General features: G+C 48.2%; 59 protein-coding genes (1 of these 59 only partly in view). 27 read left to right on the forward strand and 32 right to left on the reverse strand.

Annotated features, from left to right (window positions below; translation table 11 throughout):
- Nucleotides 1-43 precede the first annotated feature (43 nt).
- The 5 genes from TOI97_RS06790 (at nucleotide 44) to TOI97_RS06810 (ending at nucleotide 4,830) form a co-directional block, all read left to right on the forward strand.
- Entirely contained in the window at nucleotides 44-913 is an 870-nt protein-coding gene (locus TOI97_RS06790; protein ID WP_321553366.1) for an MBL fold metallo-hydrolase, read from the forward strand.
- 120 nt (nucleotides 914-1,033) lie between these two features.
- On the forward strand, nucleotides 1,034-2,953 hold the full coding sequence (locus TOI97_RS06795; RefSeq protein WP_321553367.1) for an ATP-binding cassette domain-containing protein: 1,920 nt from the start codon (nucleotides 1,034-1,036) through the stop codon (nucleotides 2,951-2,953).
- Entirely contained in the window at nucleotides 2,950-3,522 is a 573-nt protein-coding gene (locus TOI97_RS06800; RefSeq protein WP_321553368.1) for a mechanosensitive ion channel family protein, read from the forward strand. Before TOI97_RS06795 ends, TOI97_RS06800 begins: the two co-directional genes overlap by 4 nt.
- Before the next feature lie 6 nt (nucleotides 3,523-3,528).
- On the forward strand, nucleotides 3,529-4,287 hold the full coding sequence (locus tag TOI97_RS06805) for a TerC family protein (protein WP_321553369.1): 759 nt from the start codon (nucleotides 3,529-3,531) through the stop codon (nucleotides 4,285-4,287).
- Between the two features lie 60 nt (nucleotides 4,288-4,347).
- Nucleotides 4,348-4,830, forward strand: coding sequence for a YaiI/YqxD family protein (locus TOI97_RS06810; protein ID WP_321553370.1), 483 nt, complete (start codon nucleotides 4,348-4,350; stop codon nucleotides 4,828-4,830).
- A gap of 50 nt (nucleotides 4,831-4,880) precedes the next feature.
- Here TOI97_RS06810 and elbB read toward each other — a convergent pair whose 3' ends face one another.
- The 4 genes from elbB to TOI97_RS06830 form a co-directional block, all read right to left on the reverse strand.
- Nucleotides 4,881-5,534, reverse strand: a complete 654-nt coding sequence (gene elbB, locus TOI97_RS06815) for an isoprenoid biosynthesis glyoxalase ElbB (RefSeq protein ID WP_321553371.1) — start codon at nucleotides 5,532-5,534, stop codon at nucleotides 4,881-4,883.
- Nucleotides 5,535-5,646: 112 nt separating this feature from the next.
- Nucleotides 5,647-5,802, reverse strand: a complete 156-nt coding sequence (locus TOI97_RS06820) for a zinc ribbon domain-containing protein (RefSeq protein WP_321553372.1) — start codon at nucleotides 5,800-5,802, stop codon at nucleotides 5,647-5,649.
- On the reverse strand, nucleotides 5,760-6,158 hold the full coding sequence (locus tag TOI97_RS06825) for a transposase (protein ID WP_321553373.1): 399 nt from the start codon (nucleotides 6,156-6,158) through the stop codon (nucleotides 5,760-5,762). The genes TOI97_RS06820 and TOI97_RS06825 overlap by 43 nt, the downstream gene beginning before the upstream one ends.
- Before the next feature lie 176 nt (nucleotides 6,159-6,334).
- Nucleotides 6,335-6,460 carry a hypothetical protein gene (locus TOI97_RS06830; RefSeq protein WP_321553374.1) on the reverse strand — a complete coding sequence of 42 codons (126 nt, stop codon included), beginning with the start codon at nucleotides 6,458-6,460 and terminating at the stop codon, nucleotides 6,335-6,337.
- 319 nt (nucleotides 6,461-6,779) lie between these two features.
- Here TOI97_RS06830 and TOI97_RS06835 point away from each other — a divergent pair, with 319 nt between their 5' ends.
- Nucleotides 6,780-8,690 (forward strand): DNA topoisomerase III, encoded by a 1,911-nt coding sequence (locus tag TOI97_RS06835; protein ID WP_321553375.1) that lies wholly within the window; start codon nucleotides 6,780-6,782, stop codon nucleotides 8,688-8,690.
- Between the two features lie 113 nt (nucleotides 8,691-8,803).
- Here the strand turns inward: TOI97_RS06835 and TOI97_RS06840 are convergent, their stop codons facing one another.
- Complete coding sequence (locus TOI97_RS06840; RefSeq protein WP_321553376.1) at nucleotides 8,804-9,859, reverse strand: AI-2E family transporter; 1,056 nt, start codon at nucleotides 9,857-9,859, stop codon at nucleotides 8,804-8,806.
- Between the two features lie 80 nt (nucleotides 9,860-9,939).
- Nucleotides 9,940-11,004, reverse strand: coding sequence for an RNA-guided endonuclease InsQ/TnpB family protein (locus TOI97_RS06845; RefSeq protein ID WP_321553377.1), 1,065 nt, complete (start codon nucleotides 11,002-11,004; stop codon nucleotides 9,940-9,942).
- Nucleotides 11,005-11,593: 589 nt separating this feature from the next.
- Between TOI97_RS06845 and TOI97_RS06850 the strand changes: the two genes are divergently transcribed.
- The 6 genes from TOI97_RS06850 (at nucleotide 11,594) to TOI97_RS06875 (ending at nucleotide 18,897) form a co-directional block, all read left to right on the forward strand.
- Nucleotides 11,594-13,813, forward strand: a complete 2,220-nt coding sequence (locus TOI97_RS06850; protein WP_321553378.1) for a primosomal protein N' — start codon at nucleotides 11,594-11,596, stop codon at nucleotides 13,811-13,813.
- Between the two features lie 102 nt (nucleotides 13,814-13,915).
- Nucleotides 13,916-15,658 carry an arginine--tRNA ligase gene (argS, locus tag TOI97_RS06855; protein ID WP_321553379.1) on the forward strand — a complete coding sequence of 581 codons (1,743 nt, stop codon included), beginning with the start codon at nucleotides 13,916-13,918 and terminating at the stop codon, nucleotides 15,656-15,658.
- 1 nt (nucleotide 15,659) lies between these two features.
- Nucleotides 15,660-16,325 (forward strand): SPOR domain-containing protein, encoded by a 666-nt coding sequence (locus TOI97_RS06860; protein WP_321553380.1) that lies wholly within the window; start codon nucleotides 15,660-15,662, stop codon nucleotides 16,323-16,325.
- Between the two features lie 253 nt (nucleotides 16,326-16,578).
- Nucleotides 16,579-17,109 (forward strand): ATP-dependent protease subunit HslV, encoded by a 531-nt coding sequence (gene hslV / locus TOI97_RS06865; RefSeq protein WP_321553381.1) that lies wholly within the window; start codon nucleotides 16,579-16,581, stop codon nucleotides 17,107-17,109.
- 20 nt (nucleotides 17,110-17,129) lie between these two features.
- Nucleotides 17,130-18,467, forward strand: a complete 1,338-nt coding sequence (gene hslU / locus TOI97_RS06870) for an ATP-dependent protease ATPase subunit HslU (protein WP_321553382.1) — start codon at nucleotides 17,130-17,132, stop codon at nucleotides 18,465-18,467.
- Between the two features lie 58 nt (nucleotides 18,468-18,525).
- The gene (locus tag TOI97_RS06875; protein ID WP_321553383.1) at nucleotides 18,526-18,897 is read left to right on the forward strand and encodes a DUF971 domain-containing protein; all 372 of its coding nucleotides are present in this window, start codon (nucleotides 18,526-18,528) and stop codon (nucleotides 18,895-18,897) included.
- Nucleotides 18,898-19,023: 126 nt separating this feature from the next.
- On the opposite strand, the gene TOI97_RS06880 is transcribed toward TOI97_RS06875, so the two are convergent.
- A complete protein-coding gene (locus tag TOI97_RS06880; RefSeq protein ID WP_321553384.1) occupies nucleotides 19,024-19,299 on the reverse strand; it encodes a polyhydroxyalkanoic acid system family protein in 276 nt (91 codons plus the stop codon).
- 137 nt (nucleotides 19,300-19,436) lie between these two features.
- On the opposite strand from TOI97_RS06880, the gene ubiE reads away from it, so the two are divergent.
- From ubiE to TOI97_RS06935, 11 genes are all read left to right on the forward strand, one after another.
- Nucleotides 19,437-20,207, forward strand: a complete 771-nt coding sequence (ubiE, locus tag TOI97_RS06885) for a bifunctional demethylmenaquinone methyltransferase/2-methoxy-6-polyprenyl-1,4-benzoquinol methylase UbiE (protein WP_321553385.1) — start codon at nucleotides 19,437-19,439, stop codon at nucleotides 20,205-20,207.
- The gene (locus tag TOI97_RS06890; protein WP_321553386.1) at nucleotides 20,207-20,824 is read left to right on the forward strand and encodes a ubiquinone biosynthesis accessory factor UbiJ; all 618 of its coding nucleotides are present in this window, start codon (nucleotides 20,207-20,209) and stop codon (nucleotides 20,822-20,824) included. The genes ubiE and TOI97_RS06890 overlap by 1 nt, the downstream gene beginning before the upstream one ends.
- Complete coding sequence (gene ubiB, locus TOI97_RS06895) at nucleotides 20,821-22,398, forward strand: ubiquinone biosynthesis regulatory protein kinase UbiB (RefSeq protein WP_321553387.1); 1,578 nt, start codon at nucleotides 20,821-20,823, stop codon at nucleotides 22,396-22,398. Before TOI97_RS06890 ends, ubiB begins: the two co-directional genes overlap by 4 nt.
- Before the next feature lie 49 nt (nucleotides 22,399-22,447).
- On the forward strand, nucleotides 22,448-22,837 hold the full coding sequence (hisI, locus tag TOI97_RS06900) for a phosphoribosyl-AMP cyclohydrolase (protein WP_321553388.1): 390 nt from the start codon (nucleotides 22,448-22,450) through the stop codon (nucleotides 22,835-22,837).
- Nucleotides 22,838-22,839: 2 nt separating this feature from the next.
- Nucleotides 22,840-23,175, forward strand: coding sequence for a phosphoribosyl-ATP diphosphatase (locus TOI97_RS06905; RefSeq protein WP_321553389.1), 336 nt, complete (start codon nucleotides 22,840-22,842; stop codon nucleotides 23,173-23,175).
- Nucleotides 23,176-23,199: 24 nt separating this feature from the next.
- Complete coding sequence (gene tatA, locus TOI97_RS06910; RefSeq protein WP_321553390.1) at nucleotides 23,200-23,445, forward strand: twin-arginine translocase TatA/TatE family subunit; 246 nt, start codon at nucleotides 23,200-23,202, stop codon at nucleotides 23,443-23,445.
- Between the two features lie 8 nt (nucleotides 23,446-23,453).
- Nucleotides 23,454-23,825, forward strand: coding sequence for a Sec-independent protein translocase protein TatB (gene tatB / locus TOI97_RS06915; protein ID WP_321553391.1), 372 nt, complete (start codon nucleotides 23,454-23,456; stop codon nucleotides 23,823-23,825).
- Complete coding sequence (gene tatC, locus TOI97_RS06920) at nucleotides 23,822-24,604, forward strand: twin-arginine translocase subunit TatC (RefSeq protein ID WP_321553392.1); 783 nt, start codon at nucleotides 23,822-23,824, stop codon at nucleotides 24,602-24,604. The genes tatB and tatC overlap by 4 nt, the downstream gene beginning before the upstream one ends.
- Complete coding sequence (locus tag TOI97_RS06925) at nucleotides 24,601-25,308, forward strand: 16S rRNA (uracil(1498)-N(3))-methyltransferase (protein ID WP_321553393.1); 708 nt, start codon at nucleotides 24,601-24,603, stop codon at nucleotides 25,306-25,308. The genes tatC and TOI97_RS06925 overlap by 4 nt, the downstream gene beginning before the upstream one ends.
- A gap of 104 nt (nucleotides 25,309-25,412) precedes the next feature.
- Nucleotides 25,413-26,699 (forward strand): MgtC/SapB family protein, encoded by a 1,287-nt coding sequence (locus TOI97_RS06930; protein ID WP_321553394.1) that lies wholly within the window; start codon nucleotides 25,413-25,415, stop codon nucleotides 26,697-26,699.
- 58 nt (nucleotides 26,700-26,757) lie between these two features.
- Entirely contained in the window at nucleotides 26,758-28,929 is a 2,172-nt protein-coding gene (locus tag TOI97_RS06935; protein ID WP_321553395.1) for a heavy metal translocating P-type ATPase, read from the forward strand.
- A gap of 124 nt (nucleotides 28,930-29,053) precedes the next feature.
- On the opposite strand, the gene dtd is transcribed toward TOI97_RS06935, so the two are convergent.
- From dtd to TOI97_RS06960, 5 genes are all read right to left on the reverse strand, one after another.
- The gene (gene dtd, locus TOI97_RS06940) at nucleotides 29,054-29,494 is read right to left on the reverse strand and encodes a D-aminoacyl-tRNA deacylase (RefSeq protein ID WP_321553396.1); all 441 of its coding nucleotides are present in this window, start codon (nucleotides 29,492-29,494) and stop codon (nucleotides 29,054-29,056) included.
- Between the two features lie 145 nt (nucleotides 29,495-29,639).
- The gene (locus TOI97_RS06945; protein ID WP_321553397.1) at nucleotides 29,640-30,371 is read right to left on the reverse strand and encodes an NUDIX hydrolase; all 732 of its coding nucleotides are present in this window, start codon (nucleotides 30,369-30,371) and stop codon (nucleotides 29,640-29,642) included.
- 169 nt (nucleotides 30,372-30,540) lie between these two features.
- Nucleotides 30,541-31,263 carry an RNA-guided endonuclease InsQ/TnpB family protein gene (locus TOI97_RS06950; protein WP_321553398.1) on the reverse strand — a complete coding sequence of 241 codons (723 nt, stop codon included), beginning with the start codon at nucleotides 31,261-31,263 and terminating at the stop codon, nucleotides 30,541-30,543.
- The gene (locus TOI97_RS06955) at nucleotides 31,200-31,538 is read right to left on the reverse strand and encodes a hypothetical protein (RefSeq protein WP_321553399.1); all 339 of its coding nucleotides are present in this window, start codon (nucleotides 31,536-31,538) and stop codon (nucleotides 31,200-31,202) included. Before TOI97_RS06955 ends, TOI97_RS06950 begins: the two co-directional genes overlap by 64 nt.
- Before the next feature lie 221 nt (nucleotides 31,539-31,759).
- Nucleotides 31,760-32,767: a class 1 fructose-bisphosphatase gene (locus TOI97_RS06960; protein WP_321553400.1), complete on the reverse strand. Its 1,008-nt coding sequence runs from the start codon at nucleotides 32,765-32,767 to the stop codon at nucleotides 31,760-31,762.
- A 291-nt stretch (nucleotides 32,768-33,058) separates the two neighbouring features.
- Between TOI97_RS06960 and TOI97_RS06965 the strand changes: the two genes are divergently transcribed.
- A complete protein-coding gene (locus TOI97_RS06965) occupies nucleotides 33,059-33,751 on the forward strand; it encodes an OmpW/AlkL family protein (RefSeq protein ID WP_321553401.1) in 693 nt (230 codons plus the stop codon).
- A 167-nt stretch (nucleotides 33,752-33,918) separates the two neighbouring features.
- On the opposite strand, the gene TOI97_RS06970 is transcribed toward TOI97_RS06965, so the two are convergent.
- The 3 genes from TOI97_RS06970 to TOI97_RS06980 form a co-directional block, all read right to left on the reverse strand.
- Nucleotides 33,919-34,803: a sugar nucleotide-binding protein gene (locus tag TOI97_RS06970; RefSeq protein WP_321553402.1), complete on the reverse strand. Its 885-nt coding sequence runs from the start codon at nucleotides 34,801-34,803 to the stop codon at nucleotides 33,919-33,921.
- Between the two features lie 174 nt (nucleotides 34,804-34,977).
- Nucleotides 34,978-35,478 carry a single-stranded DNA-binding protein gene (locus tag TOI97_RS06975; protein WP_321553403.1) on the reverse strand — a complete coding sequence of 167 codons (501 nt, stop codon included), beginning with the start codon at nucleotides 35,476-35,478 and terminating at the stop codon, nucleotides 34,978-34,980.
- Between the two features lie 33 nt (nucleotides 35,479-35,511).
- A complete protein-coding gene (locus tag TOI97_RS06980; RefSeq protein WP_321553404.1) occupies nucleotides 35,512-36,879 on the reverse strand; it encodes an MFS transporter in 1,368 nt (455 codons plus the stop codon).
- 465 nt (nucleotides 36,880-37,344) lie between these two features.
- Between TOI97_RS06980 and uvrA the strand changes: the two genes are divergently transcribed.
- Nucleotides 37,345-40,164: an excinuclease ABC subunit UvrA gene (gene uvrA, locus TOI97_RS06985; protein ID WP_321553405.1), complete on the forward strand. Its 2,820-nt coding sequence runs from the start codon at nucleotides 37,345-37,347 to the stop codon at nucleotides 40,162-40,164.
- Between the two features lie 64 nt (nucleotides 40,165-40,228).
- Here the strand turns inward: uvrA and TOI97_RS06990 are convergent, their stop codons facing one another.
- The 9 genes from TOI97_RS06990 to TOI97_RS07030 all read right to left on the reverse strand — a co-directional run bounded on the left by TOI97_RS06990 (nucleotide 40,229) and on the right by TOI97_RS07030 (nucleotide 49,108).
- Nucleotides 40,229-41,680 (reverse strand): catalase, encoded by a 1,452-nt coding sequence (locus TOI97_RS06990; RefSeq protein WP_321553450.1) that lies wholly within the window; start codon nucleotides 41,678-41,680, stop codon nucleotides 40,229-40,231.
- Between the two features lie 123 nt (nucleotides 41,681-41,803).
- The gene (locus tag TOI97_RS06995) at nucleotides 41,804-42,562 is read right to left on the reverse strand and encodes an iron ABC transporter ATP-binding protein (RefSeq protein ID WP_321553406.1); all 759 of its coding nucleotides are present in this window, start codon (nucleotides 42,560-42,562) and stop codon (nucleotides 41,804-41,806) included.
- Nucleotides 42,559-43,518, reverse strand: a complete 960-nt coding sequence (locus TOI97_RS07000) for an iron chelate uptake ABC transporter family permease subunit (RefSeq protein ID WP_321553407.1) — start codon at nucleotides 43,516-43,518, stop codon at nucleotides 42,559-42,561. Before TOI97_RS07000 ends, TOI97_RS06995 begins: the two co-directional genes overlap by 4 nt.
- Complete coding sequence (locus TOI97_RS07005; RefSeq protein WP_321553408.1) at nucleotides 43,509-44,507, reverse strand: ABC transporter permease; 999 nt, start codon at nucleotides 44,505-44,507, stop codon at nucleotides 43,509-43,511. Before TOI97_RS07005 ends, TOI97_RS07000 begins: the two co-directional genes overlap by 10 nt.
- Nucleotides 44,508-44,613: 106 nt before the next feature.
- The gene (locus tag TOI97_RS07010; RefSeq protein ID WP_321553409.1) at nucleotides 44,614-45,543 is read right to left on the reverse strand and encodes a siderophore ABC transporter substrate-binding protein; all 930 of its coding nucleotides are present in this window, start codon (nucleotides 45,541-45,543) and stop codon (nucleotides 44,614-44,616) included.
- A 466-nt stretch (nucleotides 45,544-46,009) separates the two neighbouring features.
- A complete protein-coding gene (locus TOI97_RS07015; protein ID WP_321553410.1) occupies nucleotides 46,010-46,558 on the reverse strand; it encodes a DUF3299 domain-containing protein in 549 nt (182 codons plus the stop codon).
- Nucleotides 46,559-46,572: 14 nt separating this feature from the next.
- Nucleotides 46,573-47,835: an ABC transporter permease gene (locus tag TOI97_RS07020; RefSeq protein ID WP_321553411.1), complete on the reverse strand. Its 1,263-nt coding sequence runs from the start codon at nucleotides 47,833-47,835 to the stop codon at nucleotides 46,573-46,575.
- Nucleotides 47,832-48,515: an ABC transporter ATP-binding protein gene (locus TOI97_RS07025; RefSeq protein WP_321553412.1), complete on the reverse strand. Its 684-nt coding sequence runs from the start codon at nucleotides 48,513-48,515 to the stop codon at nucleotides 47,832-47,834. Before TOI97_RS07025 ends, TOI97_RS07020 begins: the two co-directional genes overlap by 4 nt.
- The gene (locus tag TOI97_RS07030) at nucleotides 48,512-49,108 is read right to left on the reverse strand and encodes a ZrgA family zinc uptake protein (RefSeq protein WP_321553413.1); all 597 of its coding nucleotides are present in this window, start codon (nucleotides 49,106-49,108) and stop codon (nucleotides 48,512-48,514) included. Before TOI97_RS07030 ends, TOI97_RS07025 begins: the two co-directional genes overlap by 4 nt.
- 259 nt (nucleotides 49,109-49,367) lie before the next feature.
- Here TOI97_RS07030 and TOI97_RS07035 point away from each other — a divergent pair, with 259 nt between their 5' ends.
- Entirely contained in the window at nucleotides 49,368-49,601 is a 234-nt protein-coding gene (locus TOI97_RS07035) for a PA4570 family protein (protein ID WP_321553414.1), read from the forward strand.
- A gap of 113 nt (nucleotides 49,602-49,714) precedes the next feature.
- On the opposite strand, the gene TOI97_RS07040 is transcribed toward TOI97_RS07035, so the two are convergent.
- The 8 genes from TOI97_RS07040 to TOI97_RS07075 all read right to left on the reverse strand — a co-directional run bounded on the left by TOI97_RS07040 (nucleotide 49,715) and on the right by TOI97_RS07075 (nucleotide 56,530).
- The gene (locus tag TOI97_RS07040) at nucleotides 49,715-50,638 is read right to left on the reverse strand and encodes a ChaN family lipoprotein (RefSeq protein WP_321553415.1); all 924 of its coding nucleotides are present in this window, start codon (nucleotides 50,636-50,638) and stop codon (nucleotides 49,715-49,717) included.
- 72 nt (nucleotides 50,639-50,710) lie between these two features.
- Nucleotides 50,711-51,514, reverse strand: a complete 804-nt coding sequence (locus TOI97_RS07045; RefSeq protein WP_407651330.1) for a heme ABC transporter ATP-binding protein — start codon at nucleotides 51,512-51,514, stop codon at nucleotides 50,711-50,713.
- Between the two features lie 43 nt (nucleotides 51,515-51,557).
- A complete protein-coding gene (locus TOI97_RS07050; protein WP_321553416.1) occupies nucleotides 51,558-52,592 on the reverse strand; it encodes a FecCD family ABC transporter permease in 1,035 nt (344 codons plus the stop codon).
- Between the two features lie 175 nt (nucleotides 52,593-52,767).
- Nucleotides 52,768-53,664, reverse strand: a complete 897-nt coding sequence (locus TOI97_RS07055) for a heme/hemin ABC transporter substrate-binding protein (RefSeq protein ID WP_321553417.1) — start codon at nucleotides 53,662-53,664, stop codon at nucleotides 52,768-52,770.
- The gene (locus tag TOI97_RS07060; protein WP_321553418.1) at nucleotides 53,648-54,067 is read right to left on the reverse strand and encodes an ExbD/TolR family protein; all 420 of its coding nucleotides are present in this window, start codon (nucleotides 54,065-54,067) and stop codon (nucleotides 53,648-53,650) included. The genes TOI97_RS07055 and TOI97_RS07060 overlap by 17 nt, the downstream gene beginning before the upstream one ends.
- Nucleotides 54,064-54,714: a MotA/TolQ/ExbB proton channel family protein gene (locus TOI97_RS07065; protein ID WP_321553419.1), complete on the reverse strand. Its 651-nt coding sequence runs from the start codon at nucleotides 54,712-54,714 to the stop codon at nucleotides 54,064-54,066. Before TOI97_RS07065 ends, TOI97_RS07060 begins: the two co-directional genes overlap by 4 nt.
- A gap of 1 nt (nucleotide 54,715) precedes the next feature.
- Nucleotides 54,716-55,810: a hemin-degrading factor gene (locus TOI97_RS07070; protein WP_321553452.1), complete on the reverse strand. Its 1,095-nt coding sequence runs from the start codon at nucleotides 55,808-55,810 to the stop codon at nucleotides 54,716-54,718.
- A 30-nt stretch (nucleotides 55,811-55,840) separates the two neighbouring features.
- On the reverse strand, nucleotides 55,841-56,530 hold the full coding sequence (locus TOI97_RS07075) for an energy transducer TonB (protein ID WP_321553420.1): 690 nt from the start codon (nucleotides 56,528-56,530) through the stop codon (nucleotides 55,841-55,843).
- Nucleotides 56,531-56,775: 245 nt separating this feature from the next.
- On the opposite strand from TOI97_RS07075, the gene TOI97_RS07080 reads away from it, so the two are divergent.
- Nucleotides 56,776-57,524: the beginning of a TonB-dependent hemoglobin/transferrin/lactoferrin family receptor gene (locus TOI97_RS07080; RefSeq protein WP_321553421.1), read on the forward strand. 1,453 nt of this gene lie beyond the right edge of the window; the window shows 749 of its 2,202 coding nt (coding positions 1-749); the start codon lies at nucleotides 56,776-56,778; its stop codon lies off the right edge, out of view.

Genomic DNA, 57,524 nt, shown 5'->3' on the forward strand with positions numbered 1-57,524 from the left:
TATACTGTAGGGCGCACCCATACAACTAAGGAGTACAACAATAATGAGAACCTTAACGACACTACAAGGAAATAGCCAAAAACTGGATGGCGGCGCCATGTTTGGCAACGCACCTAAAGCTTTATGGCAACGTTGGATGCAACCCGACGAACACAACCGTATCGACCTTGGTTGCCGCGCCCTTTTAGTACAAGAACCCAATCGTAATGTTTTAATTGAAACGGGTATTGGTGCTTTTTTCCCTCCAGAAATGAAAGAACGCTTCGGCGTACAAGAAAACCATCACGTGCTTCTTGATAGTCTAGCTCAGCACGGTTTAAATCATACAGACATTGATATTGTAGTTTTAACTCACCTGCATTTTGATCACGCCGGTGGCTTGCTCTCTCCCTGGCAGGCAGATCAGCCCGCCCAACTGCTCTTTCCTAATGCTCAATACATTACTGGTGAAGGCCAATGGCAGCGCGCAAATAATCCTCATGCTCGCGATCGCGCCTCTTATATTCCTGAGTTACTGAGCTTACTGACAGCCTGCGGCCGTTTGCATTTAGTACCAGATAACAGCCCTTCACACCCCTTGCTCGGCGAGGGATGGCATTTCCATTGGAGTCATGGCCATACCCCAGGGCAAATGCTACCCGAAATCGCTATGCAGGACGGCCCTGTGGTTTTCCCTGGGGATTTAATTCCTGGTGCTCCTTGGGTACACCTACCGATTACCATGGGTTATGACCGCTTTCCCGAAGCACTTATTGAGGAAAAGCAAGCATTGCTCGACGACCTTTTTGCGCGCCATGGCCGCTTAGTTTTTACTCACGACCCTCAAGTAGCTATAGCAAATATTGCCCGCGATAAAAAAGGGCGCTATAGCGTGACCGGTGCGCAACCTGCGGCAAAAAACCTGTCTAGCTGAACAGCTAACTCCCCCAGAAAGGCAGTCCTTCTTGGCTGCCTGCTCCATCTTCTGTGCAACATGCATTAAATATCGCGTTCCTATCTTGGTAAAGGCGATGAAACTGCTAAACTGCACAACATGATACGAATCTCAGAACTTACCTTACAGCGCGGCCCACTGCGCCTTCTGGAGAATGCAGAACTCACTCTGCACCCAGGACATAAAGTCGGCTTAATTGGTGCCAATGGCGCCGGTAAATCCAGCTTATTCGCTTTACTTCGCGGTGAACTCCACCCTGATGCCGGCGATTGCGACCTACCGGCCACTTGGCGTATTGCTCATATGCGTCAAGAAATTGATGCGCCGCATCGCAGTGCTATTGATTATGTACTCGATGGTGATACACGGCTGCGAGATATTCAGCACAGACTCGCTCTCGCAGAAGAACAACAAGATGGCGCCGAATTAGGTCGCTTACATGCTGAACTTGACAGCGCTGATGCTTACACTGCCAATGCACGTGCTCGTAAACTACTAGCAGGTTTAGGCTTTCTAGAAGAGCAAATGGAAAACACCGTCAATAGTTTCTCCGGTGGTTGGCGAATGCGTTTAAACCTAGCCCAAGCCTTAATGTGCCCATCGGATCTATTACTCTTGGATGAGCCAACCAACCACTTAGATCTTGATGCTATTTTGTGGCTAGAAAGTTGGCTACAAAACTATCAAGGCACCTTATTATTAATCTCCCATGACCGAGATTTTTTGGATTCCGTTGTAGGTCATATTGTCCATGTTGATCAGCAAAAACTCACCTTGTATAGCGGTGGTTATACAGCCTTTGAGCGTGCCCGTGCAGAACGCATCATGCAGCAACAAAAAGCCCATGAAAAGCAACAAGCACAACGGGCGCATATGGAAGACTTTATTCGCCGTTTTAAAGCCAAAGCAACCAAAGCTCGTCAAGCACAAAGCCGAATTAAAGCCTTGGAGCGCATGGAAGAATTAGCCCCTGCGCATTTTGACTCACCGTTTAACTTTGTATTTCGTGAAGCAGACAAAACTTCAAGTCCTTTGTTAGACCTCGATAAAGCCACACTAGGCTACAGTAGTGACGCTCCCATTTTAAGCAATGTAAAACTACAACTTGCGCCTGGTGCACGCATCGCCTTACTCGGCCCTAATGGTGCTGGTAAATCAACACTGATTAAAAGCATCATGCACGATCTACCCTTGCTATCAGGGACTTTAACCAACGGTGAAAACCTCGTCATTGGTTACTTTGCCCAGCATCAATTGGACTCTTTAGACCCCAAGGCCAGCCCCCTGCTGCACATGCAGCGTGTAGCAACTAATGAACGAGAACAAGTGCTGCGCGACTTTTTAGGTGGTTTTGACTTTCGGGGGGATCGTTGCGATGAGCCAGTCGTAAATTTCTCCGGAGGAGAAAAAGCGCGCTTAGCTTTAGCTTTAATTGCTTGGGGCAAACCTAATCTACTGCTACTCGATGAGCCAACCAACCATCTAGATTTAGAGATGCGTCAGGCTCTGAGTATGGCACTACAAGACTTCTCTGGAGCGCTCCTACTAGTGTCCCACGACCGTCACTTAATTAAAAGCACTGTAGACGAACTATACCTCGTCGCCGAAGGCCAAGTACAAGCGTTTTCTGGCGATTTAGAAGACTACAGCAAATGGCTCAGTGATTACCGCTTGCGCCAGCTCAACGCCACAACAGACAAGGATGCACCCGTTGTAGATAAAATTGACCGCCGTGCACAGCGTCAAGCTGCAGCCGCCTTACGCAAGCAGTTGGCTCCATTGCGCAAACAAGCTGACACTTTAGAGAAGCAACTGGATCAAGTGCAACAAGAGTTAGCACAATTAGAAAGCATTCTCGCCGATAACAATCTATATGATTCTTCACAGAAAGATCAGCTTAAAAAGCATTTAAGTCAACAAGCCATTTTACTGCAGCGACAAGATGAACTAGAAGAAAACTGGCTGCTACGCTTAGAAGAATTAGAAGCACTACAAACACAGCTTGAGGCCGACGTATGAAACTCTGGTTCGAAGAATGGGCCGTTGACTGGATCAGCTTATTGATTCCTGGCACACAAATTCTCATCATCGCCTTAGCCGCTTGGCTGCTGCAGCGCCTACTCGCTCGCGGGCTCACCAGTTTAGCCGGTCGCTACAATATGCCACCGAGCATGCTGCTCCCCTTACGCGGAGCTATTCGCTGGTTGGTGATTGGTAGCGCGCTCATGATGATCCTTGAGCGCATCGGAGTATCAGCCACTGTGCTATGGACAGCCTTAACCGGCTTTGTTGCCGTTGCCGCTATTGCCTTCTTCGCCATTTGGAGTGTGCTGTCCAATATCTTTTGTGCAGCACTCATTTTTACCGTCGGACCGTTCCGTATTGGTGATTACGTGGAGGTTATGGAAAGCGCAGAAAAGCCAGGAGTTAAAGGCCGCGTCGTTACCATTAATGTTTTTTACACCACATTAGAAGATGTCACAGAGGGTCATGAAGGTGCTCTGTTACAGATTCCTAACAGTTTATTTTTCCAAAAGGTCGTACGTCGTTGGCGTGGACCTGAATTCCCTCAACCACTAGAGAAATAACTCCGTATGGAATGGCTCAGCAACCCCGAAATTTGGATCGCCTTTTTCACCTTAACTGCACTGGAAATCGTTCTCGGTATCGATAATATTATTTTCATTTCGATCCTTGTGAGTCGTTTACCTATACATCAGCAAGCCAAGGGCCGCATGATCGGTTTAGCTCTGGCCATGGGTACACGCATCTTACTGTTGCTATCCATTACTTGGATTATGCGCCTAACCACTGACCTCTTTGCAATTATGGGACAAGGCTTTTCAGGTCGTGATCTCATTTTATTCTTTGGAGGGTTATTTTTACTATTTAAAAGTACTGTGGAAATTTGGCACAGTGTTGAAGGCGAAGATGCTACGGAACAGCAAACAAAGGTCAAAGCCGGTTTCATCAGCGTCATCCTACAAATTGCTGTAATTGATATCATCTTCTCGCTCGATTCAGTGATTACTGCGGTCGGCTTGGTTGAGCATATCCCCGTAATGATTGCTGCAATTATGATTTCCATTGCTGTAATGATGTTAGCTGCCAGCACTATCAGCACCTTCATTGATAAGCACCCTTCCCTCAAGGTTCTAGCCTTATCTTTCCTGATTGTAGTCGGCACTTTATTGATCGCCGAAGCTTTTGGTGTACATGTCCCTAAAGGCTACATCTACTTTGCTATGGCCTTTTCTCTGGGAGTGGAAGCGCTGAACATTAAAATGCGTACAGCAATGAAGCGCAAACGTGCTGTACAAGCACAGCAAACTGAGCAGGATGCTGCTCAATAACATCATTTAATACAACACTTCAACACCTAAATAGTGTTGAAGCAATCATAGGAGTATGAGATGCGCGTCTGGATTGATGCCGATGCTTGCCCACGTTTAGCCCGTGACCAAGTGGTTAAGTTTGCTTTAAAACGTGGATTTTCAGTGATTCTAGTAGCAGGACAGACGCAACCTAAACCTAATTTTGCGTGCGTGCAATTAATTGTGGTGCCCAGTGGCCCCGATGCAGCTGATGATTATATCGCTGAACATGTAGCCGCTAATGAATTGGTCATTTGCAGTGATATTCCATTGGCGGACCGCATTATTAAGAAAAAAGCAGTCGCTCTGGACCCTCGCGGTGAGGAGTTTACCGAGCGTAATATGGGCGACCGTTTAGCTATGCGCAACCTCTTTACTGATTTGCGTGACCAAGGACAGATGTCCGGTGGACAGCGGGCTTATGCTGAACGAGACAAGCAAGCATTTGCCAATGCTTTGGATCGTATTCTCACACGTCTAGCCCGTTTACCCAGTAACCAACCCGCGCCAAATCAAGCTTAATGGAGTTGCGCAGCACCTTAGCGATCGCTGCGCAAGCAATATATGTACTGCTAAGCCATGGCTAAAACCTGTTCAACCAGCTTATTAATCCCTTTTGCTGCTTCGCTTAACGATTCCGTCAGCATGTAAGCCGGTGTAGTCACAAGACGGTGCACTTCATCCACGACAATACCATCAACTGCTGTGTCTTGATGCTGTGCACCCATTTGCGTTACCACTGCTGCAGTACCAGCATCAGTACCAATAGTACAACGTACACCCTCACCATAAATCTTCGCCGATAGCGCAGGTGAAATACAAATTAACCCCACGGGTTTCTTAGCATCTTTAAACCCTAAAATCGCTGCTAAAGTATCCTTTTGTACAGTGCAAGCTGCGCCTTTGCTGGCAAAGTCAGATAAATTACTGGCCACACCAAAACCACCGGGTAAAATCAACGCATCAAAATCGGCAGCCTTCAATTCACGTACATCACGGGACTTGCCGCGCGTAATACGACAGGACTCAACCAATACATTACGCTGCTCATTCGTAGGCTCATTGGTTTGGTGATTCACCACGGCTGTTTGCAAGATATCAGGCGCAAAAAATTCAACCTTAGCACCCAGTTGATCTAAACGTAATGCAGTCAAGACGGTTTCGTTAATTTCTGCACCATCGAATACACCACACCCCGATAAGATAATCGCTACTTTTTTACTCATGACCTTCTCCTCATTCAATAAAGATACTGTGTTTATTCATACCATGAGGCACAGCTTTACGCCAACGACATCACACTGACTCTTAAAATCTAACTTTGACATCCTCCCCGACCTAAAGGACGGGGATTCCTACTGCTAGACGACCATGCCCGGCCGCGAGAATGTTCCGTGCCGCGTTGATATCGCGATCGTGGATGACACCACAGCCACTGCACGTCCATTCTCTTATTCCAAGTCCTGCGATACCTTTCGGCCTCGATTCGGGCAAACTGCCACAACTCGAACAGGTTTGAGTGGTGTATGCCTCGTCAATTTCCTTAAAACAATGCCTGCGTGAGCGCATTTATAGTCCAGCATTGTTTTTAATTGCCCCCAGCCAGCATCCAGCACTAACTTGGCCATCGTGGTTTTAACGCGTTTTAAGCTACTGACATTGCCCGCATAGATTTCACCGCAGCGATTGACTAGCTTACGGCTGATCTTGTGCAGGGCATTTTTTCCACGGTTAGCGATTTTCGCATGAAGGGTTTTGACTTGGGTTTTATTTCTGGCTCGTTGAGCGATGGCCAACTTTTCCTCAAGGCCACGATAGAAGCGGCCCGCTTCCAGCTTGGTGCCGTCCAAGCAGGTGGCAATGTCTGTTAAACCAAGGATTTCCCCACTGCGCCGCAGCTGTATTAACGGGAATCCAACCTAGCGCCACCTGATTTGCGCCAGTTCAGCCGCACCTTCTTAAACTGCTTACGGCGCGTGACATACTCACCTGCAATGCACTGTAAGGTCTGACTGTACAAGCCCAGCTATTTACCCACGCCCTTAGTGTAGGGATGCATATCAAAAGCAGACAAAAACACACCTCGCTCTTTAATCGAGCGTTGACTTAATTCATTAACAAAGTTCCAAACGAAATTAACGCTGCGAGCCATGCAGTTTAGCAGGGGCACATACCTGTCTCGGACTCGAACTTTTAATGTTTTAGTGTTTTAGTGTTTTAGTGTTTTAGTGTTTTAGTGTTTTAGTGTTTTAGTGTTTTAGTGTGCTTTATCATACTGTATACAATACCAGCACCAACCTATACTACAAAGAATTTAGCGTGTTTGTTTAGGGGTTAAGGGACAGCTTACGCAGCCCTCGCTATCCATCCCCGCACTAAAAGTACGAGGTCTTACGCGATTTTGATAAAAACTCACCAATCAATATACTGGTTTGTTTAAGTCTCATGCTGTCATTCAGATGGAAAGCTAAGTGATCGTCTATATAGCGGAAAAGCCCAGTGTCGGCCGTGCTGTTGCCGCGGTCTTACCTAAACCCCATCGCTCAGGTGATGGTTTTATTACTCTGGCAAACGGTGATGTGGTGACTTGGTGCATTGGCCATTTACTGGAGCAAGCTGAGCCCGACGCCTATGACCCCGAGTATAAAAAGTGGCGTAAAGAGCATTTACCCATAGTGCCTAAGCAATGGCAATATCAGATAAAACCAGCCACGCGCAAGCAATTAAATGTAGTGAAAAAACTGATTAAACAAGCCGATGTTTTAGTCAACATGGGTGATCCCGACCGCGTTGGCCAGATCTTAGTCGATGAAGTAATCAACTACAGCGGTGTATCTAAAGCTAAGCGTATGGCAACTCAGCGCTGCCTGATTAGCGATATGAACCCCGATGCTATCAAGCGCTCTTTAAAAGACATGCGCCGCAATAGTGATTTTATTCCCTTAGCCACTTCAGCATTAGCCCGCGCCCGCGCGGATTGGTTATATGGTATCAATATGACTCGACTCTGCACCCTGCAAGGCCAAGCCTCAGGTTACCAAGGTGTATTATCTATCGGTCGAGTGCAAACACCTATTCTCGGCCTAGTTGTACATCGCGATCTAGAAATTGAAAATTTTGTCAGTCAGCCTTTTTATGAAGTTTTTATTGAACTGACTACAGCCCAAAATCAAACTTATACTGCCAAATGGAAACCTAGCGCTGCTTGCGAACCTTATATGGATGAAGATGGACGGGTTCTTTTGAAGAAATTGGCTGAAACAGTTCTCAGTAAAGTACTCAATCAGCCCGGTACAGTTCTAGCGGTGAATCACAGCCTGAAAAAACAAACACCACCATTGCCTTACAATTTATCCACCCTACAGATTGACGCTTCGAAACGCTTTAATTTTAACGCTCAAAAAACCCTCGATATTTGCCAAAAACTCTATGAAACACACAAATTAATTACCTATCCACGCTCCGACTGCCGTTACCTGCCAAAAGGCCATTACTCCGATAAACACTCGGTAACCCAAGCTATCAGTGCGACCAGTACAATTTTAGCTACGGCTGTACAACACGCAGATTTATCACTGCAATCAAAAGCTTGGAATGATAGTAAAGTCGGTGCTCATCACGCTATTATCCCCACCAGCCGCAATCTAACTGGCAGCCGTTTAACCAGCGATGAACACAAGATCTACGAATTAGTAGCACGCCAATACATCATGCAGTTTTATCCGCCTTTCACCTACCAAGAAAGGCATATTGATACCCAAGTAGCCGGCGGCCTATTTATCAACCGGCAAAAAGAAATAATCAGCCAAGGTTGGAAAGCACTATTACCGACACGCAAAAGCAAAGAAGAAGATCCGGCATTCTCGGCGACTACATTGCCTGCTGTGAACCAAGGCGAGCAGGTGCAATGCACCAACGGTGATTTAGATGAAAAGCAAACCACTCCGCCCAAACATTTCACCGATGCCTCTTTACTCTCGGCCATGACCGGAATTGCCCGCTACGTCTCTAACCCTGAGATTAAAAAAGTACTACGTGAAACTGATGGGCTCGGCACCGAGGCTACCCGTGCAGGGATTATTGAGTTGTTGTTTAAACGTGGTTTTCTACATAAAAAGGGTAAAGAAATTCACGCGACAGATGTTGGTCGACGACTTATTTTGGCGTTACCGGAGTTGATGGTACGACCCGACATGACCGCGCAATGGGAGTCACAACTGGAAGCCATTGCAGAAAAACGTATCAGCTATAACCAGTTTATGGCGCCGATGTTGGATGAACTGCATAGACTTATTAAGCAAGTGAGTCAAATTCGCTTCAACGGTTTACAATGCCAAGGCCAGCGCCCACAGCGCCGCCGAACCCAACATAAAAAATACTAGGAGCCAAGCGCTCCTCTTAACCCTTCACCTAATTGAGCTTGGCATCCTCCTACACCCGCTTCATTGCAAAGGAAACTCCGTGATTAGGTGTTGCTGAGTCATACCTCCAAGAATCAGTCCTGCGTCACCTCAGCGTCTTCACTGACCTCTCCGGACAATAAAATAGCAATCCATTTGCCATCTTGTGAGTTCTCTAAGCCAATTTTAATAACCATGGTTAAGAGCACAGACAACAGCATCCCGACACTGCCTAGTAACCAACCCCAAAATACCAAAGACAAAAACACCACCAAGGTTGACAGCCCTAAGCCACGCCCTAAATAACGCGGCTCAATCAAATTCGCAATGATAGTATTAATGGCTAAATAACCTAAACCGATAAAGCCAGCAGGTGCTAAACCAAACTGCAGCGCCGCCAATAAAATAGCGGGGATTGCAGCAATAATTGAGCCAATATTCGGAATATAGTTAAGTAGAAAAGCTAAAACGCCCCACAACAAATAGAAATCTAAACCTGCTGCCCACAGCATCACAGTTACACAAAACCCTGTTGCCACACTCACCAGAGTTTTAATGGCTAGATAGTTATTAACCGAAGATAAAAAGCGCTCTATTTGTTGCATTTTAATGTCCGGCTCATCTAAAGCCAGATAAACCTTTTGACGCAAAGAAGAGGCCTCAAATAACATAAAAACCACAGTAATAATTACTAAAAACAGGTTTTTCATCACGTCGCCTAAGCTGCTTAGGGTCTCGGCCACTAAGCGCATAGCCACACCTGGGTTAAAATATTCCGTTATTAAGTCTCGAGAAACAACAATATTAAACTCTGCTAAACGGTCAACAACCCAAGTGATCTCCCCTCTGAGCTGCTCAAGGTAGCCCGGCAAAAGCTGTGACATCTCGAGTAAAGATCGCCCCACTAACCCTACTAAGTAAACAGCGCACGTCACTATCACTAACACCACGCCTAAAATAGCTAACGGCTTAGGCACCTTAAAACGTTCAATCTTTTTAACCAATGGATGACATACGATCGCGATAAATAACGACAGCAAAAATGGCACCAAAATATTCGCTGCGATTTTCAGCCCTGCTAAAACAACAAATAATGCTGCAACGATTAACAGCGCCTTTAAAATTCCACTTTTATAATCGATTGATGGCATAAAAAATCTATAACTCTTCGGTCTGATGTATTTAAGCTGTTGATATAGTCAGTGAAAGCGGAATTGACATCCTCCCCGACCTAAAGGACGGGGATTCCTACTGCTAGACGACCATGCCCAGCCGCGAGAATGTTACGTACCGCGTTGATATCGCGATCGTGGGTGACACCACACCCACTGCACGTCCATTCTCTTATTCCAAGTCCTGCGATACCTTTCGGCCTCGACTCGGGCAAACAGCCACAATCCGAACAGGTTTGGGTGATGTATGCCTCGTCAATTTCCTTAAAAACAATGCCTGCGTGAGCGCATTTATAGTCCAGCATTGTTTTTAATTGACCCCAGCCAGCGTCCAGCACTGACTTGGCCATCGTGGTTTTAACGAGTTTTAAGCTACTGACATTACCGACATAGATTTCACCGCAGCGGTTGACCAGCGTACGGCTGAACTTGCGCAATGCGTCTTTTCTACGGTTAGCGATTTTCGCATGAATGGTTTTGACTTGGGTTTTATTTCTGGCTCGTTGCGCTATGGCTAATTTTTCCTCAAGGCCACGGTAGAAGCGGCCCGCTTCCAGTTCTATGCCATCCGAGCAGGTGGCAGTGTCGCTCAAACCCAGGTCAATACCGATACGGTCTTGGCCTTTGATTGGCTCGACCTCCACATCAACCACTACATTGAAGTACCAACGGCCACGGGCATCTTCGTTGAAGCTACTAGAGCGGAATCTATATTGGCTCAAACCGTAGCTATCCCACACTTTAAAATAGTGGCCGTTGTGGTAGACCTGACCATTTTTCCATTGCGCCGCACCTGTATTGACGGGTATCCAGCCCAGTGAGCGACGTACACCGCCTGATTTGCGCCAGTTCAACCGCACCTTCTTAAACTGCTTGCTGCGTGTGACATACTCACCCGCGATGCACTGTAAGGTTTGGCTGTGCAGCCCAAGCTCTTTACCTGCGCCCTTTGTGTAGGGATGCATATCAAAAGCAGACAAAAACACACCACGCTCTTTAATCGAGCGTTGACTTAATTCATTAACAAAGTTCCAAACGAAATTGACGCTGCGAGCCATGCGGTTCAGCAAGGGCACATGCCTGTCTCGGACACGGACTTTTAATGTTTTGGTGTACCTTATCATGCTGTATACAATACCAGTATCAACCTATACTGCAAAGACTATAGCAGTCTGTTTAAGGGGTTAAGGGGTTAAGGGGTTAAGGGGTTAAGGGGCTGCTTACGCAGCCCTCGCTATCCATCCCTGCACTAAAAGTACGAGGTCTTACGCGATTTTGATAACAATGAGCACCAACTCCGTTCAAAGCAAAGGTCATAGTATCTGGCTAGCCACTGAAATGGCAGAACAGTTTTACCAATACCTAGCAACGACTTTCATATTGAGCCCTTAAGGTATGTTACCTCTTACATAAAGCGCTCATAATTAACGCCTTACAAACAGCCAGCCAAACTGTACAACTAACAACTCGTGCAACTCCAAATACATTCAATCATGAACAGATACTCCGTTGCTGCTCAAAAAAACCGCTACAAGCACTTGCAATGCAACACAATCTCTATTTTATCTAGCCATGATTATCGCTTACATGGCCAAACAAACCTTGCGCGCTTAATCAAAACCGAAGGAAGCTCACAAGCAAAGACCGCCCATAGCAAAAGCAACGCTCCAGTTAATACGCTAAGATAACGCCATCAACCTTTGGGGTATAGGTGTGACTGAACGCTATTTACGTATCGCTTTACCATCGCCACTGCGCCGACTCTTTGACTATCGTGCACCGGCGCAAATTCCAGAGTCTGCCTGGCAGCCCGGCGTACGTGTGCGCGTACCTTTTGGTCGTCGCGAAATGATTGGAATTTTAGTTGAGACAGCAACCACCACCAATGTGCCTACGGATAAACTTAAAGATGCATTAGAACTACTCGATAGCCAACCGCTCTTGCCGGATGACATCATGCGTCTATGCTTGTGGGCTGCGCAGTACTATCAGCATAGCTTAGGCGATACCTTTAGTTGGGCTTTACCGACTTTACTGCGCCAAGGTGAACCTGCTGAAGCACGCCAGAAAAAAATATGGCAGGCTAAACGACCACTGAATTTAGAAGACTCTTTATTAATTCGAGCACCGCGGCAGCTCGCAGCAATAAAAGTATTAGCTCAACATAGCCAAGGAATTGCCCATGAACGCCTAGAGCAATTTGGCATCAGTAAAGACAGCGTCACGGCTTTATTAAAAAAAGGGCTCGTCACCCAGCACCTTTTACAATTACAAGATACGCCACACAAAACACCCAGTCTGGCACAACCAGAACTGCCCCTTAATGATGAGCAGCAAGCGGCATTCAATGCTATTCATGCCAATCAGAAAACTTTTAAAACTTACTTACTTGCTGGTATCACTGGCAGCGGTAAAACAGAAGTTTACTTACAACTGATCCGTGAAACTTTGGCAGCAGGTCAGCAGGTCTTGGTCTTGATCCCTGAAATCAATCTAGGCCCACAAACTCTAGAGCGTTTTACCAAGCGTTTTAATGCCCGTATTGCATTACTGCACTCTCATGTTAATGATCGTGAGCGTTTAGAGGCTTGGCTTGCTGCGCGCTCAGGTCATGCCGATATCATTATTGGTACCCGCTCCGCACTCTTTACCCCATTGCAACAACTGGGTCTGATTATTATTGATGAAGAGCACGACTCATCTTATAAACAACAAGAAGGTCTACGCTACCATGCACGGGATTTAGCCTTAGTCCGCGCACGCGCTGCCAATGTGCCGGTGGTGTTAGGCTCAGCCACACCTAGCTTAGAAAGCTTGCATAATGCCCATAGTGGGCGTTTTGCCTTATTACGCCTGAATAAACGTGCCGGCGGCGCAATCCAACCGAAATTTATTCGTCTAGATGTGCGCAGCTTACCTCTGGATTCCGGCATCAGCGCACCACTGCAAAAAGAGATTCGTAAAACCCTTGAAGCAGGCCAACAAGTTTTAGTTTTTCTTAATCGCCGTGGCTTTGCACCGGTCTTAATGTGCAACGATTGTGGTTGGATGAGCCAATGCTCACAGTGTGATGCTCGTCTAACCTTACATCAACGCTACAATGAATTACGCTGCCATCACTGCGGCCATGTTGAAATACGTCCACACCATTGCCCTAGCTGTAACAAAATTGATTTACGTCCAGTAGGTGCCGGTACCGAGCGCGCAGAAGAACGTCTACAAATTTTATTTCCCAATACGCCTGTGTTGCGTATTGACCGCGACAGTACTGCACGTAAGGGTTCAATGGATGCTTTATTAGGCACCATTAATAGTGGCGATCCTTGTATTATGATTGGCACGCAAATGCTAGCTAAAGGACACCACTTTCCCCGCGTCACCTTGGTAGCAATTTTAAATGCTGATGGTGGATTATTTTCTGCTGACTTTCGCGCTGGCGAGAAAATGGCACAATTAATTGTGCAAGTAGCAGGCCGCGCTGGACGCGCTGGCGATCCTGGGCGCGTTATTATTCAGAGTGAGCTCGCTGACCATCCTTTACTGGTACAGTTAAGTGAACAGGGTTATTTTGCCTTTGCCGAGCAAGCCTTAAATGAACGCTGCAGTACGGGGCTACCTCCTTTTAGTCATTTAGCTTTATTAAGGGCTGATGCCTTAAAGCCAGAACTGGCTGATATGTTCCTAGAGGATGCGTATAGCATTGCCGAGCAACTATTACAGCAGCTTAAAATTGAAGGTGTGGAGTTGCTAGGTCCAGTCTCCTCTCCTATGGAACGCCGCGCTGGTCGCTACCGAGCACAACTGTTATTACAAGCCAATAACCGAGCTCAACTCCATCGTTTGCTTACTCCTTTATGCAGTAATCTAGAAGTTCTACCTAGCGCACGGCAGAGCCGTTGGTCCATCGATGTCGACCCAATTGATTTATTTTAAACACCTTGACTCCCTTGCTGCTTGAAGCATTCGCTCAGGAAGTCGATAATAGACCATTTTACTCAGCACCTTTTCGCTGATTCGCCTTCGTTAAGAGAAATTATGAAAGACAGTATCCGCAATCTAATTCAGCTCGCAGTCAATCAACTTATCAGCGAAGGAATCCTTCCCGAAGATTTTGTAGCCAATATTCAAGTGGAGAACACGCGGGATAAATCCCACGGCGACTTCGCTAGCAATATCGCCATGATGTTGGCTAAGCCGGCCAAAATGAAGCCACGCGATTTAGCTGAACGACTCGTTAAGGCCCTGCCAGAAGATCCGCAAGTGCGCGAAGTGGCTATTGCTGGCCCAGGTTTTTTAAACTTTTTCCAAAATCACGACGCTTTAGCACAGCGTTTAGATGCAGCTTTAACCGACGCACAAGTTGGTGTTGCTCAGCAGCAGCCCGCTCAGCGTGTGGTGGTAGACTTATCTTCACCTAATTTAGCCAAAGAAATGCACGTTGGTCACTTACGCTCCACCATTATTGGTGATGCAGTGGCACGTGTTTTAGAGTTTTTAGGCCACGATGTGATCCGCCAAAATCACGTCGGCGACTGGGGCACTCAATTCGGTATGCTTTTAGCCTACCTCTTAGAAAATCCTAGCGCCACCGAAACTCAACTGTCAGACTTAGAAGCCTTTTACCGTGCTGCCAAGCAACGCTTTGATGAGTCCCCAGAGTTTGCTGAGCAGGCTCGCGGATTGGTAGTCAAATTACAGGCTGGCGATCCAGAATGCTTACGCCTGTGGCAACAGTTTAATAATGTTTCACTCAGCCACTGCCAAGAGCTGTACGACCGTTTAGGTGTCAAGCTCAGCATGGATGATGTCCGTGGTGAAAGCTCTTACAATGATGACTTGGCTCAGGTTGTAGCTGATCTCCGTGAGAAAAACTTATTGACTGAAGACGCCGGTGCTCAATGCGTCTTTTTAGATGAGTTTAAAAACAGCGAAGATAAAATTTTGCCAGTCATCGTACAAAAAGCTGACGGCGGCTACCTGTATTCCACCACTGACTTAGCTGCAATGCGCTACCGCAGCCAAACGCTCAAGGCAGACCGAGCGCTATACTTTGTTGACCAACGCCAAGCTTTACACTTTCAAATGGTCTTTGCCGTAGCTCGGCATGCCGACTTTGTTCACCCTGGAATGCAGCTAGAGCACATGGGTTTCGGCACCATGAATGGCCCTGATGGTCGCCCTTTCAAAACCCGTGATGGCGGTACAGTCAAGCTGGTAGATTTACTCAATGAGGCAGAGCAACGCGCTTATACTCTAGTTAAAGAAAAGAACCCTAAGCTCGAAGAAAGTGAACTACAAAAGATCGCCCAAGCGGTAGGTATTGGTGCGGTCAAATATGCAGATCTCAGCAAGCACCGTAGCAGCGATTACAGTTTTAACTTTGATCAAATGCTCAGCTTTGAAGGCAATACAGCGCCTTACCTACTGTATGCCTACACCCGTGTAGCAAGCGTTTTTAGACGCACCGACTTCACAATGAACTCTACGCTACCTGGTAAAATTCAGCTTACCAGCGAATCTGAACAAGTACTTGCCGCGAGCCTACAACGCTTTACTGAAGTACTTTACAATATTGCTGATAAAGGCACTCCCCACATCCTCTGTACCTACCTGTATGAGTTAGCTGGACAATTTTCAAGCTTCTATGAAAACTGCCCTATTTTATCAGCAGAAGATGAAGCGACCCGACACAGTCGTTTACGCCTTGCAGCCCTTACCGGCCGTACTTTAAAGCAAGGTCTCGAGCTGTTAGGGCTACAGACTTTGGAGCGCATGTAACATGGCTGCACGTAAAAAGGCAGCGCCAAAAAGGGGCGCAAGCCGCTATCAGACACCAGCTAAAAAGCCTATACATCCGCTAATCTGGGTCATTTCTGGCCTGATTATCGGTATTTTTGCGATGTCATTATTTCGCTTTGAACCCGGGCAGGAGACAATCAAGCGCGAACCAACTGTAACTGAAAAAAAACCTACGCCACAAACAAAGGAAGACACTGCGAATAAGCCTAAGTTTGAGTTTTACACCTTATTATCTGAGTCTGAAGTGATTGTTCCGCCGGAGGCGTTACCCGAAAAAACACCGCCACCACCGCCACCACCAACTAAGAAACAAGTGGATGAGGCAAAAAAAGCTGAGGCCGCTCGAGCGCAGGCAATTTTGGATGGCAAAACACCGCCACCTCCGCCACCCGCTAAAAAAGAAAGCAAAACTCAGTTTTACTTACAGGCTGGCTCTTTCCCTGAGCGCTCCAAGGCTGAAAGCGTACGTGCACAACTCTTACTCAGCGGTCAAAATGTTCACATTGAAGCAGGTCAAGTTGCAGATAAAACCTGGCACCGTGTACTGGTTGGCCCTTTTGTAAGTCGTGAACAGTTAGCTGTTGCGCAAAAACAATTGGCGGCTAACGGTTTTAACAATCTCTTACTACAACGTAAAAGTCGTTAACTTTTGCACCGCCATAGACTCTAAGTATGCCCACAGCATACTTAGAGTCTCCGTCCTGTCATGCTGTTATACCAAGCTCTCAAAACTGCATCACATATAGGGAATGACGCACGTATTCATTACTCCAGACACTTAAAGCGCCTCTATAGCATTATAAAATTCCTAGATTTCTAATAACCCCCTTGAACCCTGCACAATTCATCCCCATATCTTATTAATCAGGGCATTTGCCCATCAGCGTGGAGAATTTCCCTTGACCACAATTGTTTCAATTCGTCGCAACGGCAAAGTCGTAATGGGTGGTGACGGCCAAGTTTCCCTTGGCAATACTGTTATGAAAGGCAATGCTAAAAAAGTGCGTCGCCTCTATCATGGCCAAGTACTGGCAGGCTTTGCCGGTGCTACTGCTGACGCTTTTACTTTATTTGAGCGCTTCGAAGGTCAGCTGGAAAAACATCAAGGCCACTTAGTGCGCGCAGCCGTTGAGTTAGCCAAAGACTGGCGGACCGACCGCTCCTTAAGCCGCCTTGAAGCCATGTTGGCCGTAGCCAACAAAGATGCCTCTCTCATTATTACTGGTAATGGTGACGTTGTAGAACCTGAACACGGCCTGATCGCCATGGGTTCTGGCGGAGGTTTTGCTCAAGCAGCAGCCCTTGCCCTGTTAGAAAACAGCGACCTGTCGGCACGTGAAATCACAGAAAAAGCCTTGCATATTGCCGGTTCTATCTGTGTATTCACCAACCAAAACTTGACTATCGAAGAGCAGGATAGCGCCATTTAAGCGCACCTCGGAGACCCATAATGTCCATGACACCTCGTGAAATTGTGCATGAGCTCAACCGCCATATTGTTGGCCAAAATGATGCCAAACGTGCGGTTGCGATTGCCCTGCGCAACCGTTGGAGACGCATGCAGTTGTCCTCGGACCTGCGTAATGAAGTAACTCCAAAAAATATTTTAATGATTGGCCCAACCGGTGTCGGTAAAACTGAAATTGCCCGCCGCTTAGCCAAACTCGTGAATGCACCTTTTATTAAGGTTGAAGCAACTAAATTTACCGAAGTAGGCTATGTTGGTCGCGATGTTGAATCGATCATTCGTGATCTTGCCGATGCCGCAGTAAAAATGCTGCGCGAGCAAGAAATGAAAAGTATGCGTAATCGCGCTGAAGATGCTGCTGAGGAGCGTATCTTAGACGCCTTACTACCGCCGGCTCGCCAAGGCTTAGACGATACCGCAGAACGCACCGACTCGAGCACACGCCAACTGTTCCGTAAGCGCTTACGCGAGGGGCAGTTAGACGATAAAGAAATTGAAATCAATGTTGCTGAAGCGCCTGCTGGCGTAGAAATCATGACCCCACCGGGCATGGAAGAAATGACCAGCCAGCTACAAAGCCTCTTCTCAGGTTTAAGCAAAGGCAAAACCAAAAGCCGCAAGCTACGTGTTGCCGATGCCATGAAACTCATTCGTGATGAAGAAGCAGCAAAGCTGGTCAATGAAGAAGATATTAAAGTCCGCGCACTGGAAGCTGTTGAACAAAATGGTATTGTCTTCTTAGATGAAATTGACAAAATTTCCAAACGTGGCAATGCCGGTGGTGCAGATGTATCTCGTGAAGGCGTGCAACGTGATTTATTACCACTGATTGAAGGTTGCACTGTTAGTACTAAACTGGGCATGGTCAAAACAGACCACATTCTGTTTATCGCTTCTGGCGCGTTCCACCTGAGTAAACCCAGTGATTTAGTACCTGAACTACAAGGTCGCCTACCAATTCGCGTTGAACTGAAAGCCCTTACGCCTGATGACTTTAAGCGTATTCTCAGCGAGCCTGATGCTTCTCTCACTGAGCAATATGTTGCGCTTCTAGCCACTGAAGGCCTCAATGTAACCTTTACCGAAAGTGGTATTGAGCGTATTGCACAAATTGCTTGGCAAGTGAACGAAAAAACTGAAAATATCGGTGCTCGTCGCTTACATACGCTGCTTGAGCGCCTACTCGAAGAAGTGTCTTTTGATGCTGCTGAACTGGCTGAAAAGTACAGTAATAGAGCACTGGAAATTGACGCAGCCTATGTAGATCAACACCTCGGCGAACTGGCCGAAGATGAAGATCTGTCGCGCTATATTTTATAATCCGTTAGGCTTGTGCTGACACTCAAGTGTCGGCACATTCTATTCAAGTGAGAACAGCATGATTCCTACACGCATTAAACTCAACAAAAGCTCAAAAACTCTCGAATTGGGCTATGCTGACGGACAAACATTCTCATTACCAGCTGAGTTTTTACGTGTGCACTCCCCATCCGCAGAAGTGCAAGGTCATGGCAACCCGATACTTCAACACGGTAAAGCTAACGTAGCCCTCACCCACGTAGAAGCAGCAGGTCATTACGCCCTGAAACTCACCTTTGATGACGGTCATGACAGCGGTATTTATACTTGGACCTACCTACACCAGCTTGCAACTCAACAAGAGCAACTCTGGCAAACCTACTTAGATCAACTCCGTGCTGCGGGGCAATCACGCGACCCTAACGAATCTGTTGTACGCCTCATGCTCTGAACGAACCTTGAAAACACAAGCACAATTGACAGCTCTACACAGCAAAACTATTGTGCCATGTATAACATTATATCCGTAGCTCAAACACGCATGACCTGCGTGCTTAAGCCACCGCTTTATCCCTACTTAAGCTAAACGCTTATCAAGGGCATCTTCAATTTCCCGTTTAATCGTCCCGCTCAAGCCCGACAGCAAAAGCCCCAGCTTCAGATTGACACGTACCTTATCTTCTTCGACGTCAATGCTTCCACTGGCTCCAGTACGATGAAACTCTAGCGTATCTCCAACCCACTTATAAGTGACATCATATTGCTGGACCAATCGATCAGCCAGCTGTTGGGCTTTTTCACGTGCAACATCACGTCCCAAATTATGCTCTCGCTCAACTACAATTTTGCTCATTTATACCCCTATGTGCTCCTTAAAGAGCTGTATTATCAATACTGTACGCAGCGATATTGCCTCTAATCTGCCTCGTGTCAAGACAAACAGCGCTGTGAGTATTAGAATGCTAGATATTCTGTCTAAGGTGAAGTTTTATGAGCAATCAACGCGAGCCCAATTCCAACGAGCCAATCACTCACTTCGGTTTTGAAAATGTGCCTGAAAGCAAAAAGGCAGAAAAAGTTGCCGAAGTTTTCCATTCCGTTGCCGCCCGTTACGATATTATGAATGACGTCCTCTCCGGCGGCATGCATCGTCTTTGGAAACGTTTTACAATCGAGTTATCTGGTGTACGTCGTGGTAATAAAGTACTCGACATTGCCGGTGGAACTGGTGATCTAACCCGTAAATTCTCTAGCCTCGTTGGCCCTGAAGGCGAAGTAGTACTTGCTGACATCAACGACTCTATGCTGAAAGTAGGCCGTGACCGCCTATTAGATAAAGGCATTGCTCACAATGTTCACTTTGTTCAAGCCGATGCGGAGAAGCTGCCCTTCCCTGACAATCACTTTGATGTGGTCACCATCGCTTTTGGACTACGTAACGTCACTCATAAAGAAGACGCTCTACGCTCGATGCTACGTGTATTAAAGCCTGGCGGCCGTTTGCTAGTACTGGAGTTTTCAAAACCTAAGAATTCCCTGCTATCAAAGTTTTACGATGCCTATTCATTTAAATTTATGCCATTAGCCGGAAAAATCATAACGGATGATGCTGATAGCTACCGATATTTAGCTGAGTCCATTCGCATGCATCCAGATCAGGAAACCCTCAAAAGTATGATGAATGAGGCTGGTTTTGAACGTGTTACATTCCATAATATGACCGGTGGAATTGTCGCCTTACACCGTGGAATCAAGCCTTAATGTTCACCCAGTTTGCTTTTGCCAGCGCTGAAACAGCGATCAACCGTATACTGCAATTAGACAGTACAGTGCAAGCACGCATGAGCGCTTTGACCGGTCAAGTGATTGCAATCAATTGCACCCAACCGGAAATAACACTGTACTTAATTCCATTAGAAACAGGTTTGCAATTGACTCATTCTTGGCATGCACCAGCAGATTGCACTTTAACAGCGCCAGCAAGTCTCTTACTGAAACTGATGACCAGTCCAGATAAAAGCCCTGTACTGCATCACCCTGACGTTGTTTTAGATGGTAATAGCAGCCTCCTGTTGGAACTCTCTGATATTCTGCAAAACTTAGAGTTAGACTGGGAGTATGAAGTGTCCCGTTGGCTCGGCCCCGTGCCTACAGCTTTGTTAAGCGGCCACTTACGCAGCCGCCATCATTGGGCATTGCAGGCTATGCAAAGCTTACACCTCAACAGTGCTGACTACTTAGCAGAAGAGTCCCGCACCTTAGTGGGTCACTCTGAGGCTCAGGTGCGCTTTAGCGAAATAGACCAGCTTAAAATTGACTTAGACCGACTTGACGCACGCGTTGCGCTTTTACTTAAACGGAATCCAAAGCCTCTATGAAGTTGCTTGCTATCCGCCGCCTGTGGCGTATTTTACGCGTGACAATACGTTACCGCCTTGATGATTTGCTCTTTGCTCTACCTTTGCCTTGGCATTTACACATATTGCAATACCTGATGCCATGGCGACTATTTCCCCGTCATGAGAGCACCTTAGCCCGTGGCGAAGCATTACGTTTAGCTCTGGAAGATTTAGGTCCTGTATTTATTAAGTTTGGACAAATTTTATCCACCCGACGTGACTTACTGCCGCCAGATATTGCTGACGAAATGGCTAAGTTACAGGACCAAGTCCCACCCTTTTCTTCAGCAGAGTCCATCCGCCTCATTGAAGAACAATTGGGTGCATCCATCTCAGACGTGTTTAAGTCCTTCACTCATGTGCCTCTAGCTTCTGCCTCCATCGCTCAAGTCCATGCTGCACAACTCAAAAGCGGTGAAGACGTAGTCGTAAAAGTAATACGTCCAGGACTCAAGCCAATTATTGCGCAAGATTTAGCTTGGCTCCACTTACTAGCTCGCATCGCTGAACGCGCCTCCCCTGATGCGCGCCGCTTACGCCCCATAGAAGTGGTGAGTGATTACGAAAAAACCATTTACGATGAGTTGGATCTGCTGCGCGAGGCGGCAAACACCAGTCAACTGCGCCGTAACTTCGCTGGCTCTAAACTTCTTTATGTACCTGAAATTTACTGGCAATGGAGCCGTCCTCGCGTCTTAGTCATGGAGCGCATTTATGGCATCCCTGTCACTGATATGACGGCCTTAATTGATCAAGGCACTGACTTAAAAAAACTGGCAGAACGCGGTGTGGAAATTTTTTTCACCCAAGTCTTTCGCGACAGTTTTTTCCATGCAGACATGCACCCAGGTAATATTTTTGTGAGCACCCACACACCATGGGATCCACAGTATATTGCTATCGACTGCGGTATTATTGGCTCATTAACCCCTGAAGACCAAGACTACCTAGCGCGTAACCTGCTGGCATTTTTTAAGCGGGATTACCGCAGAGTGGCGCAGCTACATATTGATTCTGGTTGGGTACCAAGCGACACACGCGTCAACGAGTTTGAAGCAGCAATTCGTACGGTGTGCGAGCCAATTTTTGAGCGTCCACTGAAAGAAATTTCTTTTGGCCATTTACTGCTTAATCTATTCCAGACTGCTCGACGCTTTAATATGGAAGTCCAACCACAACTGGTTTTATTACAAAAGACTTTACTCAATATTGAGGGTTTGGGCCGACAACTCTACCCTGATCTTGACTTGTGGAGCACCGCTCAGCCTTATTTAGAGCGTTGGATGCGCGAACGTTATATGCCTAAACATGTTTTGGGGCATTTACAGCAACAAATTGAAAAGCTACCGCATTTAACCAATATGGTGCGTAATAGTTTTGAACAACTCAGCGCCCCGCCGGTGCAAACCCATAGCACAAGTAAATGGCTCAATATCGCACTAGGAATAGCTTTATTAATTGCTAGCAGCAAAACAGGCTTAGCTTTTGACCTCTCTACATGGCCCGCTTGGTTAATGATCGCAGCCGGCCTAATTTTAATATTGCGCCGTTAAACCGATTTTCACATTAGCTCTTTCAAATATCAGCACAATTGGGGACACTATGAGCAACTGGTTAGATGACATCAAGTGGGACAGCAACGGCTTAATTCCAGCCATTGCTCAAGACTATAAAACCGAGCGTATTTTAATGGTCGCTTGGCTCAATCGTGAATCTCTAGAGCTTACGGTTAAAGAACAAAGAGCCATTTACTGGTCACGTTCACGTAAAAAACTCTGGCGTAAAGGGGAAGAGTCCGGACACATTCAAAAGTTGCACGAAGTGCGCTTAGACTGCGACGCTGATGTTATCATTCTACGTGTAGAGCAATTAGGTAATATTGCTTGCCACACAGGCCGCCATAGTTGCTTTTATCGTGTATTAAAGGATGAACAATGGCAGACTGTAGAACCTGTTCTCAAAGACCCTCATGACATCTATCAAGGCTCATAAAAATGACTGACGATATTCTACACCGCATAGCTCAAGTGATTGAGTCGCGCAAAAACGCTGAACCTAGCACATCTTATGTGGCCAGCCTGCACCATAAAGGGCTCAACAAGATTCTAGAAAAAGTAGGTGAAGAAGCTGTTGAAACTATCCTTGCCGCCAAAGATGCGTCAAGCTCTGGCCTAACTGATGATGTCATTTATGAAACGGCTGACCTTTGGTTTCACAGCTTAGTCATGCTTTCTGCTTTAGACTTAGAGCCGCAAACAGTATTAAATGAACTTGAGCGACGCTTTGGCTTATCTGGGCATGCCGAGAAAGCAGCCCGCACAACTTCTTAATTTCAGCACTACGGAGTACATTCCATGGGTGGTATTAGCGTTTGGCAACTACTGATCATTCTCGCAATTGTTGTTCTTTTGTTTGGAACTAAGCGCCTCAAAGGTGTTGGCTCTGACTTGGGCGATGCGATTAAAGGCTTTCGAAAAGCAGTAGACACTGGCGAGGAGAAGCCTACCGAGGCAGTCCAGAAAAAAGAGACAACGGATGCAGCCGGTCATACCATTGACGCGACTGCTGAACATGTCGAAGATTCTTCGTCTAAGAAATGAGTTAATCCATGTTTGATCTTGGCTTTTCTGAATTAATCTTAATTGGCATTGTTGCCCTATTAGTCCTCGGGCCAGAGCGTTTACCTGGTGCTGCTAGGGTAGCTGGACTATGGATGGGCCGTATCAAACGTGGGTTCACCTCAATTAAAGAAGATGTTGAGCGTGAATTGGGCGCAGACGATATTCGTCGTGAACTGCGCAACGAAAGCATCTTAGAAAAAGAGCGGCAAATACTGAAAGATACAGCAGAAAAAACGAATGAAATGCTTCGTGATAAGCCTGCACAAACTTTATTTGAAGACCTTGAAACACCTAAGACAGACACTCCAACAACTGAAGTCCCAGCTAACACTACAGCGAACAAAGAGCAATCATCATGAGTCATTCCCAACATACGGATAACAGCATGCCACTGATTGCTCACCTCACCGAGCTGCGTACACGCCTACTGCGTATTGTGGTTACTGTTTTAGTAGTTTTTGCTGCGCTGTTCTATTTCTCCCAAGATATTTACGCTTTAGTTGCAGCCCCCTTAAGAGCCTACTTACCCGAAGGCGCGACCATGATTGCCACAGGTGTGGCATCACCTTTCTTAACCCCATTTAAGTTGACCATGGTGGTTGCCCTTTTTCTAAGCATGCCCATTATTTTGTATCAAATCTGGAGTTTTATTGCCCCTGGCTTATACAAACATGAAAAGCGCATTGCTGTACCTCTAATGGTTTGTAGCGTTGCACTATTTTATGCGGGCATGGCGTTTGCTTACTTTGTCGTCTTCCCGATTATGTTCGGTTTCTTTGCCAGTGTGACCCCCGAAGGAGTCGAAATGATGACCGATATCGGTCAGTATCTCGATTTTGTTTTGACACTCTTTTTTGCCTTTGGTGTAGCGTTCCAAATCCCTATTGCTACTTTTTTACTGGCTTGGATTGGTATTGTCGACGTTACCACTCTGCGTAAAAGCCGTCCTTATGTAATCGTAGGCTGTTTTCTCGTAGGCATGCTATTAACTCCACCGGATGTTTTTTCGCAAACACTTTTGGCTCTGCCAATGTGGTTCCTATACGAAATTGGTGTCATCTTTGGCGGCCTTGTAGAAAAAAAGCGCCGACCTGAAGATGCTTCAAGCGATGAGCAGCAACCGCCTGTTCAACCATGAACCAGTTACTTGTTAGCCCAACTGACTTTATCGCTACTGATCGCGTACGTATTAGCGATCGACGATTGCAACATCTGAATCAAATACACAAAGCCAGCGTAGGACAAAGCCTACGCGCTGGCTGCTTAAATGGCTTACAGGGCGAAGCCACAATCTTAGCTATTGATCAACAGGCCGCAGAGCTGCAGCTCAACTTACACAGCCAACCACCAGCCAAACTGCCCCTAACCCTTATTTTGGCCTTGCCGCGCCCTAAAATGCTACGTCGCACTTTACAAACGATTGCTAGCATGGGCGTAAACACCTTGGTGCTGATTAACAGCTATCGAGTGGAAAAAAGCTTTTGGCAAACCCCTTTCTTACAACCTGACGCCATTAACGCGGAACTGATATTAGGTTTAGAGCAAGCGCGCGATACAGTTCTTCCTGAAGTGATTTTAGCTAAGCGCTTTAAGCCTTTTGTAGAAGACGAGCTGCCTGCTCTTGCTGTCAACACTCGTGGCATCATTGCTCACCCTGGTGATTACCCTGAGTGTCCTCGCGCCCTTACTGAACCCGTGACTTTAGCTATAGGCCCTGAAGGGGGGTGGATCCCCTATGAAGTCGATTTGCTCGCCCAGGCAGGCCTGCAACCTGTCCAAATAGGCGAACGTATTTTACGCGTAGAAACTGCAGTGCCAGCACTATTGGCACGTTTATTTTAAGCATCTACACTCTAGGCAGCGGCAGCCTAGCTTTTGCCCATATTTCATACTAGCCCTAGGCTGTCCACAAACCATCCAACACATACACCATCATTGAGGCTACTATGGAAAGTTATGCTGAGCAATTTGTGAGCGAACAACAAATCGTTATCCGACTTGCTGTAGCATTATTGTTAGGTGCTCTAACTGGTTTGGAACGAGGCTGGGCGACCCGCAGTCAAAAGCCTGGTGAACGAGTAGCAGGCCTGCGTACTTATGCCCTAGTTGGCTTGCTCGGTGGCATTTCCGCCTTACTATCCCTCGAGGTGACTATCTGGGTCTTGCCTGTCACCTTATTAGCCGTTTGTATCACGACTGTTATGGCTTACCGAATACGCATGGAGCACATGCGCAACTACAGCATCACAGGCATTATAGGTTTATTGCTGACTTTTAGCTTTGGTGCCTTAGCAGTCGCAGTCGATATAATGATTGCGGCAACTGCTGCCGTTATTACTACCATTATTCTCGATAATAGACGAGAAATTCACAACGCCCTGCAACGTTTACAAGAACATGAGCTGGATGCAGCGCTGAAATTACTATTGATCTCCGTAGTCATGCTGCCTTTACTGCCCAACGAAGGCTTAGGTCCAAACAGCTTACTGAACCCTTATGAAATTTGGCTCATGGTTGTACTCATCGCCTCCATTTCATTTGTTGGTTACTTTGCCATGCGCATGGGTGGAACTGAGCGGGGTATTCTCTTTACTAGCCTCTTTGCAGGCTTAGCTTCATCCACTGCACTGACCCTCCACTTTTCTAGAATGGCTCGCCAAACCCCAGCGCTATCACCACTTCTTTCTTCAGGAATTTTACTAGCCTGCGGCACCATGTACCTACGTATTTTGCTGTATTGCATCATGATCAACCCAGCTTTACTTAAAAGTTTGGGTCTGCCTTTAATCGTGATGACAATTGCCTTGTATCTACCAGCATTCTTAATTTGGCGCCTAAATCACAACGGAGGAACCATCAAACAACCAGCCTTACACACTAACCCTCTAGAGCTCAAATCAGCACTTATACTAGGGGCTTTACTGACCATTATTTTGTTACTGGCCAGTGTATTGCAACAATGGCTCGGTGATACTGGTATCTATGTTTTGGCTACTGTCTCAGGCATCACCGATGTGGATGCCATAACCCTCTCATTAACTCGTATGTCGCAAAATGGCTTAGACAAGAGCACCGCCATTTTAGGTATCATCACTGCAGCCTCTGTAAATAATATTATGAAAGCCTGCATGGCTATTTTTATTGGCGGCAAACGTATGGTGCTACACATTGCCTTACCGGTATTGATCTCATTACTGGCTGGCTTAGCGATGATATTGCTATACCATCCTTGACCTTACCACCATGATAAGGGCTTCAATCAACACCAGTACCAAAAATTTTGGAGTGTTTATGAAATCCTGCAAATCTGAATGCGGTACAACTGCGAACCAACCCGAAGCCTCGCATCCACCCCATAAAGACCCCAACCATATCAGCAGTGTTTTTATTATTACTGAAATGGATTGCCCAACTGAAGAGCAACTCATTCGCAGCAAGCTCGAGACGCTATCAGAAATCAGTGCAGTAGAGTTTAACCTGATGCGCCGCCAACTCACGGTAACGCATGCTGCTCATGCATTAGATACGATTGTTACTGCGCTCAAAAGTATTGGGTTTAATCCACAGCAACAAACACATAGCTCAGCAACCGTGGAGCCAACCCCTAAACATGCCATCTGGCCGCTAATCGTTGCCGGTTTTGCAGCCACTGGTGCGGAAGTTTTAGAATGGATCGCTGCAGATACGCACTGGGGTGTTGTGATTTTAACTCTAACAGTGCTAGCCACAGTAGGTTTACCCGTATTAAAAAAAGGTTGGGTGGCCATTCGCAATGCAAATCTGAATATCAACGCCTTAATGACTATTGCTGTCACCGGGGCACTTTTTATCGGACACTGGCCTGAAGCTGCTATGGTGACATTCTTATTTGCCTTAGCTGAATGGATTGAGTCTAAGTCCTTGGACCGAGCCCGCTATGCCATTCATAATGTTTTAGAGCTGGCTCCAGAAAGTGCTTTGGTACTTATAGATGATCAATGGCAACAGATGCAAACCGAAATGATTAGCATTGGTAGCCGTGTGCGCTTACAACCCGGAGAGCGTGTTCCCCTCGATGGTACCGTAGTAAGTGGGCACTCTAGCGTCAATCAAGCGCCCATTACCGGTGAAAGCATGCCCATTGAAAAGACCATCGATAGCCCTCTGTTTGCTGGCAGTATCAATATGCAAGGTGCATTGGAATATATCACCACAGCGACCCGGGATAACTCCACACTCGCGCGAATCATTCATGCAGTTGAGGAAGCACAATCCAGCCGCGCGCCGACTCAACGCTTTATTGATCGTTTTGCCAAAGTGTACACTCCCATCGTGGTGACCATTGCCTGTTTAGTTGCTGTCCTGCCACCACTATTCTTTGACGGTCTATGGAGTGATTGGATTTATAAGGCGTTGGTGCTCTTAGTCATTGCTTGCCCATGTGCGTTAGTCATTTCCACCCCTGTAGCTGTAGTCAGCGCTCTAACCCAAGCAGCCCGCCAAGGTATTTTAATTAAAGGTGGTGTATTTTTAGAGCAAGGAAAATCACTTACAACTTTAGCATTCGACAAAACCGGAACGCTCACCCATGGCACTCCAGTAGTCACTCAAAGCCTGATAATCCATGGCCCTAAGCAACAGGCCCAGCGTCTAGCTGCCAGTCTAGCGTCACGTTCCGACCACCCTGTTTCCCAAGCCATACATACTGCTTTTCTTGAACAAAAAGATCGGTGGTATGAAGTCAGCCAATTCGAAGCGCTTTTAGGCCGTGGTAGCAGCGGTATGATCCAAGGTCAGCGCTATTATTTAGGCAACCATCGCTTGATTAAAGAACTGGGGCTGAGTTCCAAGCACATTCAAGTACAACTGAACCAGCTTGAACAACAAGGTCATAGCGTAGTAATACTGGCTAACACAACAACCGTATTAGCTTTATTCACAGTGGCCGATACGGTGCGTGAGCAAGCAGCTCCCGCCGTGGCTCAATTGCACACTCTAGGCATACATACTTTAATGCTCAGCGGAGACAATCAACACACTGCCGAAACGATTGCGGCTCAAGTTGGTATCGAACAAGCCACCGGTGAAATGCTGCCTGAAGACAAGCTTAGACATATCCAGCATTTACAAAATAATGCTCAACAAGTCGTAGGTATGGTTGGGGATGGAATTAACGATGCACCAGCACTGGCTCAAGCGAATATCAGCTTTGCTATGGCAGCAGCAGGATCTGACAGTGCCGTAGAAGCAGCTAACATTGCTTTAATGGATACTGATCTGCGCAAAATCCCTCAGTTTATCCATTTATCTCAACGAACGAGTGTTGTACTTAAGCAAAATATCAGTTTTGCTATTGCGATTAAACTGATATTTTTAATTTTAGCAGTCAATGGTCAAGCTACAATGTGGATGGCAGTATTTGCAGACTTAGGTGCCAGTTTACTGGTGATTTTAAATAGCCTACGCTTATTAAAAACGCACTAACACTATTCTGTGAGTCACGGCCTTAACAGCCTCCCACCCTATTAAAGAGAAGGCACAAGCGTCACTATTCAACTTCATATTCATACTGCACGAAGTTGAATAGCGACTTTGGCTAGAACTACGCCTACTGCACCTCAAGCATAAAGGTCACAGGTCCATCATTAGTCAGCTGTACTTGCATATCAGCACCAAACTGCCCAGTTTGCACATGGGGATGACGCTGCTGCGCTAGAACTACCATCTGCTCAAACAAGGCCTCAGCTTGTGCAGGCGCCGCTGCTGTGGAAAAGCCTGGACGCAAACCACTACGAGTATCTGCGGCTAAAGTAAACTGAGACACTAATAACAAACCGCCCTGAATATCGGTCAAGGATTTATTCATTCGGTCTTGTTCATCAGCAAAGACACGATAATTAAGCAGCTTATGCAGCATCTTCTCTGCAGTTTGTTCATTATCCTGTGGCTCAATCCCAACTAAGACCAGTAAACCTGTATCAATATTTGCTATCTTGCGACCTGCTACAGTCACACACGCCTCACTCACCCGCTGCAATAATGCCTTCACACAAACCTCATTTTCGTCTACTGAATAACGCTATTGTTGTGTCCTACTATACTCTTGTCAAAACGCAAGGTTTACAGCTCAAGTATCCATTCTGCAGCAAACATGCCTTACTTCTACAGCCTAGAACTATATCCAGAAAACAGCCCTACTGTTTTATCTGAACTTGTCGAGCGTAACGCGTATGTTCGAGCAGAGATTGGGTTGTATTAAATAAACTCAATTCTTGTAAAGTACTTCGTGTAGGCAATGAGAGCGCCAACTCTCCACGCTCACCACGTGCTAAAGCCTCTGCAGGATTAATCCAGATGTGATCCACTGCTTCCTGCCCATCGGGTACAGGAGTCTGTTGCAGAGGTGCTGCAGCTACAAAAAATCGCGTGTCATAACGACGAGGTAACCCCTCTGGAGTGATCCAGTGACTAAAAAAAGCTAAGCGCTCCACCGCCGCATTCAGCCCCCTAGAGCGGAATACATCCGCTAAAGTCAATTGCCCATTATTCAGATGCTCACGTAAACCAGCGTAATACTCCACGTCGCTCGGTTGGGCAATTTCCACATAGTCACCATTGGCATCATGGGCTAAAAGTAGGCCGACTTCTTCAAAACTTTCGCGGATGGCAGCAATCATATAAGCCAGCCCACCCCTTTGGATTCCTAGCATACGACTGACCTCAGCATCACTTACCCCACTACACAGGGCTTGCATGCTTGCACAGCTATCCAAAGGATCGACTGCCCCCCCAGGAAACACATAATAACCAGGCATAAATACAGCCTGAGGGGTGCGCTGCATCAAATACACTTCAATCCCGCTCGCACAGTCACGGGTTAAAATCAGTGTGGCAGCTGGACGCGGAACTCTTATTATTTTAGACATAGCAGACTCTCGAATAGAGAAAAATCCTAGTATTCCACTGACGTTGAACTCAATGCCCAGTGTTGCAACACGCTAGCCTATATCATCATGCACTAACGTCATCCAACATTTCACAAAGGAGTAGACTCAACAGCTTCAATTGCGTCATAGAATTGACATCCTCCCCGACCTAAAGGACGGAGGTTCCTACTGCTAGACGACCATGTCCGGCCGCGAGAATGTTACGTGCCGCGTTGATATCGCGATCGTGGGTGACACCACACCCATTGCACGTCCATTCTCTTATTCCAAGTCCTGCGATACCTTTCGGCCTCGACTCGGGCAAACTGCCGCAACTCGAACAGGTTTGGGTGGTGTATGCCTCGTCAACTTCCTTAAAAACAATGCCTGCGTGAGCGCATTTATAGTCCAGCATTGTTTTTAATTGACCCCATCCAGCGTCCAGCACTGACTTGGCCATCGTGGTTTTAACGAGTTTTAAACTACTGACATTACCGACATAGATTTCATCGCAGCGATTGACCAGCTTACGGCTGAACTTGTGCAGGGCATCTTTTCTACGGTTAGCGATTTTCGCATGAATGGTTTTGACTTGGGTTTTATTTCTGGCTCGTTGCGCTATGGCTAATTTTTCCTCAAGGCCACGGTAGAAGCGGCCCGCTTCCAGCTTGGTGCCATCCGAGCAGGTAGCTGTATCAATTAAGCCAAGGTCAGTACCGATGCGGTCTTGGCCTTTGCTTGGTTCGATCTCCATATCAACCACAACATTGAAGTACCAGCGGCCACGGGCATCTTCGTTGAAGCTACCAGAGCGGAATTTATATTGGCTCAGGCCGTAGCTGTCCCACACCTTGAAGTAGTGGCCATTATGGTAGGCCTGCCGTTTTTCCATTGAGCTGCACCGGTATTGACGGGTATCCAGCCCAGTGAGCGGCTTACACCGCCTGATTTGCGCCAGTTCAGCCGCACCTTCTTAAACTGCTTGCGGCGTGTGACATACTCACCTGCAACGCACTGCAAGGTTTGGCTGTGCAGCCCAAGCTCTTTACCTGCGTCCTTTGTGTAGGGATGCATATCATACGCAGACAAAAACACACCACGCTCTTTGATCGAGCGTTGACTTAATTCATTAACAAAGTTCCAAACGAAATTGACGCTACGAGCCATGCGGTTTAGCAAGGGCACATGCCTGTCTCGTACTCGAACTTTTAATGTTTTGGTGTGTTTTATCATACTGTATACAATACTAGCACCAACCTATACTGCAAAGACTTTAGCAGCCCTCGCTATCCATCCCCGCACTAAAAGTACGAGGTCTTACGCGCTTTTGATAAAGAAGCCCTATAAAACCAAAAGCTTTATAGGGCTTCAACATACTGCCAAACAACTTACGCGCTGTGATAGCCAGTGATTCGCTCAACTTCTTCTTTCGAACCTAAGAACACCGCAACCCGCTCATGCAAAGATGTAGGCTGAATATCCATAATGCGCTGATGACCATTCGTCGACACACCACCGGCCTGCTCAATAATAAAAGACATCGGATTGGCTTCATACATTAAACGCAACTTGCCAGGTTTTTCTGGCTCACGCGCATCACGTGGATACATGAAAATGCCACCACGCGTCAAAATACGATGTACATCGGCAACCATGGCTGCAACCCAACGCATATTGTAGTTCTTCTCAAGTGGACCTTCTTCACCTTGTAAAAGCTCATCAACATAACGCTTAACCGGTGCTTCCCAGTGACGTTGATTAGACATGTTGATTGCAAACTCAGCAGTTTGCTCAGGAATACTGATATTATCGTGGGTCAAAATAAATGACCCCATCTCTGAGTCTAAGGTAAAACCTTTCACACCATTGCCCAAGGTGAGTACCAACATGGTTTGCGGGCCATAAATGGCATAACCAGCAGCAACCTGCTCGGTACCCGGCTGCAAGAATGCTTCTTCACCAAGGTCGCCTTCATCGCCATTACGATCAGGGCAACGCAGTACTGAGAAAATCGTACCAACGGACACGTTTACATCAATATTGCTTGAACCATCTAATGGATCAAAAACCAATAAGTAAGAACCTTTCGGGTATTTACCTGGGATCTGATATGCCTGATCCATTTCTTCCGAAGCCATACCCGCTAAGTGGCCACCCCACTCATTCGCTTCTAGCAAGATTTCATTGGACAATACGTCCAACTTTTTCTGAACTTCACCCTGTACGTTTTCAGTACCCATGCTACCTAAAACGCCACCCAATGCACCTTTCGAAACTTGGTGATTGATCATTTTACAAGCACGCGCCACCACTTCGATTAAAAAGCGTAGCTCTGCCGGGGTTTGATGTGAACGTGTTTGTTCAATAAGGAAACGACTTAAACTCGTGCGTGACATGAAACGCTCCAACGGAGTAAGAAAAATATGCCGGCAAGTTTACCGCTTTATGACACTAAATGCTGCATCGGTTTTGCTTTGATTCCCCAGCCAAATAAAGTGCCAAGTGGCTGACAAATAAAACAGACATCAAATAAAATTAATATGGACATATAATTTCTTAGAAAGTTGAGTCACTGATGAATTACTCACACCTTTCTTGATCTGCATCAAACAGCACAATGTTTCCTTCGGTAACATAAAATCAACGAGACAAACTATATATTTATATATTACAAGCCGGAGCACATCATGCGCAAAACATTATTTGCCACATCTTTATTAGCATTAGCTGTTGCAGCACCTTCCGTTCAAGCCCACCAAGCCGGTGATATCATCGTGCGTGCCGGTGCGGTAACTGTTCAGACCCATGAGAGTACTTCCAGCGTTAAGGGTGATCGTGGTGCCTTAGCTGGTGACAATCTTGGTGGAAAAGCTTCAGTTAACAATGATACTCAACTGGGTTTAAACTTTGCTTACATGATCACTGATCAGTGGGCTGTTGAATTATTAGCTGCAACACCCTTTAGCCATGATGTAAAAATCAAGGGAACTGGTCTCGTAGACGGTAAGCTGGGCAGTTTTAAACACTTGCCGCCAACGCTAAGTGCCGTGTACTACCCGTTAAAAAACAACTCTGCATTTAAGCCATATGTGGGCGCGGGTATTAACTACACTTGGTTCTTTGATGAATCTATTAGTGGTTCCGCCAAGAATAATGGCGCACGAGACTTCACTAGCTTGAATATCAACAACTCATGGGGTTGGGCAGCTCAAGTGGGTGCTGACTACATGCTGACCGACAACATCATGCTGAACGGTCAAATCCGTTATATTGATATTGACACCACAGCTTACGCAAGCCATAAAACTTTAGGTCGCGCTAAAGTGAATGTTGACGTTAAACCATGGGTTTACATGCTTGGTCTAGGCTACAAGTTCTAATTTTAGAACCCGCAATACAAAACAGGCGCTTAATGCGCCTGTTTTTATTTATACTTTAAAAAATTACTGTTTTATTCGAAGCAGCAATTCAGAAGTGAACTAAACTAACGAGCTGTTTTATACACATAAACGGTCACACGTTACACATTGATAAAAAACTCATCCAGTTACACATTCCGATAATAACTGTCCAATAAATCTGCTAATCCCATACGCCAAGCTCGCGGCTTAATTCCAAAAGTATGAGTAATTTTACGGGTATCTAGCACACCATGCTGCGGCTCAATAATTGCATCTGCAAAGCTAGCGTGAGCACGGGCTTCAACAGCCTGATTCAATTGCGGACGCCACGCCTTAGCCTCCGCTAAAATAGCTTGTGCAACAGATAAAGCTGTAGTTGCCTCCTGCCCACCATAATGGTAAGTCCCCCACAAAGGTGCGGCACAATCCAACTGTTTTAAAATAGCCAGAATCACTCGCGCAGCATCCTCGACAGGGGTTGGGTTACCACGCCGATCATCGGCCATTTCCACTAGCTCATGATCCTGTGCACGATGCAACACACGGCCAAGCATTCCATCTGGACTGTCGTCTAGAAGCCAACCAACCCTTAATAAAATATGCTTCGAGCACAATGCTCGCACACTGTGCTCCATACGCAGCAGTGCCTGTCCTCGGGGGCTTAAAGGTTTGCACTCACTGGTTTCGTTATAAGCCGTGGCGCGAGCACCATCAAAAACACGATAACTGGAAGGCTGTAGCAAAATACAATCATAATGTTTACACAACTGAGCTAAACGTTCGACTGCCTTTTCCTGAGGGATAAAATGCGTTGGATCTACAGCTCCCGCCTGAAACCAGTCATAGTAATAAGCTAAATTAATTACCGCATCCGGACGCACTTCATCAATCATGCTGGTTAAGCTGGCCGCGTCCCAAGCCCCTTTTTCAGGCTTAGGTGCAGTGAAGTAAATATCATCCTCTGCGCCTAAGCGCATTAAGGCCTGTCCTAGTGCGTTACCACCACCGAGCAAAACCAAACGCAATTGCATACCCACCCCTCAGTTTTTATACAGCTTTTTATATGCTTTATAGTATCTACCAAAACATGGCTGTACACCTAACAACCTATAGTGTCCTCACATGATAACAACAAAAAAGCCCCGCACTGCAGGGCTTTTTATACGACCTACATGTGTCTATAACATCGAGGTCACGCAGCCCATTTAGAATGGGATATCATCATCAAAGCTATCGTAATCAGGTGCCGGTTGTGCAGCAGGTTGTACACTTGGTGTCGGACGCGTTGGCTGTTGTTGTACTTGTTGAGCAGGCTGCTGCGCGCGCGGAGTTGGTGCAGGACGGCTCGCACCATCAAAGTCACCACGACTATCAAGCATTTGCATCGTACCACCCATATCCACCACAACCTCTGTGGTATAACGCTTCACTCCATCTTTTTCCCACTCACGGGTTTGTAAACGGCCTTCGACATACACCTTTGAGCCTTTACGTAAATACTGGCCAACAATTTCTGCAAGCTTGCCAAAAAACACCACTCGATGCCATTCAGTACGCTCTTGCATCTGTCCAGTTTGCTTATCGCGCCAACTATCACTCGTTGCTAAAGTGACGTTAGCCACCGCATTGCCATTGGGCATATAACGTGTATCAGGATCAGCACCTAAGTTACCAATTAAAATTACTTTGTTAATTCCACGAGCCATTTCATTCTCCAAACGGTCAGCACGCCAAGTGACTTAAAGGTAAGCCTCAACAGTTGCACGATCTGTCACTTGCGTATCAAATTTTACATAAACGGCAACTTCCTCTGCCACTAATACAGCTTCCTTCACACCCGCTTGCGAGCTTAAAGCCTGTAACCACTGTGTATCTTGCAACGCTGCAGGAGATAGCAAAAAGCGCATACTCGTTACATAAGGTGGCTCTTGCATATTAGCAGCAAAAACCAGCCAAAGTGCTGCAAGCGCAGCACAACCAGCAAAAACAACCGGCGCACCACCTAAGCTAAATAACCAACCACCCAGCATACCACCTACAGCCGCTCCTAAAAACTGGCTGGTTGAATAAACCCCCATTGCTGTACCTTTGCCACCAGCAGGTGCTTCCTTACTCACCAAGGATGGCAAAGTTGCTTCTAATAAATTAAAAGCAGTAAAGAAAATAACAGTGCCTATGATGAGCAAAATTAAACTTTGCCCAAACCACCAAAAAAACAATTCACTGAATAGTAAAACACTAATCGCCCCAATAAAAACACGCTTCATCTGTCGCTTCTTTTCACCATAAATAATAAAAGGCACCATGGAGAAGAAGCCGATAAAGAGTGAAATTAAATACACCCACCAGTGTTCCTCTTTGGGCAATCCGCCCTGCTCCACCAAAGCCAAGGGTAAGGCAATAAAGCTCGCCATCAGCAAAGCATGCAAGACAAAAATACCTAGATCTAAACGTAACAAAGCACGATTACGTAAAGTTGCTGCTAATACCGCCGGCGCCACACCGGACTCACGATGCTGTACCCGCACCACTGGCTTAGGCACCGCAAAAGCAATAATAAAAATTCCTAAGATAGCCATAGCAGCGGTAAACCAAAACAAACCGGACAAACCAAATGCCCGAGTCACCAACGGCCCTATCACCATAGCAACAGCAAAAGATATTCCAATGCTGATCCCGATGAAAGCCATAGCCTTAGTACGGTGTTGCTCACGAGTTAAATCCGATAACAACGCCATCACAGCGGCAGAAATCGCCCCAGCACCTTGCAGCACTCGCCCCGCAATAACACCCCAGACAGACTCCGAAAGACCGGCCACTACACTACCAACAGCAAAAATCAGCAAGCCTATATAAATAACTGGCAAGCGCCCAATACGATCAGAAATCATACCAAACGGGATTTGTAAAACCGCTTGAGTTAAGCCATAAGCACCAATTGCTAAACCGAGCAAGAAAGGTGTTGCTCCTGATAACTCTTGCCCATAGGTAGCAAGCACCGGCAATACCATAAACATGCCCAACATACGAAAGGCAAACACCAAGGATAAACCACTGGTTGCACGCCGTTCCTGAGCGTTCATTGCATTACTATTATGATCCTGCATGACACCTCCCTCTAATAGAGGTGCAATTCTAACAGGCAGAAGACTTTGTCGCAGCCTCCCTCTAGTGAGATCCAGTATTTCACAGGCTACACTAGAATTAGAAATTGAACTGAAAACGCATTTATGCAAGAAGTTAGGAAAAACGAAAGAAGAACGCAAGCGCAAAGTTGATCTAGTGCGATATGCAGATGATTCCGTAGTACTAGCAAACTCCAAAGACACGCTAAAAAATCGCACGTTACTTCATCCTAACGGCTATGCACAGGTTCACAGCCAGAATGGTCAATTACTCCTTAAATACAATGGTTTAAAGGATTAACCATTCGTCACAGTAACCGGGTCAGTGTAAACTGGCTTGTTCATAAACTTGAGCCGTATGCTGGGAAACTCGCACGTATGGTTCTTAGGGGAAGATCAGTCGTAATGGCTCACCCTTACCCGACCACTCGCAGAGCGAGGAATACAGTGGATACAATAGTAGTTCGTGGGGCTCGCACCCATAATTTAAAAAATATCGATATCGATTTACCAAGAAACAAGTTAATAGTGATCACCGGTCTATCCGGTTCAGGTAAGTCCTCTCTAGCATTTGATACTTTATATGCTGAAGGCCAACGCCGCTATGTTGAGTCCTTATCAGCATACGCACGTCAATTTTTATCGATGATGGAAAAACCCGACGTCGATACCATTGAAGGCTTGTCGCCTGCGATTTCTATTGAGCAGAAATCAACCTCACATAACCCACGCTCAACCGTGGGAACCATTACCGAAATTTACGACTATTTACGTTTACTTTACGCCCGTGCAGGCACACCACACTGCCCTGACCATCACGTGCCTCTTGAAGCACAAACCGTCAGTCAAATGGTTGACTTAGTCCTCAATCGGGAGCCTGAAACGCGCTTAATGCTACTGGCACCCGTAGTACGAGAACGTAAAGGCGAGCACCTTGCTGTCTTTGATGAAATGCGTGCGCAAGGCTTTGTCCGTGTCCGGATCAACGGAAAAATCTACGAGCTTGATGACTTACCCAAGCTCGACAAACAAAAAAAGCATTCCATCGATGTGGTGGTCGATCGTTTTAAAGTTCGTGCTGATTTAGCTCAGCGTTTAGCTGAGTCCTTTGAAACTGCTTTACGCCTGACCGATGGGATTGCTTTAGTCACATCGATGGATGACGACGGCAGCCAAGACATGGTATTTTCAGCACGTTTTGCTTGCCCTCATTGCGGCCATGCCATCAGTGAGTTGGAGCCTAAACTCTTCTCTTTTAACAACCCTGCCGGTGCTTGTAGCAGCTGTGACGGTTTAGGTGTTAAACAGTTCTTTGACACTAAACGTCTTGTCAATGGCGAACTCACTTTAGCTGAAGGGGCAATACGTGGTTGGGATCGCCGCAATGTCTATTACTTCCAAATGCTCAATTCCTTAGCTGAACATTATCACTTCAGCTTAGAAGAGCCGTTTGCTTCGTTGCCGCAAGATATACAAAATATAATTTTACATGGCACCGGCACAACTGAGATCGAGTTCCGTTACCTCAATGACCGTGGTGACATTGTTAAACGCAAACACCCTTTCGAAGGCATTGTGCCGAACTTAGAGCGCCGCTACCGTGAAACCGAGTCTAATACTGTCCGCGAAGAACTGGGCAAGTATTTAAGCACCCAATCCTGCCCTGCCTGTTCTGGTACGCGCTTACGCCGTGAAGCACGTCATGTGTGGGTTGGTGAAAAAACCTTACCCGAAATCACTGCCCTCCCTATTGGTGAGGCCTTTAACTATTTCTCGACCCTCACTTTAGCTGGAAAACGTGGTGAAATTGCTGAAAAGATTCTCAAAGAAATCAGTGCGCGACTTCAGTTTTTAGTCAATGTTGGCCTCAATTATCTTACCCTCAATCGTAGTGCCGATACCCTCTCCGGTGGTGAGGCCCAGCGTATTCGTTTGGCCAGTCAAATAGGGGCTGGTTTAGTCGGGGTGATGTATATTCTCGATGAGCCGTCTATCGGCTTACACCAACGCGATAATGAACGCCTACTCAACACCTTAGATCACCTCCGCAAAATTGGTAATACAGTGATAGTGGTCGAGCACGATGAAGACGCCATTCGCATGGCCGACTATGTAGTAGATATCGGTCCAGGTGCAGGTGTGCATGGTGGTGAAGTGGTCGCTCAAGGTACTCCAGAAGAAGTAATGGCCAACCCAGCATCCCTCACAGGAAAATACTTATCAGGTGATGTACAAATCACCTATCCAACTGAACGCACCCCGATTAACCCAGAGAAAATGCTGCGATTATACGGTGCGCGAGGTAACAATCTAAAGAATGTCAATTTAGATCTACCACTGGGTTTACTGACTTGTATTACGGGAGTTTCTGGCTCAGGCAAATCCACCTTGATTAATAACACTTTATACCCACTAATGGCGACGGAGCTCAATGGTGCTACAACACTAGAAGCAGCAGCATATGACAGCCTAGAAGGGGTCGAACAACTTGACAAGGTGGTAGATATTGACCAAAGCCCCATTGGTCGTACACCACGCTCAAACCCAGCCACTTATACAGGTATTTTTACTCCCATTCGTGAACTCTTTGCTGGAGTTGCTGAGTCACGGGCGCGCGGTTATAGTCCTGGACGTTTCTCTTTTAACGTCAAAGGTGGACGTTGTGAAGCCTGCCAAGGGGATGGCGTAATTAAAGTTGAGATGCACTTCTTAGCGGATATATACGTCGCCTGCGACACCTGTCGCGGTAAACGTTATAACCGTGAAACCTTGGATATTCGCTATAAGGGCAAAAACATTCATGAAGTGTTAGATATGACCATCGAAGAAGCACGAGAATTCTTTGACCCCATTCCAGCCTTAGCACGCCGCCTACAAACACTGATTGATGTCGGCCTGTCATATATACGCTTAGGTCAAAGTGCAACTACACTCTCAGGCGGTGAAGCTCAGCGGGTCAAGTTATCCCGTGAACTCTCAAAGCGCGATACTGGGCAAACCCTGTACATCTTAGATGAACCAACCACTGGTTTACACTTTGCCGATATCCAACAATTATTAGATGTACTCCACCGTCTACGTGATCGTGGCAATACTGTGGTTGTGATTGAGCATAACCTGGATGTAATAAAAACAGCTGACTGGATTATCGACCTCGGCCCAGAGGGAGGTTCCGGTGGTGGAGAAATTATCGCCACAGGCACACCAGAAGCTATTGCTAGCGTCACAATATCTCACACAGGTCGGTTTTTAAAAGATAAGCTCTAAAGACAATGACAACAGGGACTCAGTCATGAGCACCCTGTTGTCATCTTTAAGTGGTGTGAACCGCCTACTTTGGCAGCTCTAACCCTAGTGCTTTAGCCACACCTTCGCCATACGCAGGATCGGCCTGCATACAATGGCAAATATGCTTCAATTTAATCGCTTCAGGAACACCGTTCATATTACGCGCCGTATTATCAAACAACGCCTGCTGCTGCTCAGGTGTCATTAAGCGGAATAAATTACCTGGCTGAGTAAAATAATCCGGCTCAGTTTCCCAATAATCAAAACGATCAGCCATTCCATCTAAGGCCAAAGGTGGCTCAGAAAAGTCAGGCTGTTCTTGCCACTCACCCTGACTGTTGGGCTCATAGTGCAAACGGCTACCTTGGTTACCATCCACCCGCATCGCACCATCACGATGATAATTGTGATACGGACAACGTGGAGTGTTCACTGGAATTTGGTAGTGGTTGACACCTAAACGGTAACGCTGGGCATCACCATAAGAAAATAAGCGACCTTGAAGCATACGGTCTGGAGAGAAGCCAATACCCGGTACAATGTGCGCAGGGTTAAAAGCCGCTTGCTCAACATCCGCAAAATAATTCTCGGGGTTTTTATTCAATTCAAAGTAACCCACCTCAATCAATGGGTAATCAGCTTTTGGCCATACTTTAGTCAAATCAAAGGGATGATAAGGGACTTTAGCTGCATCTGCTTCTGGCATGACCTGCACATACATAGTCCAACGAGGAAAGTCCCCGCTCTCAATCGCTTCGTACAAATCACGTTGCGAACTTTCGCGATCCTTACCAACCAACTCAGCGGCCTCTTGGTCAGTGAGGTTTTTAATGCCTTGTTGAGTTTTAAAGTGGAATTTCACCCAATAGCGTTCATTCTGAGCATTGATAAAACTAAAGGTGTGCGAACCAAAACCATGCATATGACGGTATGAAGCGGGAATGCCTCGATCACTCATCAAGATCGTTACTTGGTGCAACGCTTCAGGGAGTCCGGTCCAGAAATCCCAGTTATTGGTTGGGCTGCGCATATTGGTGCGCGGATCACGCTTAACCGCGTGGTTCAGATCGGGGAATTTTAAAGGATCACGGAAGAAGAACACTGGGGTGTTGTTGCCTACTAAATCCCAGTTGCCTTGCTCGGTGTAAAAACGCATGGCAAAGCCGCGAATATCGCGCTCAGCATCAGCGGCACCGCGCTCACCGGCCACCGTGGAGAAACGTACAAACATATCGGTTTGCTTGCCCACTTCGCTAAATAGCGCGGCTTTGGTGTACTGAGTAATGTCGTGGGTCACGGTAAAGCTACCAAAGGCCCCTGAGCCTTTCGCGTGCATCCGCCGTTCAGGAATCACTTCACGATCAAAGTGGGCCAGTTTCTCTAAGAACCACACATCCTGTAACAACATCGGCCCGCGCGGGCCTGCGGTTAGGCTGTCTTGGTTATTAGCAATTGGGCATCCTGAGACGGATGTTAATTTAGGTTTATCTGTCATCATGCTTCTCCTGTCGGCTCAAAGTAAGCGTTAAGTGCATAGTAATCTCAACACCCATATACATCTAACCAATTAAACAAACCCCTCAATAGGCAGTACCTATTAAGAGGGCTAGATTTTCTGCTAACGAAAATACACGCAAATTCTTTGCCCTGCTAGCTCATGGACCTGCATAGGCAGCTGATAAATATCACTGAGCACCTCACCTCGGATGATTTGCTCGGGCGTACCTTGATAGGCTACTTGCCCAGCACGCATGGCAATAATCTGGTCTGAATAGCAAGAAGCAAAATTAATATCGTGCAGCACTACCACCACGGTTTTGCCTTTTTCATCGGCGGCACGGCGCAACAACTGCATCATGCCCACGGCGTGGTGCATATCAATGTTATTGAGCGGCTCATCCAGCAACACATACTCAGTGTCTTGGCACATCACCATGGCCACATAAGCCCGCTGCCGCTGCCCGCCTGATAGCTCATCTAAATAACGCTGTTGATACGCCTCTAGTCCCAGATAATGGATAGCCTCATCAATGTGTTGCTGATCGGCCTCGGTAAGCCGTCCACCTGAGTGGGGAAAGCGGCCAAATGCGACCAAATCACGCACCGTCAGACGCAATATGGACTCATTGTGTTGGCGTAAAATCGCCAAGCGCTTGGCCAGTTCCGGCCCTGGGGTACGGGTGATATCTAGACCATCGACCTGCACACTGCCAGCAGTCATGGGTGTCAGGCGGCTGATCATGGATAACAAGGTAGATTTACCTGCCCCATTAGGACCAATAATCGAGGTCAACCCACCTTTACTGATGTTGATACTGACATCATTTACCACCAACCTGTCGTGATAAGCCTTACTTACGCCTTGTGTTTCAATCATTGTTTAACTCCACGCAGCAACAGCGCAATAAATAACACCCCACCGCAAAGCTCGATCACCATGGCCAAGGGCAAGCGGGTACTGAGCAGATGCTCAAACAGTACTTGCCCACCTATCAAACAGACAATGGCCGCCAGCACACTGGCCGGCAAGGTCCAACGATGCTGATGACTGCCGGTAATCCAGTACGCCAAATTCGCCACCAATAATCCGAAAAACAGCATGGGCCCCACTAAGGCGGTGCTAATGGACAACAGCGCGCCGATCACCAGCATTAATAGCGTGACAGCTTTGCGATAAGGTACGCCGAGGTTAATCGCCACATCACGACCTAAACTGAGCACATCCAACTGACGACGCAAATGAAACAACAACCCACTGCAGAACACCGCCGCGGCTAAGCCCACCCATAACAATTGCAGATTGACACGATTAAAATTAGCCACGCTGCTGCCCTGCTGAATGGAAAACTCACTGGGATTAAAGACACGCGCCGACAAATCCGCCAGCTCGCGAAACAGCAAGCCACCGACCATGCCCAGCAAGATCAGCATGTGCAGGCCGCGCACTGAGCCGTTAAACAACCAACGAAACAGCAGTAACGCGATGCTCACCATCACTGTGACCTCAAGGATAAACCGCGACTCCAGCGGCCAGCCCTTGCCGAATTCAGTTCCCCAAAGCAGCAAAGCAAGCGTATGCACCAGCACATAAAGCACATCAAAACCCATCAGCGAAGGCGTTAAAATACGGTTATGGGTAATGGTTTGAAACACCACAGTGGCTAACCCCATGCTCAGCGCCACCAGCAACATAGCCAGCAAGCGGGTGCCGCGGTACTGCACAATAAACGCCCAATCGCTGTGCACATTGAGGGTCATAAAACCCAGCACACTGCCGAGTGCCAGCACAGCGGTAAGACTTAACAACCATCGACCGCGCTTCGTTAAGCCCATTGCCGGCGCCCCCGCACTAATATCAGGATAAACACCAGACTACCGGCGATGGCTAATAGCGTTGCCGACGGGATTTCGTAGGGATGAATCAACACCCGACCCAACAAGTCGGCGGCCAACATCAGCGCTGAACCAGCCAGCGCCACCACAGGAATAGCGCGGCGCACATTATCGCCCGTCAATAGACGCACTAGGTTCGGTACGATCAGACCTATAAAAGGCAAAGCACCGGCAATAACCACCACACTGGCAATAATCATCGACACCAACAGCACCCCGAGCGCGAGCAGTGCCGGATAATTCACCCCCACATTGGTGGCAAAATCCTTACCCATGCCAAGCACGGTAAAACGATCCGCTAATAACATCGCCAATCCAGTTATACCCGCCGCCACCCACAGCAATTCATAACGACCACGCAAAATCGCCGAAAAGTCACCACTATTCCAAGAGCGTAATGCCTGTGACAATTCAAACTGATGGGCCAACAAACCACTGGCTGCGGCAATCACCCCGGCTAACACCAGCCCCAACAAAGGCACAATCAACGCCGAACGTAATGGAATGCGCTTTAACACTGACAAAAACAGCACGGTTCCCATGACGGCAAATAGGCTCACCACACTGAATTTCAGCCACAGCGCCATACTTGGCGCAACAATCGCACAGAGCAGTACGCCGAGCGCTGCGGCATCGACCGTACCCACCATCGACGGTTCAACCAAGCGATTACGCGCCATCATTTGCAATAACAAACCCGCCACAGCTAAAGAAGCGCCCGCTAAAATCAGCGCCAAGGTGCGCGGCCAACGGCTGACAAATAACAGTTGCGTAATACGATCATCCGGTTGGGTAAACAAATGCAACAGATTCATGCGGCTGGCACCCACATTTAAACTGACCAGCGCCAACACAACAACCAACACCACCAAGCCCAGCAACCACAACACAATACGTGGTTGAACTTGGGTAGAAGAAGTGACCGCCATACAATTCGCTTACTCGGCAAGAGCCGCTCTGCGCGGCTAAACAGACTGGTGCGCTGTCCGAGCACACTTGACGCCCGCCCAGACAAGCACAGCTAGAAGATAAGGGTTACTTAGAAAAAACGTCCACTAAGCGGTCAACGTTATTCTGCATCACCCCTAAGCCACTGTTATCCAGCAAATACCAACTGACCGGCTCCAGATACACAATCTGCCCTTTCGCACCTGCGGTGGTGGCATTGACCAGCTCGTTATCCATCATGCGTGGTGCTGCCACGCCCTCACGGCCAATAGCCGCATCACGGTCCATCACAAACAACCAGTCTGGGTTGGCTTCCAGCAAAAACTCATAAGACACCGCCTGCCCATGACGACCGACCTTTAAGTCCGCCACCGCTGGCTGCACCCCAAACACATCGTGAATCATGCCGAAACGGGTGCCTATGCCAAAGGCGCTCATTTTTCCGCCGGTGGTTAACAAGGTGAGTCCTTTACCCTGCTTGGCACTGAGGGTTTGCAGCTGCTTAACCGAGGCCTGCAGCTTAGCAATCTGCTCAGCGGCCTGTTGTTCGCGGTCAAATATCTGCCCGATAATTTCTGTGTTGCGCACTACGCTGCCGAGCAAGTCGGTTGGATCAGGGGTTAAATCCAGCGTCGGCCCATAGTTAGCCACTTCATCGTATTTCCCGCCGGCGCGGCGACCGAGAATAATCAGATCCGGCTTTAAGTTTTTCAGCGCTTCATAGTCAGGTTCAAACAAGGTGCCCACTCGCACAAAACGCGCATCGGCATACTGCTCCAGCATCGGCGGCAAGATTCCCGAGGTTGGAATCCCCTGGGCTTCTATGCCTAGCACGGCCATGGTATCCAGCGTGGACCAATCCAGTACCGCCACTGTTTTGGGCAGTTTCTGCACCTGGGTTTGCCCTTTGGCATGCTCAATGGTTAACACCTCTTGTGCCTGCACAGGAGCAGTTAAGCAAAGCAGTAAACTCAGTAGCGAAAGAGTGCGGAAAGCAGTAAAGCGACTAGCGCGCATAGCGGGCTCCTTAAGAATCTCTGTTGATAATTGGCAGTGTTATTTCTATAAGACGCCGCCCACTATATGCGATTGATTCTTATTTGCAAGCATTTATACTGCATCGTACGACAGACGCACTGTTTTTAGATTCACACAAGAGACATTGCCTTTACCGCCAACAACAATGCTAAGCTGTGCTCCTGTCACACAGGCACACTAAACTCGTTCAAAAAGGGAGTGATTCGTTTTGCAACATAAGAAAACAAACAGGGAAGAAGAAAAATCTCTTCATAGCACTGATAGCTTAGGCAAAAAGTACGCTAGAGACTTACTTAATCAAGAGCGAATCCGCTGCTTGGTGTGCGCAAGAAAAAATAGCACTGCGCTGCGCACCTTGAAAGTATGTACACAACACACAAGCTGTATCAAGCGGCAGCCACAGCAAACCAGAGACGCCTGTGAGCCCACCGACATGCAGAGCTAATCAAGGCAACACAAAATCATACGGCTGAATACTGTACGCCTCCAGCCGATAACCAGACGAGCCCATATCATGGCTGTAGGTTTCGGTGGTCAGTCGACCGCTGACTAAGATCGCTTCATAGAGGTTGTCGTCGTGCGTGCCCGGCTCAAAATGCACATCGATAATCTGATTCGAAGGCGGCGGTGGGACGTGGATGCAGGCGCCATAGTAGGGCACTAAAAAGAAGTGCCGGACGATGCCCCCTATGCCTTCCAGCGGTACCACAAAGCCAGGAATACTGACCATGCGCCCATCCATGTCCTCTACCACGGGCGCGGAGGACAACACCTGCATCATGTCATTCATCAACTCCATGCCGCGGTCGCTGTAGTCGTCGATCTCATCAAACTCTGGGTTATCAAACAAATCCATTAACGAGTCGCCGTAGCCTTCTGGCATCAGGTCATCCCAGCTAATAATGGGGGCTGGTTCGCCGTTCACTCTAATGTCAGGCGCGGCCAAAGCCGGCGGTAGCAGACACAGCGCCGCCAGAAATACAACCATACGCATACACTACTCTCCTCTTAATGACGTTGGCCTAAACTTTTCACTAATGCCATGCGATAGGCCATAAACGCCGGTATCAGACCGCCCAGTGCACCTAGGCCGACAATAAAGCCGGCCAGCTGCCATTGCTGTGTTGATAGACGGGTGACAACCGTCAAATGCAGTCCAAATTGCTCTAATAATGGCTGTTGCAACAGGTATAAACCGCCCCAAAGCAGCGCCAGCCCCAGCAGAAAACCCACCAGCGTCAGCAGCAGGCTTTCCAGTAACAACAAAGTTGAAATGCGTAGAGGCGATGCTCCCAGTGCCCGTAACACGGCCACCTCATGACGCCGTTGCTGCATACCGCTCAGCAATACCGCCAGCATACCGCTAAGGCCAATCAGCAACGCCACCGAGGAAACCGCCAGCAATGCACGCTCTGCCAAGCTGACCACCTGCCATAACTCCTGCAGTGCAACGCCCGGCATCACCGCGGTGAGTGGGTCTTGGCGCTGACTGTTCAGTTCGCGCTGCAAGTGAAACACCTGCATGCGTGAATTTAATCCCACCAACGCGGCGGTGACTTGGCGCGGCGTCAAATCCCGCTGCCGTGCTTGGTCGGGCGTGGCTTGCATACCCGGCAGCGCAATCCCCGCTCGCCAACCAATGTGCACAGCTTCCAGCCCTTCTAAGGTAACCAGCACCGCCCGATCCAGCGGTGTACCTGTGGGCTGCAGAATACCGCTGACATAAAACGGCATATTGTCGTGCAATTTAAAACTGGTGTTGCCGGTGCCATGGGCAATAATTAACTCATCACCCAGTTGATAATCCAGCGCCCGCGCCACCTCAGCTCCGAGCACCACGGCAAAGAGATCATCCAACTGATCGCCCTCGGCCAAAGCTAAGCCTTGCCCTTCGCCATAACGGTAGTGCTCAAACATGGCATTATCAGTGCCGATGACGCGGTAGCCGCGGTGCGAGTCGCCCAAAGACAGTGGAATAGTCCAAGCCACACGGGGATCGTCACGCAATTGGGTGTAGCTTGGCCAACGAATATTGCTGGTGGCTGAGCCCACATGAAACACTGAATACAGCAGCAATTGCACCGGCCCTGAGCGCGCGCCGACAATCAAATCGGTTCCAGAAACCGTATTAAAAAACCCCGCACGGCTTTGTTCGCGGATGTGTTCTATTCCCAATAAAAGCGCCGTACTTAAGGCCAGCGTAAACACTGTCAGTAACACGCTAGCCCGGCGACTGGCCAAACTGCGTACCGCCATAGGCAACAACATCAATTCTGCCCCTCCAAACTCAAGGTGCGCGAAAAATACCCAGCCAGCGTCGCATCATGACTAACCAACAACAAGGTGGTTGCGCCCTGCTGCAGCTCTTCCAGCAATAGCTGCATAAACACATCACGGGCTTGGGCGTCCAGCGCAGAAGTGGGCTCATCGGCAATCAGCAACGTGGGTGCACCCATTAATGCCCGCGCCGCAGCGACTCGTTGCTGTTGACCAATCGACAACTGAGCCACACTGCGGTTTTGATACTGCTCAGGCGGCAACTGCAACCGTTCTAATAAGCGCTTGGCTTCGTTTTTTACGCTGCCACTGCGCTCAACCGCTGCGGCCCGCCGCTGCTTCGATAAGGTGCAGGGTAAGCACACGTTGTCCACAAGGTTCAGGTAAGGCAGCAGATTGAATTGCTGAAACAGCACACCCATATTGTCGGCGCGAAAACGGTCACGCTGACGCGCCGAGAGCTTGGCCAGCGATTGCCCATCGAGTTTTATTTCACCGCTAAATCCTGTTAGCACACCACCAATTAGGTTAAGCAAGGTACTTTTACCACTGCCCGAAGGTCCCTGGATAAACAGATGCTCACCGGGTTGCAGCTGCAGCTGTTCGAGTTGAACCACCGGCGCGCTGCCAGGCCAAGCAAACTCTAGCTGTTGGATATCAATAATGGCGGTCATGGCAATGTCAGTACGTTGTGCTGTCCGCCAAGGTACTGCAAGTGCTGGCCCGTTGGCGTGAGCATGCGCACCTCAAGTTTTTCGATGTCGGGGTAGTTCTGCAACAGCGGCAATTGCAACTGCGTCAACTGTTGTGGCTCTGTGCAGCTGTAGTGATAGTCCACACTCAAATCCGCGTGGTCGTGGTCGTGGTCGTGGTCGTGGTCGTGGTCGTGGTCGTGGTCGTGGTCGTGGTCGTGGTCGTGGTCGTGGTCGTGGTCGTGGTCGTGGTCGTGGTCGTCAGCATGCTGCGCAAAGGGTTCGCTTAACGCAACCTTGGTTAAACGGCATCCCGCGGCGTCCGGCAACACCACCTGCAACGCAGCTTGCCGCATCTGCTCTTGTAGCTGCTCCCAACTGGCCTGCTCTGCGGCGGTAACGGGTTGATATTCAAAGCCGATGAAATTAGCCAACGGCGAATGCAGCGCCAACGTTAACGCCGGCGGCTCTAACACCACATCCAATTGCGCCACACCATGCTGATGCACGCCAGCGGCCATACTTAACTGCGGCAACATCCACGCAGCAACTGCCCAAGATAGTTTTTTCTGCACAACGGCCTCCCATAGGCTGTAACTCTAAAAACGCGCTGAATGTTATAATATAACCAAAGCAGATTTCAACAGCGGCGGACCCACGCTACAACGCGCCACAAAGCCCACACCGTATAAAATCAATCACTTAGGCTGAAAACACCCCACGTTCGAGCGACAAAATGCCGCTTAGTTCACAGGTCGCAAATAAATGTTTGCAATACTATCAAATGATAACTATTCTTATTTGGCAGTTATTTCATACCTAGAGGAAACCACCATGACCTACTTTATTGATGCTTGGCTCGATCGCCCACAACCCTACCTGCGCATTATTAACCGCCTGACAGGACACGTTTGCTTGAAGGTCGAAGGAGAGGAGTTAGAGCAACTGCGTGAACAAGGTGCTTTAGACATGCAAGAATTGAGCAGTCCAGAACCTTCGCTGATTAAAGCGAAAATTCGTCAGTTATTTTTTCTATGCTGCGCCCAAGCCACTACAGCCCATACTTAAGTGCCGTAAGCAGCTTACGGCACTGATTACTCAGGCCCGCCTACCCTAAGCTGATATTATAGCGGGCCGTAGAGTAATCGAATAAAATAAACACAACTGTTTTGCGGCCACTGCTATAAATCCGCGCAATAGTCCTGTTCTACCACCGCCGGCGTATACCAAATAAAATCTGCACTATCTGGCTTTATATCCTCATCCGCTTCGGCAAAAATCAATACCCGCTGCTGATCGGCAAGATCACTGTGCAAGTCGCTAATATGCAAGGGTACGCCCAAATCATAACGCACGTGATAGGCGCCTGCTATGAGCAGGCTAGGCTGTGGCGCAGCTAGCAACACCTTGGCCATGCTGCGATCCCGCTGCTGCTGTACTGCTAACATGGCTGGCAATTGTGCTTCAGGTAATTTATTGCAATGGGCTTCACGAATCTGCTTAGACAAGTCTTGGGTGACCTGAGGTGCGGTTGATGCTGTGCCTTTAAGCACTGGCGGATTGCGGTAAATTTCCATTAACTCTGCACGGTTTAAATTACTGGCTAATAACGGATACGGTTGCTGGATAAGGTGGCTGACTAAGTCACCATACTGCTGCCAGTCCCAGCCTTTATGCCAGTTCAGCGCAGCGGATAAATCACTGGGTAGCGCCCCTGCTTGTGTTTGCTTTTGGGTTTGCGTCACGGCCTCTTGCTGATCCAGTGTAAGCATCTCTAACACCACGCTACCTTGAGTACGGCGCGCTGCCAAAGCCTCTAACAACCATAACTGTAAGGCGTGGTGGTCAGGGTTGTCGTGTTTTTCACCCAGCAAAACTAAGGGTGCCTTGGCTAATTCGGAGACTAACGCGGCTGGTGTTAATTGCCCGCCAGTGCGCGTATCAAGGATCTGACCAAGCCTTGCGTGGTCCCGCTCTCTTGGACTCTGCCACTGAGGTAAAGCATGCTCAGCAACGTCATCAATTGCCCCAACACCCACCTGTTGCTCAGGTATGCCCTGACAGGCACTCAGCAATCCAATCGTTATATAGACTAACCAACGCATCCAACACCCCTACTCATTCACCTTGCACTCTATGAAAATAAACGTCCTGAGCTAACACCCTGAATCTCTGTGCTACCTTGCTATGATCAACGGATGATTACGCTCCGGATGCTTTTGTACTAAGACTTCTAAACCAAACACCTGCTGTAATACTTCAGAACGCAAAACCTGTTCCGGTGAACCTGAAGAAAACACAAGGCCCTTATTTAATAACATTAAGTCGTCACAGTAGCGCGCCGCTAGATTAAGGTCATGCACAATCACCAGCACAGCGCCACCTTGGTCAGCGAAAGCACGTACCGCTTGTAAAATACTGTGCTGGTGCAAGGGGTCGAGCATCGAGGTGGGTTCATCCAGCAACAACACTTGCCCTGCACCACCGGGCCATAATTGCGCGAGCACCCGAGCCAAGTGTACCCGCTGACGTTCACCACCGGACAGCTGTAAATAGCTACGGCCTAGCAAGTGTTCGCTGTCGGCAGCTATCAGTGCAGCCTGGACAATTTGCGCATCCACCTGCCGCCCAGTGGAATACGGCAAGCGGCCCATGCCAACTACTTCTTCAACATGAAAGCCAAAATTAAGAGTCGAATGCTGTGGCAACACTGCTAAGTACTGGGCCCGCTCTAGGTCGGGCCAATCAGCCAATGGCCGTCCATGCAATAACACCTCCCCCGCCGCCACCGGTAACTCACCGCACAAGGCCGATAACAAGGTACTTTTACCGGCACCATTAGCGCCTAACACGCCAGTTACCTGTCCTGCTTGCAGCTCCAAATTAACGTTGCTTAACACAGTGCAAGCGCCCCGCTGCACTGCTAACTGACGTGTTTGTAATATCAAAATTGATTCTCCAACAGTACTCTCGGTGCTCATTAAACAGTTGCCTATGGGCATTAGCAGTTAAGACATATGCCCATCAAAAACGGCTCTTAAGCAGTAAATATAAGAAAAAAGGTGCACCAATTAATGCCGTAACAATCCCGATGGGCAACTCAGCAGGGGCAAGGGTCAAGCGCGCTGCTAAGTCGGCAAATAACAATAAACTGGCACCCACTAACGCCGCAGCAGGTAACAACACACGATGATCCGGGCCAACCGCTAAGCGCAGCACATGCGGCACCACCAAGCCAATAAAACCAATCATGCCCGCCGCAGCCACTGCGGCGCCTACCCCCAGTGCTGTGCAAAACACTAGCTCACGCTTCAGCTTTTCCACCGCAAAACCTAAATGCCGTGCTTCTGACTCGCCTAACAGCAACGCATTTAATGCTTTAGCACGCCGTGGCAACCACAGCGCCACCGCCATAGTGATTAATAATAACGGCCACAGCCGTGCATAGCTGGCACCGTTTAAACTGCCCAAGTTCCAAAAGGTTAAGGTACGCAAAGTGGCGTCATCGGCTAGATAGGTAAATAAACCAATCGCAGCTCCGGCCAAAGCGGCCAAAGCAATACCGGCGAGCAGCATAGTGGCCACATGGGTTTGCCCATCACGCCGCCCTAAACGGTACACTAAAGCAGTAATCACTAAACCGCCGGCAAAGGCGCATAGGGATAAAATATAAGGACTCCACGCCTCATCAATACCACCCAATAAAGCGCCGCCGACAATGGCCACTGCTGCACCTAAGGCTGCACCGCTGGACACCCCAATCAAGCCTGGGTCAGCGAGCGGATTGCGAAACAAGCCCTGCATGGCCACACCGGATAAAGCCAAAACTGCGCCCACCGACAGCCCGAGCAGCGCCCGTGGTAGTCTCACTTGGCTGATAATCAATTGTGCTTGTTCTAAGGCTGGGGTGCTGACCACAGTAAAACCCAGACTGCGCCACAGCACATTGGCTATATTTTGCAGCGCAATGCTGACTGGGCCTAATGCCAACGACAAAACCAGCGCCAGCGCTAACAACATCCCGAGCAAGACAAAGAGTCTAGAGTTGGACTTCAACATAAGTACCTATCATTTTTATTGCCTATAATTTGCCATACCACAGCCTATGCACAGCTATCCTTGGCAATCCACACAGGGTTCCCGACCCACGCCAAGACTGCTTAAAGCGCAACTGATGCGCAATGACTGCAAGCTGCACGGCCCAAATTTGCTGCACTCACGGCAAATAATTTAATTATTTTTTAGCCACAGTATGTTCTGCCACAGTGTGCAGCTGCGGGTGAAAGACTTCGATTAACTGCGCAACTTGCTCAGGCATACGTGGCCCTAAACCGCCTACCAAAATGGTTGGGTCAATGGCAATAATGCGCTGATTTTTAAAGGCGTCGGTATGCTGCATAGCAGGTGTACTGGATAGCACATCGGATAAAGCCTTAAGGCCTTTATTGTGCCGGTCGGCAACAATAATAATCTGCGGGTTAAGCGCCAATACTGACTCATCAGACAACGCTTTAAAACCTTGGTGGCGGGCTAGATTTTCGCCGCCAGCCTGTTTGATTAACCAGTCGCCCACTGTGTTGCCGCCAGCGGTCAGTGGGTTACCATGGCCCGCACTAAACACCAGCAATACTCGGGGCGCAGCACTTTGCAGCTGTTTTAATTTCTGCTGTTGCAGGGTCATCGCCTGTTGAAAATCGTCCAGCAGGTGCTCGGCTTGTTGCTCTCGCTGCAATACCTGACCGATACGCCGCACCGTCTGCTGCACAGCATGCAGATTGGCATCCACTGGCACTATTTCAATGTGCACCCCTGCCCCGCGCAGCTGTTCCAGCACCGGAGGCGGCCCCATCTCTGCACTGCCAATTAGAAGCTGCGGCTGTAAAGTGAGAACCCCCTCCGCCGCAAGCTGACGTTGATAGCCCACGCTGGGTAAATCCTGCAAACGGGCTGGATGTAAACTGGTGGTGTCCACCCCCACTAAGTGCGCTTCGCCACCCACCGCCACCAGCCATTCGGAAATCGAGCCACCGGCACTGATCACCCGCTGTACGGCAGGCTCAGCAGCCACAGCCGACCCTGCACTGCTGTGCATCACCAGCAACATTATTAAAGTCTTAATGCGCGTTTTCACCTTGTGCCTCCATAAGTATTTGGGTGTCATCAATGCCCAGTGTTTGCAGCACTGCTAAAAGTTGTAAAAACTGCTCTAAGGGTGCTTGTTGGTGCAACGCCAAATCCACCGCGTCCGGCGGCTGCTGCTCAAGCACAGCGCGTAATGTGTTGAAGTCAGCTTGGGGCTGTCCAGCAAAGCGCCAGGCGCCATGCTCATCCAACATAATCACCGTCCGCTCAACGGTGTGCTCTGCTGCACTGGGCGCACTAGCACTTTTTGGTAAGTCCAGCGGCAGCTCCAATAAGGGTTGCTGCGCGGTCAGCAAGAAAAACACTAAAACAATAAAGATGACATCCAGCAGCGGGGTTAAATCAGGCAATAAACTTGCCGATGGCACACCCGCTTGCGGCAGACGAATCATGATGCTCTCCATTGCATAACTGGAGCGCTCTGCACAGTCTCAGCCAAACTCAAGTCCAAACCGTTAAAAGCTAAATGACAACGGTTAAGTAACATTTGCACCCGTTCCAAGTAGCGCTCAGCCCAAAAGCTAAAGCCCTGCCCTGCCGCCAACGCTGGAATAGCAATCAACATGCCCCAAACGGTGGTGTATAAGGCTTGCCATAAACCATCGGCCAGCAGCGCTGGGGTTACAGGGCCGTTTTGCTCAGCAATGCCTGCAAACATGGTGACCATGCCCAGCACTGTGCCGAGCAAGCCCAGCATGGGTGCCAACACGCCGACCATTTGCAAAACACGCAAATGCCGATTGAGACGGTTGCGTTCTTCTTGCAGCCAGCACCCGAGAACTTCTTCACGTTGCTCTGCCGGTAAACTGCCATGCCGTTCAAGCAGCGCTAAACCATAACGCCAGCCACTGGGGCGTTTACCGCACGACTGGATACTGCAATCACGGCAGACTGCGGCACTGCTGTGCAAGGTTTTTTCACTGATGGGCTGCAGCTGTAAAAACACACTCAAGCGTTCCAATAACAGTGCCAACGCCAACAAAGAACACAGCGCAAGGGGCCAACCCAGCGGCCCCATACTGATAAACCAAGCTGGCATCTTAAGCCTCCGTCGCCGTCAAGGCAGAAAAGCTCTCAGCCAACGCACGCCATTTAGCACACTCGGGAATCCCGGGTTTGCGTACACCATACAGTTGCACAATCAACTCGCCTTGCGCATCGTAGGCCTCCCAACTGGTGATCACGCCATCCGTGGTGGGTTTACGAACCCGCCACAGTTGTGCGATGGCATGGGCTTTTAAATGCAGGCTGAACTCCGGATCCAATACGTTAAACCAGTCACCGACCCAGCGCAGGTTGGTCACTGTGCCACTGTGGATTTGCACGCAGTGGTCATTACCAACAAACACCATTATGGGCAGTTGCTGTGCACTGGCCTGCTCAAACAGCTGCGGTAAGCTGTCCACTGACAGCGGCTCAGCCCACTTACGACCCGCCAAACGTAGAGCTTGGGTGCGGGTCGCCTGGACTTTTTTCAGTAGCGAGAAAAAGTGATGGGTATCTTTTAGTGCTGCCCAACGTTCACGCAAAACAGCCACGTTAATTTGCTCATCAGGTAGCTCGGCGGTTTTTTGGGGTGCAGCTTCAACCGTCAATGCAGATGTTTGCTCAGCCGCAGCAAAACGTTCAACCAATGCATGCCACGCCGCAAGGTCGCTGTTATCTGTTAAAAAAACCTTATGCACTGCGCTGCCCTGCCCATCAAAAAACTGCACACTGCGCTGGATACCGCGCTTTGTCTCTTCACTGAGTGCATAGGCACTGCGCCAACCACTTAAAAACAACCGCAGATCAATATCCGGCGACACCACCAAGCCCATCTTGCCATTGGGAGTAATGGTGGTTTCTCGATAATAACCATGGCGCTCATGCACGCAGTGTTCATTACGGGTCAGCACCATGACTTCACCGAGGGTTAACAGCTCCGGTAATAGCTCTGGCCAGTTGGTGCGCAGGCGCAAAGCATCTTCGCCCACTCGACAGGCCAACAATTCTGCTTCGGATACCGACAACTGCGTTGCAGCATCACGGGCCCTTAGCCGTGGCTGCTCGTTACGCAACACTTGCAAGGCCACGTATAAGTCGTGCCCTTGAAACTCATTTAAACCAGTTACTGCTGTTTGACCCATTGCCATCGTATTCATGTCATCACCTTTTCTTTGTGTTTAACGTGTTGCCGTAAAGGCAAATTCAATGGGTATATGCACCCGACTGGGTACACCAATCCCACCTTGTTGCTCTGGCAAAAACTGCCACTTCTTCACCGCGGCTAGCGCCGCCTGATCCAAACTTTTCACACCAGAAGAATGCAGCAACTGCAACTCAAGCAACTGGCCACGGGCATCCAGACGCACATCTAACCAAACGGTGCCTTGCTGTTGGCGACGACGGGCTTGTGCTGGATACACTGGTGCAGCCGGTGTGCTGGCAAAACGCGGTTGCTTGCTCAGCACTTCTTGACCCACGGGCTGCTCTGTAGCTTTTGCTGAACTAGGCTGCTGTGTAGCAAACATTTTGCTGGTTCTCTGCTGCTCGTCGTTGCGCTGTGACTGTTCTGGCGCTACGGCAGAGGATGGCTGCCGCGCCTCAAGTTCTTGTGTCTTAGCCACGGCATTTTTCACTGCTTTACTCGCTGCCTGTTGCACCACCGGTTTTGCTGGCGGCTTTGGCTTTGGCTTTGGCTTTGGCAGTGAGCCTGACTTTGCTTGTGGCTTTACCTGCAGTTCGTGCTTCACCTCTGACGTTATCTTTTTTTCCACAACGGACGGTTTTACAGGCTGCACAGCGCGTGCTGCTGGCTTAGTGACCAGCTGAGGCGCTGCTAAAACTCGCCGCTCAAGCTGTTCTGCTGACATCGCTGGCGCGCTAAAAGACGCGCCTGCTCGCCACGGCAGCAGAGCAACAACATGCACTGCCACCGACAACGTTATGTAAAAAAACACTCTTGACATATATCAACCATCCATCGACATGGATGCTATTAAGAATCATTTGCATTTGATAGTCAACCTCATTTAGAGTTCGTCAGGCTTCTTAGCAACGCACTAAAAAACATTAACTATTTCACTCAGTTGCTTAAAAAATACGACGAGGAGTTGTTATGCCCAGCTATCCACCGGCCAAACTAAAACCTGTACTCATTGCTTTACTTATGGGCAATGCTGCAGCTATAGCCGCCGAAAAACCTGCCACGCGCTTTGATGCCATTACTGTTACCACCACCCGTAGCGAACAGAAGCTCAGCGACGTACCCAGCACTGTATCGGTGCATGATGAGCGGCAAATTGATCAGCAAAACATTAAAAATATCCAAGATTTGATCCGCTACGAACCGGGCGTTTCGGTGTCCGGTGGTAACAGTCGCTTTGGACTTGATGGCTTTACCATTCGTGGGATTGGCGGCAATCGGGTGCTCACCCAAGTTGATGGCGTCAATGTGGCTGACAGTTTTGCTTTTGGCGGTTTTTTAAATGCACGGCGTGATTACGTTGATTTGGACACGGTTAAACAAGTGGAAATTATTCGCGGCCCCGCCAGTTCCTTATACGGCAGCGATGCCATTGGCGGAGCAGTCAGTTTTATCACTAAAGATGCTGGCGATTATTTAGAGGCAGGTGATGATGTGTATCTGCGCTTGAAAACCGGTTATGACGGCGCTGATGACAGCTGGTTACGCAGTGGTACAGCGGCTGCCCGCTATACCAATATGGATGCACTGCTGCATCTCGGCCGACGCACAGGACATGCCAGTGCCAGTCATGGCAAGCACGGCGGCAACGGCGCACAACGTACCAAAGCCAACCCGCAGGACTACACTCGCGATAATTTATTAACTAAGCTGGGCTGGGA

Source organism: Denitrificimonas halotolerans (genome assembly GCF_034259425.1).
Lineage (GTDB): Bacteria > Pseudomonadota > Gammaproteobacteria > Pseudomonadales > Pseudomonadaceae > Denitrificimonas > Denitrificimonas halotolerans.

Coding starts and splice junctions, on each gene's coding strand:
- TOI97_RS06860 (WP_321553380.1), top strand. CDS start 15,660: ATGGCTGCACGTAAAAAGGCAGCGCCAAAAAGGGGCGCAAGCCGCTAT.
- TOI97_RS06800 (WP_321553368.1), top strand. CDS start 2,950: ATGAAACTCTGGTTCGAAGAATGGGCCGTTGACTGGATCAGCTTATTG.
- TOI97_RS06830 (WP_321553374.1), bottom strand. CDS start 6,460: ATGGCTCGCAGCGTTAATTTCGTTTGGAACTTTGTTAATGAATTAAGT.
- TOI97_RS07000 (WP_321553407.1), bottom strand. CDS start 43,518: ATGGGCTTAACGAAGCGCGGTCGATGGTTGTTAAGTCTTACCGCTGTG.
- TOI97_RS06970 (WP_321553402.1), bottom strand. CDS start 34,803: ATGCAATTGCGTTTGGTTTTGCTCGGTGGTGGTAACGCACTAGGACAG.
- argS (WP_321553379.1), top strand. CDS start 13,916: ATGAAAGACAGTATCCGCAATCTAATTCAGCTCGCAGTCAATCAACTT.
- ubiB (WP_321553387.1), top strand. CDS start 20,821: ATGAAGTTGCTTGCTATCCGCCGCCTGTGGCGTATTTTACGCGTGACA.
- TOI97_RS07050 (WP_321553416.1), bottom strand. CDS start 52,592: ATGTTGAAGTCCAACTCTAGACTCTTTGTCTTGCTCGGGATGTTGTTA.
- TOI97_RS07025 (WP_321553412.1), bottom strand. CDS start 48,515: ATGACCGCCATTATTGATATCCAACAGCTAGAGTTTGCTTGGCCTGGC.
- TOI97_RS06960 (WP_321553400.1), bottom strand. CDS start 32,767: ATGTCACGCACGAGTTTAAGTCGTTTCCTTATTGAACAAACACGTTCA.
- TOI97_RS06990 (WP_321553450.1), bottom strand. CDS start 41,680: ATGACAGATAAACCTAAATTAACATCCGTCTCAGGATGCCCAATTGCT.
- TOI97_RS06875 (WP_321553383.1), top strand. CDS start 18,526: ATGATTCCTACACGCATTAAACTCAACAAAAGCTCAAAAACTCTCGAA.
- TOI97_RS07075 (WP_321553420.1), bottom strand. CDS start 56,530: ATGTCAGCAGAACAGCTTGAGCGGCGAGTTTTAGCAGCGCCTCAGCTG.
- TOI97_RS06790 (WP_321553366.1), top strand. CDS start 44: ATGAGAACCTTAACGACACTACAAGGAAATAGCCAAAAACTGGATGGC.
- TOI97_RS06995 (WP_321553406.1), bottom strand. CDS start 42,562: ATGATTGAAACACAAGGCGTAAGTAAGGCTTATCACGACAGGTTGGTG.
- TOI97_RS06925 (WP_321553393.1), top strand. CDS start 24,601: ATGAACCAGTTACTTGTTAGCCCAACTGACTTTATCGCTACTGATCGC.
- TOI97_RS06945 (WP_321553397.1), bottom strand. CDS start 30,371: ATGTCTAAAATAATAAGAGTTCCGCGTCCAGCTGCCACACTGATTTTA.
- tatC (WP_321553392.1), top strand. CDS start 23,822: ATGAGTCATTCCCAACATACGGATAACAGCATGCCACTGATTGCTCAC.
- elbB (WP_321553371.1), bottom strand. CDS start 5,534: ATGAGTAAAAAAGTAGCGATTATCTTATCGGGGTGTGGTGTATTCGAT.
- TOI97_RS07010 (WP_321553409.1), bottom strand. CDS start 45,543: ATGCGCGCTAGTCGCTTTACTGCTTTCCGCACTCTTTCGCTACTGAGT.
- TOI97_RS07065 (WP_321553419.1), bottom strand. CDS start 54,714: ATGCCAGCTTGGTTTATCAGTATGGGGCCGCTGGGTTGGCCCCTTGCG.
- tatA (WP_321553390.1), top strand. CDS start 23,200: ATGGGTGGTATTAGCGTTTGGCAACTACTGATCATTCTCGCAATTGTT.
- TOI97_RS06980 (WP_321553404.1), bottom strand. CDS start 36,879: ATGCAGGATCATAATAGTAATGCAATGAACGCTCAGGAACGGCGTGCA.
- TOI97_RS06805 (WP_321553369.1), top strand. CDS start 3,529: ATGGAATGGCTCAGCAACCCCGAAATTTGGATCGCCTTTTTCACCTTA.
- TOI97_RS06880 (WP_321553384.1), bottom strand. CDS start 19,299: ATGAGCAAAATTGTAGTTGAGCGAGAGCATAATTTGGGACGTGATGTT.
- ubiE (WP_321553385.1), top strand. CDS start 19,437: ATGAGCAATCAACGCGAGCCCAATTCCAACGAGCCAATCACTCACTTC.
- TOI97_RS07035 (WP_321553414.1), top strand. CDS start 49,368: ATGACCTACTTTATTGATGCTTGGCTCGATCGCCCACAACCCTACCTG.
- TOI97_RS06965 (WP_321553401.1), top strand. CDS start 33,059: ATGCGCAAAACATTATTTGCCACATCTTTATTAGCATTAGCTGTTGCA.
- TOI97_RS07060 (WP_321553418.1), bottom strand. CDS start 54,067: ATGATTCGTCTGCCGCAAGCGGGTGTGCCATCGGCAAGTTTATTGCCT.
- TOI97_RS06840 (WP_321553376.1), bottom strand. CDS start 9,859: ATGCCATCAATCGATTATAAAAGTGGAATTTTAAAGGCGCTGTTAATC.
- TOI97_RS07005 (WP_321553408.1), bottom strand. CDS start 44,507: ATGGCGGTCACTTCTTCTACCCAAGTTCAACCACGTATTGTGTTGTGG.
- TOI97_RS06955 (WP_321553399.1), bottom strand. CDS start 31,538: ATGGCTCGTAGCGTCAATTTCGTTTGGAACTTTGTTAATGAATTAAGT.
- TOI97_RS06890 (WP_321553386.1), top strand. CDS start 20,207: ATGTTCACCCAGTTTGCTTTTGCCAGCGCTGAAACAGCGATCAACCGT.
- TOI97_RS07045 (WP_407651330.1), bottom strand. CDS start 51,514: ATGAGCACCGAGAGTACTGTTGGAGAATCAATTTTGATATTACAAACA.
- TOI97_RS06810 (WP_321553370.1), top strand. CDS start 4,348: ATGCGCGTCTGGATTGATGCCGATGCTTGCCCACGTTTAGCCCGTGAC.
- hisI (WP_321553388.1), top strand. CDS start 22,448: ATGAGCAACTGGTTAGATGACATCAAGTGGGACAGCAACGGCTTAATT.
- TOI97_RS06845 (WP_321553377.1), bottom strand. CDS start 11,004: ATGATAAGGTACACCAAAACATTAAAAGTCCGTGTCCGAGACAGGCAT.
- TOI97_RS06935 (WP_321553395.1), top strand. CDS start 26,758: ATGAAATCCTGCAAATCTGAATGCGGTACAACTGCGAACCAACCCGAA.
- TOI97_RS06905 (WP_321553389.1), top strand. CDS start 22,840: ATGACTGACGATATTCTACACCGCATAGCTCAAGTGATTGAGTCGCGC.
- TOI97_RS07070 (WP_321553452.1), bottom strand. CDS start 55,810: ATGGCAATGGGTCAAACAGCAGTAACTGGTTTAAATGAGTTTCAAGGG.
- hslU (WP_321553382.1), top strand. CDS start 17,130: ATGTCCATGACACCTCGTGAAATTGTGCATGAGCTCAACCGCCATATT.
- TOI97_RS06975 (WP_321553403.1), bottom strand. CDS start 35,478: ATGGCTCGTGGAATTAACAAAGTAATTTTAATTGGTAACTTAGGTGCT.
- TOI97_RS07040 (WP_321553415.1), bottom strand. CDS start 50,638: ATGCGTTGGTTAGTCTATATAACGATTGGATTGCTGAGTGCCTGTCAG.
- tatB (WP_321553391.1), top strand. CDS start 23,454: ATGTTTGATCTTGGCTTTTCTGAATTAATCTTAATTGGCATTGTTGCC.
- TOI97_RS07015 (WP_321553410.1), bottom strand. CDS start 46,558: ATGCGTATGGTTGTATTTCTGGCGGCGCTGTGTCTGCTACCGCCGGCT.
- TOI97_RS06795 (WP_321553367.1), top strand. CDS start 1,034: ATGATACGAATCTCAGAACTTACCTTACAGCGCGGCCCACTGCGCCTT.
- TOI97_RS06950 (WP_321553398.1), bottom strand. CDS start 31,263: ATGGAAAAACGGCAGGCCTACCATAATGGCCACTACTTCAAGGTGTGG.
- TOI97_RS06930 (WP_321553394.1), top strand. CDS start 25,413: ATGGAAAGTTATGCTGAGCAATTTGTGAGCGAACAACAAATCGTTATC.